Consider the following 57,671-nt stretch of genomic DNA (forward strand, 5'->3'; position numbering starts at 1 on the left):
GCCGAATCAATTCACGGCGGCGCCGCCGACTATACGGCAGTGACCGGACCGGGGGAGCAATGAAAGTATCGGACATCGAGGGCCTTCGCCCGCATCTCACGTCGGCGTTCATGGGCGTAACAGCCGCCTCCGTGGCTCTATCGGGTTCCCTGTCACGTGGGGACGCCCGAATCGCCGAGGCCCGGGTGCTCTCGGACCTGGACCTGATACCGGTCGTCGAACAGGCCGATGACGTCACACGGGCACGCAAACAACTGCAGCCGGTGCTCCAGGACTTGGCTGATCACTACGCGGTCACCTGTACCGCCGCGGTCACCCTGCGGGAGAACTTTCTTCGTGCCCGTCATTCAGGCTATGTCACCAGCATGCTCGCCCAGCCGTTCCTCTGCGACCCACTGGGAATCCAGCTGGACCTGGAAGCACTGCCGGCTCCCCCCGGCGATAACGTCACTGACGTGCTGCCGTGGCTCGCCCAACCGGTGACGTATTACCTGGCCAAGGCAGGCGCGAACACCTCGGAGGAGAACCTGGCGAAGGCCGCCACCGCCGCCCGTCGTCTGATAGCGGCCGGTGCCCCTGGCGCGGAGTCGAAACTGCTCGTCTCCTCCACCCCGGCCCACCGCGAAGCGGACAGCAGATTCGATGTGCGCCCTCTCGCCGAAGAGTGTCTGCATGCCGTGCTGACGGTCGCCGAGGAGCATGACCTCACCCTGCTTCCCTCGTCGTTGGAGTTCATCGCGGGGATCTCCCGGTCGGCGTGTCCCGACGAGACATTTCACGCAGTGCGCGACCGCACCTTCCTCGAAAACCAGGGCCTGCCGTTCGCGCTGTCCGCGATGTCGGCTCGACCGTCCGCCTGAGAAGGACCCCATGTCGCTCGTACTCCCCAACACCTTCGCTTGCACGTCTAGGACGGCTGTGCTCGAAGGGGCCACACCCATTGATTTCCGTCCCTTCGCCCAGCACGGTTTGCCGGAGGAGCTCACTCGGCAGCTGGTGACCCAGCGCTTCCTCGTGACAGCCTCATGTGCCCGTTCTTCGGTGTCCGAAGGGCGCTACATCGATTTCACAGAGACCCTTGTCAAGATCCCCGTCCACCTCGGAGCGCAGAACTACCTGTTTCCCGTGATCACCTACGTGGACCACGAGTACTCCCTCATACGCGGATTCCTGCTCGGCTTCCACAAGGTCTTCGCCGCGCATCCCGAAGGTGCCCGCAGCCACACTGTCAGCTTGCCGGGCCTCGACATTGATCTGCGAGAAGACGAGGTCCTGGGAGGCGGCGAGGCTGAGGTGCCAGCCGAACAGGCTTACCCGTTCCTGCTCTGGACGGACTACTCGGTGGGTGGTGCCCGCTCTCACGGATTCCGCACGCTGGTTGTTGAGCAGTACCAGCGAGAGAGTTCGAGGTTCCTACGGTGTGCCCGCCGAGACCAAACGGTCGCTAACAGGAAGGCCACAGTGGCTGGCCTTTACGAGATTGAGGACCGCTTTGTGGTCACCGGGACGGATCCACTCGACGTCTGACTCTCTCCCACCGTACTGGTGATGGTATACGGGTCCTGCTTCGCGTGTGCGAGCCAGTACGGGGGAGATCTACGGGGACATCGGGCCGCGCCCCACATCAACCCCACAGAGGTCGAGCGGGAACTGGCTGGCCAGCCATGGGCTTTCGACCATGGGCAGCTGTACTTGTGGTGCCACAATTGACACCGGGCCTCACTCCGGGACGCTGCGGAGCTCTGGACTACGGCGTGCCGTACGCCCCGGGGAGCTGGCCCGTTCCCCGGCGTGGTGCCGCCAGTGCTGCCTTTGTGCTGCCTTGCTGACCTGAAAGACCTTCTGACCTGCAACGCTGCCTCGCCGTGCCTCTTCGGCTTCAACAGGGTCCGTTTTCGCCGCGGGCGAGGGCCCTGAGAATCCGGTCGAAAAGCCGCCAGTGTCCCGCACGACGCGGAGGCACCCGCGTCTACGTCACGTCGCCGCTCGCTGACCTGGTTGCTTGGCTCCAGACCGGAGGCCGAGCGTGGATACCGCGGACAACTTCCCGGCTTCACCGAGTCCATGGCGGCACGGCACGTATCATGCCGCGAGAGTTCACTCGTAGGAGTGATGTACGAGGTGCCTGCGGAGTAGTAGCTTGCGGAAAGTGAGAGGGATTTTCCAGTGCAGCGCGCTATAGGCGCGTGTCGGCCTGCGGGGCTACGGTAGTTGCAGCTCCCCCCCCGCATCACTGGCGTGTACGTATGGTTCAAGTCTCGGACACACCTATCGCACACGCTGCCCGCTCTGCGGGCAGCCGCAGCTGGCACCCGCCTCGGGCTTCCGCCCGGGAGTGGGTGCTTGTTGTTTCACTGCCTCCTGTTCTCCTCCCTTCGGTTGCTCGTGGGCGTTGTGGGTCACGTTCAGCCGATGGTGATCCTTTCTGCTCGCGAGGTATCGGCGGCCAGGGTCCTGGTCGCGGGGTCGAAGGTCAGCGTGAGCGCCTTGACCCGGAGGTACCCGACCGCATCGGCTTGCGTGGGCGGGTGCCGCGAGCGGCTTCAAGAAGCTTTCCGTCCGGGGCGGCGGCGGTGAGCCGGATGAGCAGGGCGGGCAGGTGCGGCAGGACGTGGTCCTCGCGCACATACGCGTTGGACGGCCGGCCCGGGTCAGGCGGCGTCGCGCTGGTGTGGCCGTGGCGGCAGAGGTAGGCGGGCCGGTGGTTCGACCAGCAGGATTCCATCCGCCGGCCGCACACCCCACAGCGCAGCAGTCCGGCCAGCAGATAGGTCCGGCCTGGTGCCGTCTCCCTTGTTGCTCGGATGTGCTGCGCGGCGACGAAGTCGGCTTCGCTGACCAGCGCCGGCTGCGCGGGCTTGGTGGAGATGACCCAGTCCTCGGGGGCGTTCCAGCGCATCACGTCGCGATGCCCCAGCCCGGTGTTGTCCGGATCGAGCAACTCGTGATCGGTGCGCTGCCGATTCCACACCTGTCGACCGGTGTAGCGCGGGTTGCTCAGAATCGCGCGCACCGAGGTCAGAGCCCACTTGTCACCGGAGAGGTGTGGTTGCGTTCGGGGTCGGCTGCCGACGGGCAGGGAATGCCCGCGTCGTTCAGGGCGCGGGTGATGCGGGCGATGCTGTGCTGGGCCAGCCGTTGAGCGAAGATCCACCTGACGATCTCGCCGCACTCCGGATCGATGTCCAGACGCTGGATCCGGACCCCGCGGCGAGCAAAGGAACGATTGGGGTGCGGGCCGGCGTCCACCAGCCGGTAGCCGTACGGTGGACGTCCGCCCAGATAGCGGCCCTGGTCGCGGGCTTGCACGGTCATCGCGCTGCGTACCCGGATCCGGGCGCGGGCGACCTCCCGCTTGGACAGGATGCCCAGCAGGATCATCAGTTCCTCGTGGCCGACGAGGGCCGGGTCGATGGCTCCGCCCAGCTCCGGCACCCACAGCGCCACGCCGTAGTGCTCGAAGAGTGGCGCCATCGACGCGAACTGGTTGCCGTGGAAGGCACGCTCACAGGAGCCGATGGCGATCGCATCGAAATCCCGGTCGGGATCGGCCATCGCCGCGAGCAAAGCAGCCGCTTGCGGGTGGCGCGCCCACGGCAGCACCCTGCTGTGACCAATGTCGAAGAACTCGGCCACCACTCGCCCGTACCCTGACGTCACCGCCTGTGCCTGCAGCAGCTGCCAGGACCGCGAGGTAGCGGGATCCTGATGGTCCTCGGTGGAGACCCGGCCGTAGAACGTGAAACGCAGCTGCCCCGCAGACGCCTGCACCATCGTGGTAGATCGTGACCGTCCATGGTCGCGAGCCCAACCCGCAAGCGGACTGGGCACAACCGGGCTGCTGGGGGTGGGACCGGTGGCTGAAGCCTCCAACGCCATGCGAGCCACCTCTCTGTAGGCGCGCCATTTCGTCTACGTCTGGGCGACCGTCCGTAACAGACCGCCTCCAGACGCCGCTTCCGCCTGTGCGGCCGGTTGCCCCTTCGCGATTGAGGTCAGGAGCACCAACATCAGCTGGCGCGTCCTTGCCTCTATGGGTCGGGATACCCAGTAGGCGAGGGAGCGTCACCAGCGCACAGGCGCACGAACGTGGTGAGGACTGGTCGCGGCGAGCTGGAGTGGTTCGAGGCCAACCCGCTGTCCGGCGAGTGCTTTCGGGAACTTTGCCCGAGCGCAGAAGCCGGCGTACGTGTTCACGACGGGTCGATCTGCAAGGGGAGCGAGCCGCAGTCGCGGACCCGGCGGTGTGCGACGCCTCGAGGCTCGCGCTCGCGTCGTACTGAACGGACTGCGGCCCGTCCAGGGACGCGGCCGCTGTCAGGGAACGCCTGCTCGACCCAGGGTGTACTCAATGCCTCGCGACAGGACGGCGCAGAGAAGGAGTCGCTGGCGCATTCAGTGCCCCCTATGCTCGGCCAGCAACGGCACCCGCATTCTGTCGACGAGCGTTCGCCGTTTGGTCCGTCGATGACGCTATATATGGCATCTCATTAACTGCTCATTCCTATCTCTTGATGCAAGTCTGATGCCCTGTAGTCGGCGCGTTCCACCAAGGGGGATGTAAGTGGCAGGGGGGATTCCGTATGGCGATTGAGCTGCCGGATGAGGTGGTGACGTTCCTTCAGTTCATCGGGGTGAACTGGCCGAGCGTCAATGAGGACAAGGTCCGCGAGTTCGCGTCCCATGTGCGGGATTTCGCGCAGAAGCTGGATGAGACTCACAAGGACTCGACCTCGACGATCCACCAGTTGGCCGAGGTGTATCAGGGGGCGTCGTACGAGGCGTTGCTGGCCAAGTGGGGGCAGCTGTCCGACGGGCACATGACGGAGCTGGTCAATGCCTGCCACACGGTGGCCACAGCGCTGGATATCGCGGCGGAGACGATCGTGGCGATGAAGGTCGAGGCGATCGGTGAGCTGATCGTGCTGGCCATCACGTTCGTTGCCGATCAGGCTGCCGCGGTGGCGACGCTGGGGATCGCGGAGGCGGCCGAGGCGCTGGTGATCGCGGCGGGCAGGAAGCTGGTCAACTTCCTTGAGCAGCAGTTGGAGCAGTACATCATCGGCCAGGTCGTCGAGGCGGCGATCAATCCGTTGGTGGAGGTGGTCGGCAAGGCGGTGAGCGGCATGGTCTTCCAGGCTGCTGAGTCCGCACTCGGTGTCTCCAGCAGCGGGGGCGGGGGTGGTGCGGGGGCGAGTTTCTCCATCCATCCGGAGGAGCTGCACAAGCGCGCCGAGGTGTTGCGCGGGCATGCGCGGACGGTGGCGTCGCATGCCGCTGAGTTCGAGTCGAAGGCTGCGGGGGTGAGCTTCGAGTGAGCAACCGGATCGTCAAGGCGCTGGAGCACGGTGCGGAGAAACTGGGCAAGACCCTTGCCAAGGACGCGAGCAAGGCCGTCCAGGACCTGTACCACGATGCCGGGGGCCGGCTGAAGAAGGTCGCCACCAACCACGCCGAGAACGACGCCAAGCACGCCGCCGAACTCGACAAGCTCCTCAAGGGCCGTAAGGAAGACATGCCGCGTGCGCCCCATGGCACAAGCGGCGGCGGCCGGCCGTCGAGTGGTGGCCGGTCCGGTGGTGGATCCTCGGCGGGCGGTCCCAGCCGTCCCGGCCAGGCTTCGGAAGGAAACGGCAGCTGCCGGACCGGCGGCGACCCCGTGGACGTGGTGTCCGGCCAGATGATCACCACGAAGACCGACCTGGACCTGCCGGGCCTGCTGCCCTTGGTGCTGCGCCGCTCCTACGCCTCCGGCTACCAGGCCGGCAGGCTCTTCGGTCCCGGCTGGTCGTCGACGCTCGATGTACGGGTGGAGGTTGACGCCCGCGGTATTCGTTACGCCGGGGACGACGCCCAGATCCTGCACTACCCGCGTCCGGCGACGTCGGACGAGCCCGTGTTTCCCGAGCACGGTGCCCGATGGCCGCTGTTCTGGGACGAGGTGAGCGACGCCATCCGGATCGAGGACCCGGAGACCGGCTGGACACGGCACTTCGAGGCCGCCCCGGACGGAGACGTGGTGCGGCCGCTGAGCGCGCTGACCGACCGCAACGGGCACCGCATCAGCTGCCTCCATGATGACGAAGGTTTCCCGACCGGCATCGAGCACAGCGGCGGCTACCGCGTCGCCGTCGACATCGTGCACACCCCAGCAGGCATACGCGTCGAGGCCCTGCGGCTCCTTGACGGTACCCACGCCCTGCAGGGCACGACCCTCATGACGTACGCCTACGATGTCCACGGCCGGCTCACGGATGTCATCAACGCCTCAGGCCGACCGCTGGTCTACGCCTACGACTCCGCCGACCGGATCACGTCGTGGACCGACCGCAATGGCTACAGCTACACCTACGTATACGACCCGCAGACCGGGCGCGTATCAGCGGGCATCGGTCCCGACAACCGGCTCTCCGCGACATTCAGCTACGACACGATGCAGCGGATCACCACTGTCACCGACAGCCTGGGACAGCGCACCGCATACCACTACGACCAGCACGATCACGTGGTGCGCACGGTGAACCCAGCGGGGAACAGTGTCCACACCACCTACGACCCGTATGGCCGCCTCACCTCGCACACCGACGAGTTGGGCAACACCACCCACTACACCCGCGATGCGCACGGTGAGCCGTTGCGCATCGACTGGCCGGACGGCACGGCTGTGTCGATCGACTACAACGAGCTGCGGCTGCCCGTACGGGTGGAGAACCGCGACGGAACGGTGTGGAGGTACGCCTACGACGCCCGGGGCAACCTCACCGACTCCACCGATCCCGCCGGCGCGGTGACCAGGTTTGCCTACGACGAGCAGGGCCGCCGCGTGTCCCGGACCGACGCTCTGGGCGCCACCACGTGCTACCAGCCGAACGCCGCCGGTCTGCCGCTGCGGATCACCACTTCCGGCGGCGGCACCGTCAGCCTGGAACGGGATGCGTGGGGGCGGGTGGTCACCGCCACCGACGCGGTCGGCGGGACCGTGCGGCAGGGTTGGACGACGGGTGGCGACTTGGTGTGGCGGGTCGCCGCCGACGGGGCGCGTGAGGAGTGGGAGTACGACCCGGAGGGCAACCTCACCGCGCACCGCGATCCGGCGGGCGGAACGACCGCCTACTCCTATGGTGCGTTCGACATGCCCAGCCAGCGGATCGACCCCGACGGTTCCCGCTACCTCTTCGACCACGACAGCGAACTGCGTCTGGTCGCCGTGACCAACCCCGCCGGCCTCACCTGGTCGTACACCTACGACGAGACGGGCTGCCTGACCACTGAGACCGACTTCAACAACCGCACCCTGCGCTATGGCAGCGACGCCGCCGGACGCCTGACCGAGCGGGTCAACGGGGCCGGCCAGAGCGTGCGGTACCTCCGCGACGCGGTCGGCCGAGTGGTCAGCAGCACCACCGGTGACGGGGCGACCACCACCTACGCGTACGACCGCGCGGCTCGGCTGATCCGCGCCACCACACCGGACTGCGTGCTGGAGTACACCTACGACGTCCTGGGACGGCCGCTGACGGAAAGCATCGACGGTCGCGTCCTGACCAACACCTACGACGCGGCAGGCCGCCGGACCCGCCGGGTGACGCCGACCGGCGCCGCATCGGAGTGGACGTACGATGCGGCCGGGCTGCCGGCTACGCTGGCCACCCTGGGCGGCAACCTGACCTTCCGCTACGACGCCGCCGGGCGCGAGACCACCCGCTTCTTCGGCACCGCCGCCGCCCTCACCCAGAGCTGGGACAGCGCACACCAGCTCGCCGGCCAGGCCATCTGGGCTCTGGAGCCCGCCACCGCGGACAGCGGTGCATCCCCGGAACATCGCAAGGTCCAGGCCCGCTCCTACACCTACCGCGCGGACGGCCTGCCCACCGAGATCGTCGACCACCTGGACGGCACCCGAAGCTTCTCGCTCGACGCAGCCGGCCGGGTCACCGCCCTACGCGCAGCGACCTGGACGGAGTCCTACGCCTACGACAGCCTGGGAAACCTGACCCAGGCGGCATACCCCGCCGCGGACGACGCCGCGCAGGGCACACGCGAGCACACCGGCACCCTGGTGCGCGCCGCCGGACGTACGACCTACCAGCACGACGCCCAGGGACGCCTCGTACGGGCAACGCGACGCACCCTCTCCGGACAGGAACGGGACTGGCAGTACGCCTGGGACGCCGAGGACCGGCTCATCCGGGCAGTCACTCCGGACGGAGCGACCTGGTCCTACGGCTACGACGCCCTCGGCCGCCGGGTGAGCAAGACCCGCACGGACCGGGACGGCGACGTCACGGAGCGGGTGTTCTTCAGTTGGGACGGCGTCAACCTGGCGGAACAGCTCACCGTGGTTCCGAACCAGGCATCGTCCCGGACCTGGGACTGGGACCCCGGCACGCACCGGGCCGCCACCCAACTCGACAGGGTGTGGGAGACCAAGGACGAGCTTCCGCAATCGGAAGTCAACCGCCGCTTCCACGCCATCGTCACCGACCTGATCGGGACCCCGCGTGAGCTGGTCACCCTCAGCGGCGAGATCGCATGGCGCGCGTCCGCCACCCTCTGGGGCCACTCCACGACCCACGGAACGAGCCTGCACGGCCTGGACTGTCCCCTGCGGTTCCCGGGCCAGTTCTTCGACGCCGAGACTGGTCTGCACTACAACCTCGCCCGCTACTACGACCCCGACTCCGCCCGCTACCTCTCGCCCGACCCGCTTGGACTGGAACCAGCCCCCAACCACCACGCCTACGTCGACAACCCTCTGCGGTGGCTGGACCCACTGGGCCTGGCGAAGAAGATCACCCGCATCTACGACGACAAGGACTACAAGAAGCACGGTGCTTCGGCCGGCTCTTCGGGAGGGCGGGAGATCTCACGGGCACCATCGGACGGCCAAGCGGCGCTTGACCGATCCATCTCGCTCAATCCCGAGAACCCCAGTGCCCCGCGCCGACTCGGGGTCGACCACGTGAACAATGAGATCGTGGTTCTGGACCGCCAAAGGGAGATCGAGAACAAGGACGGCAGTGTCACCGAGCTCTACCACGGTCATGTGCAGTCGCAGTATCCCTCCCGCACCGTGACGGAAGGAGACCTCACTAAGCTGAAGAGGGCTGGGATGATCAACAACACCAAGAAGCAGCGGGTACTGCCGCCTTCCTGTGACTGACCATGTTGGGAGGGGCACCGACGTGCCGAATGAGCCGGACTGGGAGACCGGGGACGGGGTGATCGACATCCGTGATCCGGCCGAGATCGACGCCGCCTTCGACCGAGGCGAGAGACATGTGGGGACCGCCGTCATCGGATTGGTACTGCACGGCGATGACGTCGCCGTGATCGCGCCTCGGGTGGAACGCGCGATGCGTTCACCGGATCCCAAGGTGCGCGAGCTGGGGTTCGTAGCCGCAGGCGACATGGCTCGCCTATACACCACGCTCAGCCCGGGGATCTATGCCGTGCTGCGTGCGGAAGGGCTCGGTGGCGTGGCTGAAAACGCCATCCGGGACGCGCTGACGTTCATCCCCCTGGGGCAGTTGCCATGGTGGATGCGGCGTCTGGCGCTGTGGCTTTCGGTACGCGACACGGTGGAGGGACGCCTGCTGAGGCTCCAGGACTTCATTGAGCGGGCAGCAGACGCTGTAAAGGCGGTATTTGGGAAGATGCGCAAGAAGAAGAACCCGTGAACGGGCCCCAGCTCCCGCGAGCTGGGGCGTAACGCTGTAGGGGCGTCTTGCCGGTCGCTCTGCAGGCGTTCGAGGGCCTGCGGGCCTTCGCTCTGGCCTTGATTCCCCTACGGCAGCCGCAATTCACCCCGCATCACCGGCATGTGCGTATCGTTCAAGCCCCCCTCGGACACCAGAGCGAATAGCCCCTCACTAGGGGCTTTCGTCATTTCTGGGCAGTGGCGTGACCAACCGCGTGACCAACGGCCCAGAGATTTCCCAGGTCAGACCAGGGATGACAGGCCGAGTCGGCTGGCATTGGAGGCAGCCGGCTTCTTGGCTTCCTCGGCGCGACGCCTGCCGTACCGCGCCATGGTGTAGCCCGGCGAGTGGTGCCGGGCGTTGGTCGATACCTCTACCGGGTTCTCGTGGTTGTCGAGATCGTTCGTGATCTTCGATGGCGGTGGCGGTGGCGGTGGCGGCGCGGCCCGCATCACGCCACGAGCCTTCGCTCGTGCGAGCGGTTCGATGTGCTGGACGGCTGCATGTTCGGCAATCGTCTGTCGTAATCCCGCGCCGTTATCCTCGCCCGTCGCTTCGGTGGCCCGCCGCCCCAGTCGCCGCGAGGTCGGATCGCTGAGCACACCTGCCTCCAACGAAGACGCGACTGGCTCCGCCCGGACGCCGTGGGGGAAGTGGTGGAGGCCGGTGCGCGTGGGTGGTGGTTCCTTGGTCAAGGACTTCAGATGTCGTCTTCGTCGTCTGAGGAAAGAGTGGCTGAAAGGCCGTACCGATCCCCTGTAGGTCCACGCCATCGAGATTGCGCCTCGATTACGTCCTGAACGCGTACAACCCTGCGTCATGGTGATGCGGATCACGTTCCTTCGTGATCCGAAATGACGGTTTCATCATGTAGATGGCGATTGTCTGGTCTACCCAAGCGAGGTCGCTCTCTCGTACGTTCTCGCGCACAACTTCTTCAGAGAATTTTCATCTTTGTGGGCGGGGGAAGAAGGTCATGGCGTCTGTCTCGGTGGGGCGAAGACGTATCTACCGGTGGTTATCGGTCGGTGTGGCGGGTTGGTTGACGGCCGGGTTGTTGTCCGGGCCGGCGGCTCCCGCCGCATCCGCCCAGGCGCCCCGTGGGTCGACCACGTCCACGACAGCCGACGAGCTGCCTCCGGCGCCTACCGAGGACGCCGCGCTGGAGCAGGCAAGGCGCACCGGCCGGGAGGTCGAAGTGGCCTCGCTGCGCGGTGAGTCGGTGGATGTGGTGGCCACCGCCGAGGGGAAACTTCAGGCGCGCCAGTACCTGCGTCCGGTGCGCGCCCGGGTCGGTGGGCGCTGGCAGGACATCGATACGGATCTGGCCAAGCGGGACGACGGCACGGTGGCGCCGAAGGTCGCGTCCGTCGGGCTGGCTTTCTCGGGTGGTGGGGACGGTCCGCTGGTGCGGATGCGGCGTGCGGGGCGGGAACTGGCGTTGTCGTGGCCGGGGAAGCTGCCGGCTCCGATGGTGGACGGGGCGGTGGCGACTTATCCGGATGTGCTGCCGGATGTGGACTTGCGGATGGGCGCGCAGGCGGACGGCTTCACCCAGTTGCTGGTCGTCAAGTCGGCTCAAGCGGCAGCGAGTTCGGATCTGGCGCAGCTGAACTTGAAATTGTCGACTGCGCAGATGGATGTCAAGAAGACGTCGGCGGGCGGGCTGGAGGCTGTCGAGCACAACACTGATTCCGCGGTGTTCGAGGCGCCCACGCCGCTGATGTGGGACTCCAGCCCCGGGGCCGGCTCCTCTGCCGCGCGAGCGCCGCAGGCTCGAAAGTCCGTGAAACGTAGTGGCTCAAGGGCGTCCGCGGTCGGTGACGGTGGTACTCCGAGTGAGCCGTCGGCCGGTGAGTCGGGCAAGCTCGCGCCGGTGGGAGTGGAGGTATCGGCGGGACAGGGCCAGGTGGTCCTCAAGCCGGACGCCGATGTGCTCAAGGGCAAGGACACCGTCTACCCGGTCTTCATCGACCCGCAGTGGTCCACCCCGCGCGCGACGTCGTGGACGATGGCGTCGAAGTACTGGGCGTCGTCGCCGCAGTGGAAGTTCAACGGCGATCCGGACGCGGGGCTGGGGTACTGCAACTGGAACTACTGCAGGCCCAACGACACCAAGCGGCTCTTCTACCAGATCCCGACCTCCGCGTTCGCCGGGAAGTCGATCCTCAAGGCCGAGTTCGTCGTCCGCAACACCTGGTCCGCGTCGTGCAGCACGCGGAAGGTCGAACTGTGGCGCACCAGGCCCATCGACTCCGACACCACCTGGAACTCACAGAACGCCGCCGGGTTCTGGCAGAAGCATCTCGACACCGGCGACTTCGCCTACGGCTATGAGGGGTGTGCGGCCAAGGATGCCGAGTTCGGTGTGCAGGCCGCGGTGCAGGAGGCTGCGGACAGCGGGTGGCCGACGCTGACGTTCGGTCTGCGGGCGGAGGATGAGAGCGACGGCTACGGCTGGAAGCGGTTCTCCGACAAGGCGTTCCTGCGGGTGACGTACAACCGGCCGCCACCGCAGGTCAAGCCGTCGCAGCTGGTGATGGAGTACGGCGGCACCTGTCACCCGTGGGCCACACCTGCGCGCATTCGCACCCGCGGCAAGCTCTACGCCAACAACATCACCGATCCCGACGGCGACGACATCCGCGTGCAGTTCCAGGCCAGTTGGGACACCGGCGACGGCAAGGGGATGATCCCACGGTGGCAGCCCGCGCTGTCGACGGCGAAGAGGTCCGGGTCGGGCTTCTCCATCGCCCTGCCGGCGTCGATCCCGGCGAACCAGACCGTGAGCTGGGCGGTCCGCGTCTCCGACGGCGCGCAGTACTCGCCGTGGTCGTTCACCGGGGCGGCGGAAGCCTGCTACTTCGTGTACGACACGGCCGTGCCTGCCGCTCCCACCGTCTCCTCGGGCGCCTATCCGGCCTCGGATCCGGAGAATCCCGACGACCCGTGGTACGACGGGGTGGGCCAGTACGGCAGCTTCGCGGTGAAGTCGGCGTCCACGGACGTCACCCGCTACCGCTACGGCATCAACAACGACCCCACCGCCCGCAATGAGGTGACCACCAGCGGCGGCGCCGCGAAGTCCCTCAACGTCCTGCCGGACAAGCCCGGGGTCAACTTCGTCACCGCCCAGGCATTTGACGCCGCCGGCAACGCCAGCGAGGTTCGCACCTACCAGTTCCGGGTCAAGGCGGGTCAACCCGAGCGCGCCACCTGGCAGTTCGACGAGGCCGCCGGCGCCGGCGAAGGCAAGGGCACCACCCCGGCGCGAACCGCCACCCTGCACGGCGGTGCCACGCCAGGCACGGACGGCGTGGTGGGCTCGGCGCTGTCCTTCAACGGCACGGACGGCTACGCGGCCACCGGCATTCCGGTCGTGGACACCTCCCGCAGCTTCGCGGTCTCTGCCTGGGTCAAGCCCAGCGAGGTGCCCACCCACCCGGCGATCATCGCTACCCAGCCGGGCAACAACCGCCCGGGCTTCGAGCTGTACTACTCCGCCGATCTCCAACGCTGGGTGTTCAACCAGTACACGGCCGACAGCCCGGACGCCGACATCGCCCGTGCCATGGCCGACCAGCCCGGCGGCGTCACGGCCAACCAGTGGACGCACCTGGTGGGGATGTACGACGATGCCGCCAAGGTGCTGCGGCTCTACGTCAACGGAAAACTCGCCGGTCAAACCCCGTACGCCACTGCTTGGAACGCCCGTCGCGGCCTGCAGCTGGGCGCGGGCTCCTACGACGGCAAGCCGGACGCCTTTTTCCCCGGCGCCATAGACGAACTTCAGATATTCGACCGGCCGTTGAGCGCCGCGGAGGTCACTCAGCTGTACGGCAAGCAGCGCCTGCGCGGCCCGGGACGGCCCGCCCGTGCCGTCTTCCCCCTCGACGAGGGCGCCGGCGCCCAACAGATCACCGGTCAGGGCGACGTCCTGCCCGCCGCCCTCCACGGTGGCGCCACGACGGGCCAGGCAGGGGTGGCGGGCCGGGCACTGTCCCTGGACGGCAAGGACGGCTACGCCTCGGCCGACGCCCCGCACCTGCCCACCGACCGCTCCTACGCGGTCACCGCCTGGGCCCGCGTCACCGACACCACCCGCAACCAGACCGTCCTCGCCCAGGACGGCAGCTTCCTCAGCGCCTGCTACCTCTCCTACGAGGCCCCGACCGGCGTGTGGAGCGTACGCCTGGCCACCAAGGACACCGCCGACGGCGACCTGACCACCCAACGAGTGGCATCCAGACAGAAGGCGGCCATCGGCGCCTGGACCCACCTGGCCGCCGTCCACGACACCGTCGAGGGCACCGTCAGCCTGTACGTCAACGGCATCCTGCAAGGCACCGTGGCGGCCGGCCAAGTCTGGGACGCCACAGGCGCGGTGCAGATCGGCCGCGCCCTGTACCGCGGGTCCTATACGGACTACCTGGCCGGTCAGGTCGACGATGTGCGGCTCTTCGACCGGCCGGTGTCCGAGGGCGAGGTCCACCAGCTCTTCCGGCAGCGTCCGGTGCTCACCAGCCGCTGGCAGTTCGACCAGGCGGACGCCCCGGGCGCCAACTCCGTTGCCGGTGGCCCGGTCATGACGCTGGGCAGCGGCGCCAAGCAGGTGCCGGGCGGCGGCTTCATGGGCGCGGGCGGCCTCGTGCTCGCCGGGGCGCAGCAGGACTACGCCTCCAGCGCCGTGCCCATCGACACCAGCGCCAGTTTCACGGTGACGGCGTGGGTACGGGCGGCGGCGGTGCCGTCCCGACCGGCCGCACTGATCAGTGCGGAGGGCGCCAACGTCAGCAGCTTCGGCGCAGGTTTCGATCCCTACCCCAAGGGTTGGCCCGGCGAGGGGCTCTGGGATGTGGCGGCGTTCAAGTCGGACGCGGCCGGCAGCGGAATCGACCGTGCCTTGCACGCGCAGAACTTCAACAGCGTTACGGACTGGAACCACATCGCCGTCGTCTACGACGGGTTCGCCAAACAGGCACGCATCTACGTCAACGGGCAACTCGGCGAGGTTGCCTGCCTCGACACCAATGGTGACGGACAACCGGACGAAACCGGGTGCAGGGAAGCGGTGCCCTGGGCGGAGAACATCATCACCTTCCAGGCGCTGAAGTCATTGCAGCTCGGACGCGCCAAGGGCCCTGGGTCCTTCGGCGACTACTGGCCCGGTGCGATCGACGATGTCTGGACGTTCCAGGGCGCACTGAGCGAGAAGCAGGTCGCCCACATGGCCGGAGCCTGGAGTGACCTGCCGACCGAGGTACCTGACGTGCCGGACGCGGCCTGACTCACGGTGGTGTGCGGAGCCGGGCTCCGCACACCACCTCCGACCGGAATTGGCTTGCAACGCTGCCGCACAGGCATCCGTATGCCTTGCGATGACCAGGGGTGGGAACGGACATTGAACGGGAAGCTCTTCTTCTCCAGGCACAGACGGCTGCGGCGTCGATTCGCCCTGGGACTCTCGGCAGTGCTGGCCGGCTCCCTGCTGACCGGACTGTCCCCGGCACAGCCGGAAGTGGCGAGGGCGGCTGTCGGCCGCCCGGATCCAGGCAAGCCCGTTCCAGGTGCCGACGGTCTGCACGTCAAGCCCCGCAAACCCTCGGCAGGGCCGAGGACCCCACAAGAGCGGCCCAGAAGCACATGGCCCCAGGCCGGCCACGCGACCCTCCACCTGGCCAAGCCCGGTTCGCCACCGAAGAACCGGCCTGCCGACCAGGATGCAGCTGTTCCCGTCACGCTCGCGCCCACGCAGCAGCGTCCTGCCGCCGCGGCCACCGGCAGGGCAGCGGGCAACGGGGCGATGCCGGATGCGGTCGACGTACGCGTTCTTGACCAACAGCAAGCCCGCCAGGCCGGCGTCGACGGCATGCTGTTCACCCTCCAGCCCGCCGGGAAGTCAGCTGCGCTTCCCACTCGCTCCACTCCGGTGCAGGTGAAGCTCGACTACGCCGATTTCGCGGGTGCTTTCGGCGGCGGCTACGCCTCACGCCTGCGCCTGGTGGAACTGCCGGCCTGCGCGACAACGACCCCCGAGAAGGCTGCCTGCCGCAAGGCCACCCCGCTCCCGACACAGAACAACACCGAGAAGCAGACCCTCACTGCCGCATCGGTCCCGATGCGGGTAGGCGCGCCGACCGTGCTCGCCGCAGTCGGCGACGACAAGGGGGTCAAGGGCGACTACAAGGCCACCAGTCTCGCCCCCTCTGCTACGTGGAACACCAGCCTCAACACCGGTTCGTTCACCTGGTCCTACGACATGCCGGTCCCGGAAGTCCCCGGCGGTCTGAAGCCGAAGGTGGGCCTGTCTTACTCCTCCGGCGCCATCGACGGGCGTACCGGCGGCACCAACAACCAGGGTTCCTGGGCCGGCGACGGTTTCGAGCTGTGGCCCGGTTTCATCGAGCGGCGCTACAAGCCCTGCTCCGAGGATGGGGAGAAGCACGCCGACGGCAACAAGCCGGGCGATCTGTGCTGGGCCTACGACAACGCTTTCCTCTCCTTCAACGGTAAGGCCGGCGAGCTTGTCCCGGCGGGCAAGGACCAGTGGAAGCTCCAGGCCGACGACGGCACCCGGATCAGGCACCTGACCTCGGCCGACCGTGACAACGGGGACAACGACAACGAGTACTGGGAGCTGACCGACCCCGCCGGTACCCGTTTCCACTTCGGCTACCACAAGCTGCCTGGCTGGGCCGCGGGAAAGGAGACCACCGACTCCACCTGGACCGTCCCGGTCTTCGGAAACAACAGCGGTGAGCCCTGCAACAAGTCCGCGTTCAAGGACTCCTGGTGCCAGCAGGCATGGCGCTGGAACCTCGACTACGTCGTCGACGTGCACGGCAACGCGATCGCCTACTACTACGACAAGGAAACCAACACCTACGGCCGCGACCTGGACAAGGACAACGGCACCCCCTACACCCGCGGCGGCTACCTCAAGCGCATCGAATACGGCCGTAGCGCCAGCGACCTGTATGCGGGCAAGCCACTGGCCCAGGTCTCCTTCACCAGCGCCGAACGCTGCCTGCCCGAGTCCGGCGTGACCTGCGCCGCCGACACCATCGACGCCAAGAGCTTCTACTGGTACGACACGCCCTGGGACCTGAACTGCGCCTCCGGAACCACCTGTGACAAGGGCCGCTTCTCGCCCACCTTCTGGACCCGCAAGCGCCTGACCGGGGTGACGACCGAGGTCCTCAAGGACGGCGCCCTCACGCCCGTCGACTCGTGGGCGTTGTCCCACCGCTGGGGCAAGGCCGACGTCGACTACCAGCTGGAGCTGGAATCCATCCAGCACACCGGCCGCACCGCCGCCATCCCGATCACCCTGCCGAAGACCACCTTCGCCTACACCCAGCTGGCCAACCGCCTGGACAGGACCGGCGACGGCTACGCCCCCTACGTCAAGGACCGCCTGTCCGACATCGCCGACGAATACGGCGGTCAGATCAGCGTCAACTACTCCGCCCCCGCCTGCTCCTTCAGCAGCCTCCCCGCCCCCGAGTCCAACACCACCCGCTGCTTCCCGCAGTACATCGGCGGCAGCTCCAGCGACGACATGGAGCAGTCCTGGTTCAACAAGTACGTGGTCACCTCGGTCACCACCACCGACCGCACCGGCGGCGCCCCGGACCAGGTCACCCGCTACACCTATCTCGGCGATGCCGCCTGGCACTACGACGATGACGACGGCCTGACCAAGGAGAAGTTCAAGACCTGGTCCCAGTGGCGCGGCTACGGACAGGTCCGTGTCCAGACAGGCGGCCAGGGCACCGCCGCCGACGCCATGAAGACCCAAGCAGACACCTACTTCCTGCGCGGCATGGACGGTGACCGCAAGAGCACGAGCGGCGGCACGAAGTCCGTCAGCGTCGCCCTGCCCGACGGCGAGGGCGAGCCGCTGACCGACGACGCCTCCGCGGCCGGCTTCGCGTACAAGACCGTCACCTACTCCGCTCCCGGCGGGAAGGTCCTGGCCAAAACCCTCAGCCGCCCGTGGCATCACGAGACGGCCGAGAAGGTCCGTGACTGGGGCACCGTCACCGCCAACTTCACCGGCACCGCCAGCACCCGCGCCTTCACCTCCCTCGACGACGGCGCCGGCGCCAAGTGGCGCACCACCACCGCCGCCTCCACCTACGACACCGTCGCCGGACGCGTCACCGAGGTCAGCGACCGTGGTGACGACGCCACCACCGACGACGACCGCTGCACCCGCACCACCTACGCCACCAACACCGACAAGAACATCCTCACCCTCCCCGCCCGCGTCGAGACCGTCGCCACCGAATGCGGCAGCAGCCCCGACCGCGCCAAGGACGTCCTCTCCGACGTCCGCACCGCCTACGACAACGGCGCCTACGGAGCAGCCCCCACCAAGGGCGACACCACCGCGGTGGCCACCCTCAAGACCCACGACGGCACCACCGCCACCTACCTCGAATCCGGCACCACCTACGACAGCTACGGCCGCCCGCAAAAAGTCACCGACCTCACGGCCAACGTCACCGCCATCGGCGACAGCGCCCCCACCCGCGCCCCCCGTACTGACGGCCGCACCACAACCACCACCTACACCCCCACCACCGGCTTCCCCACCCAGACAGTCACCACCACACCCCCCGCCGACCCGCAGGACGCCACCACCGCCCAGACCACCACCACCGAACTCGACCCGCTACGCGGCCAACCCACCGCCACCATCGACACCAACGGCAAACGCACCGTCCTGGCGTATGACGCCCTGGGGCGCTCCACCAAGGTCTGGCTGCCCGACCGCAGGATGACCACCCTGCTTCCCAACTACCAGTTCGACTACTACGTCGAGGAGGGGAAGCCCGCCGCGGTCGCGAGCCGCACCCTCAACCCGCAAGGCGGCAGCCAGACCATTTCCTACACGCTCTACGACGGCTACCTGCGAGCCCGCCAGACCCAGGCTCCCGGCCCCGATGCCGGACGCCTGATCAGCGACACGTTCTACGACGAACGCGGCCTGGCCTCAAGGACGTTCGCGCCGTACTACAGCACCGGTGCACCGGCCCGGGAGATCTTCAAGCCCGCCGACGCGCTGGGTGTGGAGTCCCAGACCTGGAAGACCTACGACGGGCTGGGCCGCGAAACCGAATCCCGCCAGGTCGCCGGCAACGGTGAGGGCGGCAAGGCCCTCGCCGTCACCCGCACCACCTACGGCGGCGACCGCACCACCGTCATCCCGCCCGAAGGCGCCACCGCCGCCACCACCGTCACCGACGCCCGCGGCCAGACCACCCAACTCCTCCAACACCACACCCGCGACGCAGCCGCCCCCGTCGACGCCACCCGCTACACCTACACCCCGGCAGGCAAGCTCGCCCAGGTCACCGACCCGGCCGGCAACAGCTGGAGCTACACCTACGACCAGCGCGGCAACCAGATCGAGGCCAAGGACCCCGACAGGGGCGTCCTGAAGAGCACCTACGACGACCGCAACCAGCTGACCACCACCGAGGACACCAACGGCGCCGTCCTCGCCACCGTCCACGACGGCCTCGGCCGCAAGACCGAACTCCACGACAAGACCGCCGACGGCCCACTGCGCGCCAGGTGGGTCTACGACACCGTTGCGAAATCCAAGGGCCAACTCGCCGAAGCAACCCGCTACATCGACGGCAAGCCCTACACCACAAAGATCACCCAGTACGACCCCGTCTACCGGCCCCAGCGCACCTCCGTCGTCCTCCCCGACTCCGAAGGCAAGCTCGCCGGCACCTACGAGGCCACCACTGCCTACTACTCCAACGGCCTGCCCATGGCCCGCAGCATGTCGCAGGTAGGCAACCTCCTCGGCAAGGGCTGGAACTACTCCTACGCCGACGACACGATGCGTGTGACGTCGGTCTTCGGCGACGGCATCCGCTCCGACGCCACCTACAACCTCGTCGGGCAGCCCCTCACCTACCGGATCGGCACCAGCACCGGCAAACCCACCCAGGTCACCAACACCTACGAGTGGGGCACCCGGCGCCTTGCCAACTCCCGCGTCGACCGCCAGGACATCGCTGGCGTAGACAAGTCCGCCACCTACACCTACGACCCCGCCGGCAACATCACCGCCCTCTCCGACGCCTCCCGCTCCGGCACCGACACCCAGTGCTTCACCTACGACCACCTGCGTCGCCTCAACGAAGCCTGGACCCAGTCCGACAAGACCTGCGCCACCACCCCCGCCGGCAACCTCCTCTCAGGCCCCGCCCCCTACTGGCAGTCCTACCGCTACGACCTCGCCGGCAACCGCACCTCCCTCACCCAGCACGACCCCACCGGTGATGCCGCCAAGGACACCAAGAGCGCCTACACCTACCCCAAGCCAGGCACCCCCCAGCCCCACACCCTCACCGCCGTCGACACCATCGCCCCTACCGGCACCAGCACTTCCACCTACACCTACGACCCCACCGGCAACACCACCACCCGCACCCTGCACGGCGACAGACAAACCCTCACCTGGGACCCCGAAGGCCACCTGACCAACGTCACCGAACCCAACGGAGACAAGGGCACCAAAACCACCAGCTACGTCTACGACGCCGACGGCAACCGCCTGATCACCCGCACCGACACCAAAACCACCCTCACCCTCGGCGACCACACCGAAGTCACCCTCGACAAGGGCTCCGACACCCCCAAGGCCACCCGCTACATCCCCCTGGGCGGCGGCAACCAGGCCGTCCTGACCAACGACGGCACCTACACCCTCACCCTCGCCGACCACCAAGGCACCGGCCAACTCGCCCTCAGCACCACCAACCAGACCCTCACCCAACGCCGCACCCTCCCCTTCGGTGGCCCACGCGGCACCCAACCCGATACCTGGCCCGGCACCAAAGGCTTCGTCGGCGGCACCAACGACACCACGGACACCGGCCTCACCCACCTCGGCGCCCGCGAATACGACCCCGACACCGGCCGCTTCCTCACCGTCGACCCCGTCCTGGACCTGACCGACCCCCAGCAGATCAACGGCTACACGTACAGCAACAACAACCCCACCACCTTCAGCGACCCCAGCGGCAAGATGTTCGCCGGCGACAACGGCCTCGGCTACGGCGTCGTCCAGAACAGATACGGCGGCATGCGCCTCTCGGGGTCAAGGAACTACATCCCGGGGCCAGGATCCTGCATCCAGCCGTACTGCCACACGCCCTTCAACGGACCAGTTGTCCGGAACGAAACCCCGTCGTGCGTCTACGCCATGGGCACCAACCCCGGCTGCTCCGCAAGCGGGCGTTCCTCCAATACCCCCACGGAGGGAACCGCCCCCAAACTCCTTGCCGGCAGCTATCCGCAGAACATGAACGTCGATCGCGGCCCGCTGTCCCCCTGGCAAAAGGCCGCAATTTTCACCTTGAGTGCCGTGTCCGGCGGCGTGATCCTCGCGCCGATGGCGAGCCTTGCGGTACCGGAATGCCTAGCTGCACTGCCGGTCTGCGCAGAAGCCATTGCCGGCGTCATCACGGGTGGAGCAGACGGCGGTAGCTTCCCCACTGGCGGAGCTGAAGGCGCCATCGCGGGAAGGGCCAGACCTTGCCATAGCTTCCTCCCCGGCACTGAAGTCGCCCTCGCCGACGGTGGGCGTAGACGCATCGAGGACATCCGAACCGGCGACAAGGTCATAGCCACCGACCCCGAAACCGGCAAGACCACAGCCCGCCCCGTCGTCGCCACCATCGTCACCAAGGACGACAAAAACTTCACCGACCTCACCATCAGGACGCCCTCCGGTGAATCCAGCATCATCGCCACCGACACCCACCCCTTCTGGTCCGTCGGCAACAAGAAGTGGATCAATGCCGGCGACCTGCGACCGGGCACCCAACTCCGCACTCCCCAGGGCGCAACGGCCAAGGTCACGGCAGTCCGTCACTTCCACAAGCAGCAACAGACACGCGACCTGACCGTCGCAGGCACGCACACGTACTACGTACTGGCCGGCGCTACGCCGCTCCTGGTGCACAATTGCGGCACCGGCGAAGATGACTTGATCCACGTGTACCGGGCTGCGCAACGGGGAAACGGCGAAGATGAGCTTGCCAATGGGCTCCACCCGAGCCGCCACGCTGGAGGAAATGGCATAGCATATGTGGGCTCGGAGGATGTCGTCTCCAAAGGCTATGCCGATTATTCGGTCGGTACGCATGAAGACTTCTATACCAAGTTCACTTTCAATCGCTCAGACTTCGAGAAGAATTTCGGTACAGGTCTCGATTATGAGGGCGGCCCTGGAAAGGAATGGGAGATACCTCATGCCAAAATTGACCTATTCAATCGGCTGACGATAGGAAGGGAAAAACTGTGGGCACCATGGTAGAGGGGCAGGATATCCATGACCTTCCCGTGCCGGAGTGGGGTGAGATCGGCTCCGGCCTCGTCGGGAGCGTTGTTGAAGTGAGAATCCTGTGTGTTCATCCATTTGGGGTGGGTGTGGAGATGACTGCACATGGCGCCTACGGTCACGTCAATCCTCCGCGCGTTACGGATGGCCGTTTCACGATCGAAGAAACGGCAAAGCATATCGGCGAAGTCCGGAGGGCTCTCGTGTTGGCTGCGGACCCCGGTCGACAGCCCACGTTGACGCTTCGTCCGTCTCAAATCCCGGCCGCTTGATAAATGCCCTGGCCTCTTTCTCCCGACTGGAAGGGGTCAGGGCATTTTCGAAGCCGGACATGCCGCAGGATATTCGCGGGTCCTTGAATTTCGTTGTTCGGAAATTTGATTCGGTAGGCGATGCGGCAGGAGTGGGCGTAGACGCCGGCGGTGGCGCCGATGTGGGCGTGGCTCAACAATTCCTTGAACACGCCGAGTTCGGCGCCCTGTTCCAGGAGGAGAGCGGCCGCCGAGTGCCTGAGGCCGTGGAACCGGATACAGCGGAGTGTGGTCCGACGTAGGAGGGTGTTGAAGCGCCGGGTGAGGGTGGCTCCCTCGGTCGGGGAGCCGTTGGGCCGTGTGACGACGTAGCCGCTCGCCTTCCAGCCGGCCCCTGCGGAATCGCCCCTCACCGGAAGGGTCGAGCAAGCTATGGGCAGGGCCGGATCCTTGCCATCTGTCCCTCCCGATCCATCCGGACAGGGCATGTGCTGGTGTCGGCGACCAGTTCGGTCCGCAGATGGCCGGTGGTGGCCCAGCCGCCGACTCGGCAGGGGGATGTCGATGTCGGTGGCAAGGTAGAGCCGGCCCTCGACGGTGTCGCGGCTCTTCTCCTCTCACACACCGAAGGGTTCGCCCGGATTCTTGCCACCTCCTTCTTCAGCGACCCGGAACTGGAAGGACAGGTGCGTCTGGCTCCAACGCCCCGGCGAGGTCGGCGAGTTCCTGGGGGACACGGGCGGCTTCGTTGCGGCCGAGTCCGCCCAGCTCGACGACGGTGGCGCCGTCGTCGCCCCGCTCCGCACGGACCCATACCCGGCGCCGCTGGATGAGCAGTGAGCCTGCCACGCCGAACAGCGCGGCGAGCCCGCCGGTCAGGGCGAGACCGTTGCCCGGTTTGTGGCTGATCTGGAAGCCGGCCCAGGGCTTGACGCCGTCGAAGGTGATGCTGCCGTCGCCTCCGGGCAGCGTCATCGTTTCGCCGGGCCGCAACATCTGGGCAGCAGCGCGACCATGGGCCTTGTACGGGGTCAGGCCCTTCATTTTCAGCTGGTACACGTTCTGCGGCAGTCCGGAACCCAGCCCGAGGTCGCCATGGAAGGCCGTGAGCACCATGCGGGGATTGTCCGGCGCCGGGAACTGGGAGAGCATCGTGCCGGAGCCCGCGCCGCCGTAGGTGGGGATGAAGAAGCCCTGGAATCCGAGCTGGTTGGGTCTGCCGTCCCTGGTCTTGGCGCCTGGCACCTTGACCACGCCGGTCGAGGTGAAGTTCTTCGCGTCCTGCGGCAGGAAGGGCGCCGAGCCCCGATAGACGACCTTGCCGCGGCCGTCCTTGACGGTGACCGTAGGCGCATAGCCGTGCGAGATCAGGTAGACCTTGGCATCGGCCATGTCGAGGGGTTCGTTCACCTCGATCGATGCCCTGTGCTCCGCGCCGCCCGTTCCGAGGAAGTACGAGATGTCGGCGCGGAAGACCCGCGGGGTGCCCTTCTGGGGGCCGGAACGCTCGTAGGCCGCGACGAACTTGTGCAGGGTGAAACCGAAGGGCTTCATGCTGTCGGTGTCGAAGAACGCGCCGGAGTCGAAGTCGTCGTACTGGGCACGGTTGTTGCTGAAGCCGTCGCCTTCGAGGATCAGCTTGCCGCCTTCGGACTTCCCCAGACTGCCGACGGCGATTGCCACCAGTATCACGACCAGGGCAAGGTGGAAGACCAGGTTGCCTGCCTCGCGCAGATAGCCCTTCTCGGCGGCGACCGCGCTACCGGCCCGGCGGGCACGGAAGCAGCGCCTCTTGAGCATGCGTTCGGCGGCGGCGAGAACGTCGTCGGGGTGGGCGTCGGTGCGCCAGGTGGTGTAGGCGGGGAGCCGGGTCATCCGACGCGGCGCGGCCGGCGTGCGCCGGCGGAACTGTTCGACGAACTGCCAGGCACGCGGCACGATGCAGCCGATGAGGGAGACGAACAGCAGCAGGTAGACCGCCGAGAACCACACCGAGCTGTAGACGTGGAACATCCCCAACGTGTCGTAGATCCTGCCGAGGGTCGCGTGGGCGGTCTTGAATTCGTCGACCTTGACCGGGTCGGTGCCGACCTGTGGGATCAGCGAGCCGGGAATAGCGCCAAGTGAGAGCAGGAACAGCAGCATCAGCGCCACCCGCATGGAGGTCAGCTGGCGCCAGAACCAACGCGCCCATCCGACGGGACCGAGCGAGGGGAGGGGGACGTCTTCCCTGCGCGAGGCAGAGGGACGGTGCCTGGCCGCACCGGGATCGGCGCCGGCGCCTGCGGGGCGGGAGGATGCGCCACCGCCCGGGGCACTGGAGGAATTGGTCGTGGTGGACATCAGTCAGATCCCAACAATGATGCTTTGCGTCCAACTCGACAGCTTGGACATGAGGTGTCCCGGACACCGGTGAGGACTGAGGTTTTGCACACACGTGTCGTCACATGCCGTGTGTCATAGGAGAGTTGAGGTGTACGGGAGCCTTGTTCCGGTGGCGCCGAACAATTCGCGCGAGCGCCGCGAAACCCTTGCCGCAGCAGCAGTCCGCAGACTGCGTGCTTCCGTACTTCCGTTCCTGCATGTGTGTTCCCGCGTGTGCAGTCCCGCATGTGCGCTCCCGCTCGTCCTTGCCTGGATCGGGACGTGTTCTGGAACATTGATCGCCCTGCTGTCCAACGGTCGACCAACCTGCCCTGGCGGACGGTCAGTTGAGGGCGGCAGGGGCAGTGCTAGCGGAGGTGGAACCCGTCATGCTCAAAGCAAGGATGGCGAGGACGGCCGAGAGGGTCATGCCGGCGAACATGGGGAGGGCGGTGTGTTCGCCGCCGAGGCCCACCAGTGGGGCGGCGATGGCGCTGAGGACGCTCTGGATGGTGCCCAGGAGGGCGGAGCCGGTTCCGGCGGCGTGCGGAACCTGTTCCAGGGCGAGTGCGGCCGCGTTCATGGCGACCAGGCTGATGCCGACCAGGGTGAGGTAGAGCAGCCCCAGCACTGCCGGCAGACCCAGTCGGTCGGTCAGGGCGAGCACGCACAGGGTGGCGGAGCCGACGGGCATCACCGCAAGACCGGTCCGCATCAGTGCCTGGGGGGTGAAGCGGCCGACGAGGCGGGTGATGACCAGGCCGGATACGACGCTGACGGCGCCGACGGAGGCGAACGCGGCGGAGGTCTGGCCCACGCTCAGGCCGAGCAGGTTCTGGAAGAGGAAGGACGCTCCGCCCAGGTAGCAGAAGAGCACGGCCAGGGCCATCCCGAAGCAGAGGGTGTGTCCCAGGTAGGAGCGGTTGGCCAGGACCTCGCGGGCCGCCCGGAACGTTGCCTGGGCGCCTCCCGTCTGGCGACGTTCGGCGGGCAGGCTTTCCGGCACCGCGACCAGCGCGCCGGCGAGGGCGACCAGAGTGGTGGCGGCCAGGCTCCAGAACACCGCCCGCCAGCCGGCGGCGTCGATCACGATGCCGCCCAGTACTGGCGCGATGGCCGGTGCCACGCCCAGCAACGACATCAGCACGCCCAGTAGCTTGGCCGCCTTCTCGCCGGTGGCGACGTCGGAGATCACGGCCCGGCCGATGACGACACCCGCGGCACCGGTGAAGCCCTGGACGAAGCGCAGGGCGACCAGCCAGCCCAGCGAGGGGGCGAGGGCGCACAGTGCGGTGGCCACGACGCAGGCGGCGGTGCCGATCAGGATCGGCTTGCGTCGCCCGAACCGGTCCGAGAGCGGGCCGAGGATCAGCTGGCCCACTCCCATGCCGATCAGGAACGAGGTGAGGGTGAGCTGAACACCGGAGGCGTCCGTGCCCAGGGCCCCAGTCATGTCGGGGAAGGCAGGCAGATACATGTCCGTGGCCAGAGGCGTCACGAAAGCGAGCAGCACCAGGGCTGCCGTCATCACCGGCATGAGGGGAACTCCACAACAAGAACGCGCGCAGCAGGCGTCGCACACAACAGCCTGGGCTGCGCTGTCCTTACACGATCGAGCACCGTGCGACGCCTGGTTCCCGACCCTAGGAAGACGTCGCCGCCTCGCACCTCGGTCCACGGTCCCGAAACCGACCCTCCGCTGTGCCTACGGCCGGTGTCCCAGGGCGCTAGGCCGTTGGTCCTCAGCCCCGAGCGCGCTCCACGGACGCGGATTCGCGCCGTCATGGACGGTGGTCGAGCAATGGTTGAACTCTGGTTGAGTATGCAACCACCGGGCCGCGAGAGCGAGGGAGCAGGCCCCACCACATGCCGCCCGGCTCGGCGGCATCCGTACAGCTGCGGCGGTCCGCACCGCCGGCGGAAGCGGGGCGGCGCCTGTTCCGCAGGTACGGCGTCATCGTCGCGGACGGCTTGAGCGGCCGAGCCCCGTTGACTGCCTTCGGCATGTCTGTGGCCCTAGGTCCTGTCGTCAAACTCCCGCTGCCGTCCGGCGCCCGACCCGCCCTCCGGGCGAACGGCGGGAGTTTGACGACAGGACCTAGGGCTTTCTCCCGATCCGCATCACAACCCGAGACCGATTCAGCCCACACTGCCTGGCATCTACGGTGACTGTCATGACCGATGACGGACAGCGACCGACCGGGGTGCCCCGGGACTCCGCCGTGGCCCTGGTGCGGGGCTACGCGGCACGCGACACCGTCGCCGTGGGGCAAGCCCTCACCGCATTGAACGAAACCGGCCAGGCGGACGCCTACAGGGTGCTGGGCGCACTGTTCCAGTCCACGATAAACGTCGTCGAGGCCACCGACCGGAGACTGGAAATCTGCCGCCTGGTACGGCTCGCGGACGATCTCGCCTCGGCCGCGCCGTCCCACTACGAGTTCACTCTCACCGAGGCGGTTCGCAGTTGGGCCCGCGGCGACCTGGCAGAGGTATGGCGACTCAACGCCGCCGACCCGGTCGGCGCGACGCACATCACCGCCGTCTTCGTCGCGGTCCTCGGACTGACGCTGTGGGACCAGGAGACGTTCCTCAACGTCCTGGCGACCTACGAGCAGATCGCACACACGCACCTGCCCGCGCCCCTGACCGGATCCGCGGCCCCCCGACCCCCGTCGGCTGCGTCGTCGATGCCCTTCACCGGCGGAGCCGACGGGTACTACGAGTACGTGTGAACCGAAGGACGCGAACCCGCCGCCTCGGATGCCCCGGCGGGCCGGAGGACCGCAGCCAGGCAGGGGCCGGGTACCGGAGGAACGAAGCACCGACGCCCAGTCGAACCGCCGTTGTCGAGGACCTGATGGCACGCTTCGCGCACATCACCAGGGAGGCGGCCCTCACGAGCTGCGCCGCACCGTGGTGTCCGTCCGCATGAATCGCAGTCGCCGTACCACGTGCGAGCCGGGGAAGACGGTGCGCTGGGGCTCTGTTTGGATGGGGCACGGATTGCGGACGTCGGGCCTTTCGGCGATTGGTGGCGACGGGGTGCGACGGTCTTGAGCGGGTGTCTTGCGGACTGTGTGCGGACTGCCGGGCCTTGGTGCAGTCCGCGTGACGGCCGCGCGCCGGCGCCGCTCGTTCCCGGTCTCCTTAATACAGGGCCTCGCCCATAGGGGAGGCGTCGCCGATGACGTAGGAGCGGATCGACGCCAGGTACTCATCACGAGCCACCAGGCCGTCTCCGTCGGCGTCCAATGCGTTGAACGCGGCAGCAGCGTTTCCGGGCGCATTGTTCAGCGCGGTGCGCAGCATGGTGAATTCGGCCTTGTCCAGGACGCCGTCCCCGTCGGCGTCGGCGAGGTCGAACAGTGCGCCCAGGGCGAACCGGCAGACGTTGTCGAACTTGTCGGCGCCGACCCATGCGTCGTATTCCTCGAACGTCAGCTTCCCGTCGCCGTTCGCGTCCATCGCCCCCCATGCCTTGTGGGCTTGCCCGCGGGCGGCGACGACGAGCGGGTCGTCCTCCGAGCGTCCCGTGGCCTGGACGGTCCGGTCGACCCGGGAGAGGTAGTCGTGGGCTGAGATGACCCCATCCCCGTCCGCGTCCATCATGGCGAAGATGCGCCTTCTCGCGACGGTGGCGGCTGCAACGGTGGTACGGCCCACTGGTGAATCTCCTCTTGCTCGTTTCCCGCTCGACGAGGACTCGTCCGGCGCTTGCTACCCGCCGTGTTCCAGGTTCCATGCGGCCGCAGCCGACCGTATGGAGTCCGGCGGGAGTGCGGGCGCGCATGGCCGCGCATGGAGCGCTGTGTGCGCAGGTCGTGCGCTTCGACACGCCGGGGCATGGGATGCGCTCCTGGGTAGGTCAAGTGCCGTTGGTGGTGCAAGGACGTAGCTGGAGGGAACATGTTCGGTAGGCGTGGTGTCGCGGTGGCCCTGGGGTCCGTGATGCTGGCTGGATCGTCGTTGGTGTGGGCACCGGCCGGTCAGGCCACGACGGGCGAGGGGAGCGTCGGCTGCATCGGGCATAGTGAGAGCCGTTACGACCCGCCGCTCACGCTCCTGCCCCGGCCGACCCATGTTCACGCGGACATCACGTACACCTGCGGTGCCCACGGCCGGACCGTCCCCGCCACCGGCTCCTTCAACTCGTTCGCACCAGCTGCCTCCTGCGTCGCCGTGTCGGGCGGAAGCGGGAGGGAAGCCGTCCAGTATGCCGACGGCAGCAGGTCACTGATCGTCTACGACAGCGCCACGACCGTCCGTCTCGCAGGCGTCCTGGTCGTGATCCAGCGAGGCCGGGTCGTCGTGGGACGTGGCCAAGGGCATCCCGTACGGCGGACCGTCACCGGCCTGCCCCGCGAACTACCCACGGATTGCCTCACGTCCGGCCTCCGCGGAGGCAGCAACGAGGTGCAACTGGAGATTGAGCCGTAAATCCCGGGCCATGGGCTGGCGTCCCAAACCTGATACCAAGACGGGTGGTAACGGGCGGTGGTGGCTGACCCCGCGTCCGCAGGCCCTGGCTGAGCGTGTTCCAGTCGTTGTCCGGCGCCACCGCCAGGGGAGTGGACACTCGCCACTCCAGGATCGACTGCGCCGCGCGCATGGCCGGGGCGCCCCGCCGCCGGTCGATCCCGTCCGGTCGGCCGGGGTGGGCCAGGACGACGTCGCACAGCTGGGTGAACACTTCACGGAGCTTGCGGAGGGCCGCGTTGCCCTGGTCGGGCTGGACTGCGGCGAGGAGTGCGTCCCTGCCCGTGAAGCGGCACGTATGGTTCGATCCACCTGCTCCTCACCGGACACCGGCCCCACGGTTGGCGCTGTAGCGACCGGCGCCCCTCCGTACCGGCGCCGCTCGGCAAAGTCTGGTGCGGGCTGTGGCACTGCCGCCCGGGGCCGCCGCGCCGCACTCGCGAGTGGAAGGAATGGCCATGCTGCCTGTCACGTACTACCCGGTCCCCACCCAGGACCTGTTCCGCCGCAATGCCGAACGGATCAAGAACAAGCCCTACGCCGAGTACTTCAACGGCGACCTGTGGCTCCACGACGACGTCCTGCCGTCCCTGAAGGCGCCCATGGACCCCGACGCCATGCTGTCCTCGGACCCCGCCGACCTCAACACCCTGCTGGACCCCGGCCACCACACCGTGGAGACCGGATACGGCCTCACCCGCGCCGGTCACCCCTACGTCGCGAGCCTGACCCGCTTTCCCGGATGCACCCCGGAGATGTTCACCTGGTGGTTCTGGTGGCACTCCGTGGAGCCCGAGCGGTACTCCCTCTGGTACCCCTACAACCACGTGGAGGCCGTCCCGCGCAACAAGGACGTACTCACCCGGCCGGGCCTGAGCGACGCCGAACGCTACATCGGCAACACACACGACATCGTCGAATACATCGGCCCCACCCGCCTCGCGCTGTCCGTCGAGTTCGTGGACCCCGCCGAACTCGGCCTGGACACAGGCCGTTTCACCACGGCTGGTTACCGAGCCCACGCCTGCGCCCGCATCCGTGGCGGCTACATGATCCACCTGGCGCGAAAGACCGACGAGGGCTTCGAGCTGCGTAGCCGCTACCTCCTCGACCGGACACCCGCGCCGGCCCCTGACAGCGCGGAGGCACGTGACCGGGCGCGGGCCTTCGCCTACGAACTCCTGCTCCACGACCAGATCGAGTTCACGCACCTGTCGACCTTCCTCGCCGACATCTTCGCCGAGTTCGGCCGGCGGTCCGCATCGCCTCATGCCTGGTAGGCCGCAGTGCGTCCTGGCCGACGGCGACCCGCTCGCCGACATGCGCGCCACCCGCACCCTCACCCGCGGTGGGTGCGGCGGCATCGAGCACCCGGCCGCCGATGCCTGACACGAGGTCGTCCCAAGAGCCTTGGACGAACTCACCGACCGGATGCGGAAGAGCTTCTTCAAGCGGCTTGACGCGGCATGGCAACCCCGGGGCGGGGTCGGCGCGTTCGGCGGTGGGGACCAGCGCCGCGCGGGCCTGCTCCTCCGACCAGGGCCCCGGCCACGCCGTACCTCGGAGGGAGAGGGCGATTTATCTGGAGTTGACAACTCCAGATAGTGCTAGTGTGGGCTCATGGACGGAACGGTTTCACCCGCACCCCGTGGCGCACGGCGCCTGAGACGCGATGCCGAGGCCAACCGGCAGCGCACGCTCCTGGCCGCTCGGGAGGTGTTCGCCGAGCGGGGGCTGGGGGTGAACCTTGATGACATCGCTCACCATGCCGGTGTCGGAGTGGCGACGTCCTACCGGCTTTTCGGCAACAAGCAGGCGCTGATCAACGAGCTGTTCGAAGAGCGCGTCGATGCCTTGGCGTCGGCCGCCGAACACGCTCTGGCGGATGACGACCCGTGGGAGGGGTTCGTCGGCCTGCTGACCATGATCTTGGAGCTGATGGCCACCGATCGCGGACTGCGAGAAGTGGTGTTCTCCGAGGTCGGGGGGCGTCCGCTGGTGGCGCAGGCGCGCCGTAGGTTCATCCCCGCGGCCGACGCGGTCATGCGTCGTGCCCAGGAAGCCGGCCTGCTGCGCCCGGACTTGGCCATGACCGACCTGCAACTCGTCTTCTACATGGTGAACTGCGCAATCCAGCACACCCAGCCGGTCTCGAACGCGGTGTGGAGGCGCTGCCTGACGATCGTCCTGGACGGCCTGCGCGTCCGCCCCGGACTGACAGACATGCCGGTGGCGGCTCTCACGACCGCCGAGGAAGAGCAGGTCGCCGGCCTCAACCCCTTCAGTTCCTGAGCGCTTCCGTACCTCCCGAGGCGCTGCTCGCCGGGCCCGATGCCTCGCTCCTTGCAGGGGCCGGATCTGCGCGCGGCCGTGATCGCGCCGGTGTGAGCCACCGTGTGCGGTCAACGGCCCCTGCGGTCATGCCTTTCCGCTGCGCACTCGTGCGCTCAGCCTGACGGCTGGACATCGCGCGAACGCAAGGTCTCCGCACGTCGTGGCTCTTCCGCGGTGTTCCACCGGCAACCGCCGGCCGTGCCGAGTACGGCCGGCTCCCCACCTTCGAAGCAATGACGCAAGGACGGTGTTCGATGAATCCGACAGCTCTTGAGGTCGACTACCTGATCGTCGGTGCCGGGGCCATGGGGATGGCCTTCGCCGACACCCTCATCGCCGAGACCGACGCGACGGTGGCCATCGTCGACCGCCATGACCAGCCCGGCGGTCACTGGACGGTCGCCTACCCCTTCGTGCGCCTGCACCAGCCGTCGTCCTTCTACGGCGTCAACTCCCGCGAGCTGGGCAGCGGCACGGTGGACCAGGACGGCTGGAACGCGGGACTGCACGAGCTGGCCTCGGCCAGCGAGATCCTGGCCTACTTCGACCAGGTGATGCGCAGGACACTCCTGCCGACCGGCCGGGTCTCCTACTTCCCCAAGTCGCTCTACGACGGCCCGGATCCCCAGCGGCCCGACGTCCAGCGCTTCCGCTCCCTCGTCAGCGGGGCCGGCTTCGAGGTGACCGTCAAACGGCGGACCGTGGACGCCACCTACATGAACGTCACCGTGCCGGCCATGGCTCCGCCCAAGTACGAGGTCGCCCCCGGCATCCGCCTGATCACCCCCAACCAGCTGCCCGCCCTGGAGGAACTGCCGTCCCACTACACCGTCGTCGGGGCGGGAAAGACAGGCATCGACGCCTGCCTGTGGCTGCTCAGCCGCGGCACCGATCCCGCCGACATCACCTGGATCATGCCCCGCGACTCCTGGCTGATCGACCGCGCCCACACCCAGCCCGGGGATTCCTCCGCCCTCGAAACGGAGGCGGCCCGCCGCGAGGCCGTGGCCGGCGCCAGCACGGTGCAAGAGCTGTTCACACGGCTGGAGGACCGCGGCCTGCTGCTTCGGCTGTCGCCCGACGTCGAGCCGACGGCCTACCGCTGCGCGACGGTCGCCCGCGCCGAACTCGAACAGCTGCGCCGCATCGGCGACATCGTCCGCCACGGCAGGGTCAGGCGCATCGACGAGAGCGAGATCGAACTCGACGAGGCCATCGTTCCCGCGCAGGCCGGGACCCTCTACATCGACTGCACCGCCGACGGTCTGGAACGACGGCCGACGGTGCCTGTCTTCGACCAGGCGCGCATCACGTTGCAGGCGGTGGTTCCCTGCCAGCAGGTGTTCAGCGCCGCACTCACCGCCCACGTCGAGGCGAGTTACGCCGACGACGACACCAAGAACGCCCTGTGCGCACCCTCGCAGCACCCCGACTCCGCCCTGGACTGGATACAGTTCTTCGGCGACATCCAGGAGCGGATCGTGCGATGGACCGCCGACCCCGCACTCGTCGCATGGCTCACCACCTGCCGCCTCCTGGGCCGACGGCTCCCCGAGCTCTCCCCCGAGCAGCGCACCGCACTCCTGCCCACGTTCCAGGCCCAGAAGCTGAAGCTGGAGCGGCTTCTCCAGCAGGCGAACGTGGTCTCGGCAGTGAACTGACCGACGACATGGCGACATCACCCACATCCACCTGGCCGTGTGGGCTCGGTGCCGTCTGGCCGGGCCGCATGGTCCGTTTGCCAACTGGAGCGAGAAGTGGTCGGGGGCCGCTTCGGCCGATGTTCCGCGCCGGGCGCTGATGGCCACCGATCCCGTCACCATCCGCGCCGGCCTGCCGAGCCTGATGGGCGCGATTCTGTTGCTCGAACACCACAAGGGCACCGGGCTGGGGGAGGTCGACCGCGCGCTGACCCAACTGACCGGCAGCGGGTGCCTGGAGGGCCTGCGCGGCGTGGTACTCGGCCAGTTCCTCGGCTTCGATGGGGCCGCGGCCGACCCTGCGTTGGGCGGACGGGGCATTGCTGACGTCCTGCGTGACCGACTCGCCCGCCTGGGTGTTCCGGTCCTCGGCGGGCTTTCCGTCGGACGCGGCGCACACGCTCCAACTGTCCCACTCGGAACCGAGGCCACGATCGACACGACCACGGGAACGCTGACCGTCCAGTCGGCTGTCGTGCGACGTCACGGGCCCTCGGAGTTGGCGTTCATGTCGGGTTCCGGTCCACGATCACCGCGGTGGACAGCTGGTCGAAACGGTCGGCTCGGGCTGCCCGTAGCGCGGCAGCCGGTTGCCCGACGCGCCGCGTCGGCGGCTGACGGGACGCCCGTGCGCGCCCGTCAGCCGCCGTCGCTATGGAAGGGGAGACACGGTCACCCTGTTCCGGCCCCGAAGGCCCGGCGCGCCGCGCGGCGCCAGCGGTTGGCGGGGAGCGACGGGCGCAGGGCGGCGAACGCGCCGCAGTACTTGGTGAAGACGGCGGGCTGCACACCGTGGGCGTGCAGTACGCGGTCCGCGTCGGTGAGGTGCCCGGTTGATTTCGTCTCGACCAGCACGAGGTCGGTGTCGCAGTGCACGGCCTGTTGTGTCCTCAGATCGACGCAGACCAGTCCCGCGTCGCAGGTGACGCGCTCGCCGTCGCCCACGAAGGTCGCTCGGAGGTAGTCCGTGCTGAGCGAGGGATGCAGTGTGGTGGGAGCGGCGATCGCGTAGGCCCGGTCCAGGGTTGCCGCGAGGAAGGCTTGTTGGGCGGGGGCGAGTGGGGTGTCGGTCCCGGTGAGGGGCCGGCGGTGCTTGACGGTGTCGCCGCGGCTCCCCTTGAGCTTGATCTCGTACTGCCGCTCGCCGGTGTCCTGGTAGACGCGTTCACGGATCTTGAAGCGGAGGCGGCGGCCCTGGCGGTGATCGTGGAACGACCGGAGGTCGGGGGTGTCGTAGTAGACCGAGTGGTAGCGGAAGGCGCGTCGGCCCTCGATGGCCAGGGCCCGTAGCGGCCCGCCGCGGCGCTGCGGCGCGGTGAGCCGGCCGACCACATGGGCGAACGTGTCTGCCGGTACCAGGTAGCTGCGGTCGAAGCGCGCGAGCAGGGCGGACCGCTCGTTGACCTCGGCCAGCGAAATGGGTTCGGCGTCGTGGGCCGCCTCGTTGATGGCCTGTACGGCCGCCGGGGCGAGCACCGCCGTTCCGGCCGTCATGCCGCGTCCAGGACGGGCGAGTTCGGACGCCCGCGCTCGGCCACGGCGGGCTGCTCACCTACGGTTCTCGACGCGGCTTCTCGGTAACGGACGTCGACGACCATCAGATCCCGCACGAAGTCCACCTCCATGACCGTCCAGTGCAGTGGTTCGCCGAGGCGCCGCTCAAGGTCGGCCCGGAGCGGGGCGGGGTCGCTGTGGACGGTGTCGAGAGTGACGACCGCGCGACGGGTGCGGGCGAGCAGCCGCGGGTGGTCGGCCGCGTAGACGACCAGCAGGAGTACGGCGCTCAGCACAGCGGCAAGGCCGAACGACAGGTGCGGGAGGGCGCAGATGAGGCCGAGGACGAGCGTGGTGAAGTAGTAGGCGACTTCCTCGTGTTGGACGGAGTCGGAGCGGAGCCTGATGATCGACAGGACGCCGAAGAGGCCGAAGCCGACCGCCATGCCTCCCTTGCCGCCCACTGCGGCGAGCGCCGCGACGACGGTGAACAGGGCGACGTTCAGGGCCAGATACGCGGGCACGAGGTCGCGGCGTCGGTGCCTGGGGTAGTAGATCGCGAACGCCAGCAGGCAGATGGCGGCGAGGTCGAGCCCCAGGTGGGCGACGAGGTGACGTAACGAGTCCATGGTTCCACTCTCTGTGAAGAACGGAAGGGGTCTGAACTGTAGGGAAACTCAAGCTGAACGGTCCCCCCTTCTTGATGGATATTGCGCATCCCTGATCGTTACTGTTGGTAAGTGTCTGGTAACGCATCACGGCTGGCGCGTTCGGCGTTCTTGCCGCGCGAGTCGGGGCGATCTTGCGGACCGGCGTGACCGTCCGCCCCCGTCCCGGTCGCGGCTCGCTGATTTTTGCGTGATACTCCAGCGAAGACGCGGGCGCTCCAGGCGTCGAGTACCGGCAGGAGCAACTCCTGTCGCACGTAGACGGTCAGGGAGTGGTCGAGGGCGTGTGCCTCGCTCCGAAGGGAACGCGGGCTGCCGCCGATTGCGCGAGACGTCGTGTTGATCAGGGGCACCCCGGCCGACGTCGAAGGCGGGCGGGCGAACGGGGTGCGGGTCATCGCGGTCGCCTCGGGCCGGAGCGCCGCCCCGGAACTACGCGATGCAGGGGCCGATGCAGTCGTACCGGACCTGCGTGACACGAAACGTCTCCCGAAGCTCATCCGTGGGAGCGAGCGTCCGGTCTGACCGGGTCCGCGGGCACCAGTCATCGCGCCGCAGAAGACCGCGACGGAGACGTGGTATCTCGGGATGCGCAGAGCGGTCACGCGGCACCCATCGGCTACGCGAACTGCCAGCTTATGAGGGCCAAATGAGTCTGCGTCGATCCGCGGCATCGAAGGTGGCGGACGCACTGTTCGCGCGAGAAACGGGCCCACGCCTGGCGTCCCCGATTGGGCCAGACGGGCGAAACCGTAAATCCTGACCGCCCGACACATCGTTGGTGGGTCATGACCATTCGTAGGGCGCTTGGGCTTACCGCCGCCGCACTCGGGGCCGGACTGGCGACTGCCGCACCCGCATCCGCCGGTGGCATCGGCGTCATCCTCTCGCCGTCATTCGACAACGACTGCGCCAACCAACACGCCGCAGCACGAGCCAACGCTGACACCAGCCACGGGAGCGGGGCTGCAAGCGGACAATTGGCGGCAGTTCCGGCCTACACCCCGCTCAACCACTGTGGCGGTGCTGAACTCCCGCTGTCCCGGAACTGCACGGACTCAGGGGCACCCAGCGAACCAGGGTCCTTGGTCGGCGCCACCAATCTTGCGCAAAACCTGCTCTGCGAGGGACTTCGGAACAACCTCACCAATCCGAACGTGAATGCCCTCGGCTAGTACCACAGCCGGCAGCAGGGCTGCCTGGCGAAGGCGGCCTGGGACGCGGACGTGTTGCGAGACCGGGTGGGGGGACTGTGCGGTCGCGGCTCGCCCAGAGCATGCTTCAGCGGGCCCTGGCAGCCGATGTGCCCTTCACCTACTTCCTCGCCGACGAGGCGTACCGACAGTGCCGCACGCTGCAACAGCACCAGAACGCGTTCACCGTCCGTGGTGCGCAACTGGTGGCTGTCTCGCCGCAGATTCCCGACGAGTCACTCTCCCTTGTCGAAAAGGAGCAGCTCGCCTTCGAGGTCCTGAGCGATGTCGGCTCTGAGGTGGCCAAGCAGTTCGGCATCGCCTTCGACCTCTCAGACGAACTGGGCGGCGTCTACGACGGGTTCGGGTTCGACCTGCACCGCGTCAACGGCGGCCATGCCCGCACCCTGCCATTGCCCGCCACCTACGTCATCGACAGGACCGGCGTCATCCGGTGGGCGTTCGTGTCGACCGACTACACCCTGCGGGCCGAACCGTCCGAGATCGTGGCCGCGCTCCACTCGTTGACGTGACCGTCACTGGCCCCGAGAACCTCGGAGTTCACGCCATGACCGCATCCTCCCGCGGGAACGCCATGGGTCACACCACCGGGCACCGCTGTCGAATCCACGACCGCGCCCACCTGGCCCGCGCATCCACCGCAGCCCGGCGGCCACCCCGGCTTGACGTGGGCACGCCGCGAAAAGCGATCATGGAAGCATGAGGAACGAAGAGGTGAACGGTCCGGTGGCGTGTCCCGGATGCCGGACGTGGGAGAACGTGCCAGTGGCCGAGGCACGTACGGACAGAGGAGAACGGCGCGAGGACCTGACGACCAAGCCCGTGTCGGTACCGAAGGACGCCGGCAACGGCTGCATGCACGTCGTGGAGGGCCTCGTGCTTGCCTTGGTGGCCGGCCTCGCCGGAAAGTATTTTGCCGACGAACGGGACTTGCCATGGCTCACGGCCGTTGGCGTCGTCGTCGCGGCGCTCATCCTGGTGGCTACGATCGCCATCGTCCGCGGCGAGACGCGGGACGCGCGACGGGCTCAAGATGGGGCAGTCCGCGCGGCCGCACTCGCCGCCGAGGCGCGCTTCTGCTATCCCTGTCAGGGCGTTTTCTACCCGTCCGGGCACCCATCGCCAGAGGTCGTGACGCCGGAGCGGTTCCGCCAGTACTACGCCAGTTGTAGATCGTGACTGAGCCGGTGCGGCCTCATGCTCTCCTCGGCTTGCGTGGTCACAGGACAGCCGAGGCCCAGTCGACGACGGGCATGTTCTCGTCGTAGTGAGGGGCGAGCCGGCAGGTCAGGAGTCGAGGAGTCGGCTGGTGAAGCCGTCGCGGATGAGGGATTCGTACGCGCCTTGCACGTCCTCCGGGACGTCCTGCTCGATGGCGAAGCTGAGCTTCGGATGCTCGATCACCGAGCTCGGCGTCCCCGCCGCAGGCCGATCGCGGCGTCGACCGGCCGCACCTGGTGGCCCATCTGGTGGTGGTCCCAGATCAGCTTCGCCTGCTGGCGCTGGTCGTCGGTGATGGCCCGCTGGCTGTCCGTCACTCGTGTCCCTCCCCGGTCGCCGTCGCCGGGGACGCGGTGTCCCCTGGATCGTGGTCCGGATGCCCTCGATGCCGCGGAGTTGGTGGCTCATGTCGTATAGCGCGGCCATCTTCGCGGCTTGGTCGAGGACGTGCAGTCCATCATCCCGGGCCTGCCGCTCAAGAACTGCTGGGTGATCGAGGAATGGGCCGCGGGGAGGGAGACCGGCCCGCACGGCATGCAGCTCAGCTGAGGTGCGCCTGCGACGGACCAAGAGTTATCGCCGAGAGCTGGCCGAAACCTTTCGGTGTCGAGCAGAATGCGGGACATGACGGAGGGTGCACCCGAGGAAGACATCATCGAAGCCGCATGGCAGAAGCTGCTCACTGCCCAGCGCGTGGACGGACGGCTGCTACGCGCCGCCTACTCCGAACCCCGACTACGGCAGCTGTTCCCCTGGGTCGGCATGGGCGAGCTGCACTTCAGCCGGTGTACGGAACTGCGTTGGACCTGGGACGTTCCGTTCATCGCCCCGACGATGGGCGGCGGCTTCCTCGTCAACGGGCCCTCGCGGTCCCAGAGCGTCGGCCCCGCCCCGACCGCGGAGGTCGCCATCGCGATGGTGGTCGAGCGACTCCCGCCGGGCTGCGGCCGCGCCTTCGTCGGCACGCCAGAGGAACTGGCCGAAAAGGAACGGTCCGAGTAGTCGCAACGGAATACGCGGCCCAAGCGCCGGTCACCGTAAGCACGCCGGCCACCGACGGCAGTACAAAGACCGCGACATCACCCATCTCGGCCCTGGCTGACCGAGGCGCTTGGAGAACCGTTGCCGCGGTGCGGGTCGTTAGCCTGTCGGTATGTCGGAGCGTGTCATGCCCGGTCGCACGGACGGTCTGATCCCCCTGGGTGTCGCGGACGCTCTGTGGGTCGAGTTGACGGCCGACAGTGCTGTGCCGACGGCTCCTGGGGCATTCACCTGCTCTCCTGCCCGTGCCCGGGTGGGGTACGTCCTGCTGGGCGGCCATGTGGTGGGGACGGTGAGGGCGAGTGGCGGTCGGTGGAGTGTTCCGGAGGTCGAGGTGCGCCGGGCGGCCGCGGAACTGAACGCGGTGGGGATGGATCGGCAGGACCTCGTCCGCATCGGTCCGTTTCGCGGGGCGCCGAGGCAGGAGCGCAACGAGGAGACGCCGCTGCGTTGGCGCCAGCGCATCATGGGAGAACTGCGGGAGCTCGGCGGCCCCGAGCAGGCAGCACGACCAGAAGTCGGCCGGCCGTACCCCCTGGCGGGGATCGACTGGCGACAGATGCTCGTGGAGCAGACCCGCGACGGGTCGCAGCGGACGTGGTGGCTGCCGCGCGCTGCGGTCAGGCTGCTCGACATGGCCGAACACGCCGCAACGCAATGGGTGCAAGCCGCGCGGACCCGCCAAGCAAGCGCAGGCGCAGCCGTCACCGAGCAGCCCTCCCGCCCCCGGCAGGCCCGAGCCGTCGACGGTCCGCAGGCGACGAGCCCCCAGGTCCCCACCGCTCCACCGCGCCCGTACGACAAAGAGCTGGAAGGCCAGCTGTACTCGGTGCTCAGCAGGAAGCCCGGCATCTCCCGCAAGGTGGCCGGATGGGCGTGCGCCGTCTGCCATACCACGCCCGCCGCCGTCCTGGACCACTGCCACGAGCACGGCTACGTCCGCGCCCCCGTCTGCCAGTCCTGCAACACACAGGAACGTCCCGACCACCTGTACAGCAACGACATCCGCGTGGCGAACCGCTACACACGCCTCTTCCACACCGACACCGACGACTGGCTCCGCCACTGGCACCGCTGCCCCGGCTGCCGCGCACGCACCACCCTGCCGCTGCCCCACCTCGCCGCATGGACCGCCCACATAGCCTGCCGATCACTGCGCCCCACCCACCGTGCTCCCCGCGGGCGCACGCCTTGCGGTGTCCTGCGCGTGTCCTGGACGGGCAGTTGGCAGGCGCCCCGTTCCTGCCTGCTCACCGTCGCCGTCGACTTCTGTCCCTCCGGCGAGCACCGGGTCCTGGCGCGAGTCCCCTACCGCGATGCCGTCGAGCGGTTTGGTGCCTGGTTGGCCGAGACGGCCCCTGCCGTGGCCGCCGCGGCCGGTCCCGACCGCCTGGACGGCCTCCCTGCCCGGTTCCGGCCAGTCATCGCGGACACCAGCGGCGAGGACCAGGCACTGTTCTGAGCGGGCACCAGGACTTCCAGTCGTCCTCGGCTGAGGTGGCGGACCGGTCCCGCCTGCCGGCCGAGCGGATCACGGAAGCGCGGCGCCCGCCGCGTGCGGGCTGTCGGAGGCCCCGTGCCGGAAGCGACGCAGCGGTTCCGCTTTCTGTCTTCCGCTTTCCGCGTTCGTGAGTCTTCCGGCGCGGCGACGCCGAGGGGCCGGTGGTCATGGTCCGCGGCGGGGCTGACCGGACCGTGCCTGTGTCCTTGCGTCGGTTGTCTTAGCTCGTCGCTGCCCGTGACCTGCCCTTTTGCGGGCGGCGGATGGCCACTGCGACGGGCCTCGACGGCTGGGACGGGAAGCGATGGCTCGATTGGCGGGATACCAGCGGAGCCGCTACGTCTTCTGTCGTACCTTCCTCCGTTTGCATGCGTGCGTCCCACGGGAGTGGTTGGCTGAAGTACCGCATTCTCGATGAGAGTCGCATTCTCGATGAGAGGGGTAAACGGGGCATGGTTTCAGGTCCGTTGGCACCCGGAGTCTTCGTCAAGGAGCGTTCGAGCGGAGTCCGGACGATCACCGGGGTGGGGACGTCCACCCCCGCATTTCTCGGCTACACCGTGCGCGGCCCACAGACGTCCACGCCGCCGGTACGGGTCAGCAGTTGGTCGGAGTTCGTGGACACGTTCCACTTCCGCTCCCCGATGGGGGTGGAGGCGGTGGGGCGGGAGCTGGAGAGGCTGCCCGGGGCCATCGCTGAGGGCACCGCGGAGCTTGAGCGTCTGGGAACGGATTTCGCCGAGAAGGCCACCACGGGCGAGCTCCCTGTCCTCACCGAGCAGGAGATCACTGTCCTCGCCTTGGTGCAGGCTGCCGACTGGGCCGGGGAAGCCGTCGGGGAGGAGGAGAGGAAGGCGGCCGAAGCCGCGGCGAAGAAGGTGCTGGAAGCCCTTCCTGGGCCGTACGGGCTCTGGGGCGAGGCCGGGAACGAAGTAGCCGGTCTCAAGCGGCGTGAGGCAGAGCTGACCGTCCTCGCCGGATACTTCGAGCAGTCCGGAAAGTTCCAACTGCCCGAGGCGGTCTACGGGTTCTTCGCCAACGGGGGAACATCCTGCTATGTCCTCCGGCTCGACCCCGACCCCCAGCGCCTCGCACGTGAGGTCGATGGCAACCCCGACGAACGCACGGGTCTGGCCGGACTCAAGACGGTGCCGGACGTGACCATGGTCGCTGTCCCGGACGTATGGAGTGAGGGCACCACTCCGGCGACCGGCGCCGTCATCATGCGCAAGGTGGTCGCCCACTGCGCGACCATGCGCAACCGGCTCGCCCTCCTCGAACCGCCACCCGACACGGCAACGGCCGATGTACCGGCGTTCCTGGACAAGTTGGACAGCCCGGATGAAGACGCCGCGGCGTTCACGGCGCTGTACTACCCCTGGGTCACGGTGCCCGGCGTGGACGGCATCCCGCGCACCGTCGTCCCGTCCGGCCACCTGGCCGGTGTGTGGGCCCGTACGGACGCCGAGCGCGGCGTGTTCAAGGCCCCCGCCAACCAGAACCTGCGCGGTGTGCTGTCCCTCCCCACGCTGCTCACCGACCAACGGCACGGCGAGCTGAACGAACAGGGCGTCAACTGCCTGCGTGCCCTCCCCGGCCGGGGGTTGTTGGTGTGGGGTGCCCGGACGCGTTCCCGTAGTCGTGACTGGCGCTATCTGAACGTGCGGCGGCTGGTGTCGTTCCTGTCCGACTCCATCCGTCAGTCCTCTACCTGGGCTGTGTTCGAGCCCAACGACGACCGTCTGTGGGGCACCCTTCGGCATGCGGTCAGCAGTTTCCTGACCGATCAGTGGCGTCAGGGTGCGTTGCTCGGTCGTACGCCCGACGAGGCGTTCTACGTGATCTGTGACCGTACGAACAACACCTCGGCGACGATCGACGCCGGTCAGGTGATCTGCGACATCGGTATCGCGCCCGTGCGCCCCGCCGAGTTCGTCCACTTCACCATCACCCAGATCGCCGGCCAACCCGGCAACAACAACTGACGCCCGGAATTCAGGAGGCACGCACGTGTTGACCGGTGACACCTTCAGCAGCAGCACCTTCGCCATCGAACTCGGCAAGTTCCAGGTCGAGACCGTCCAGGACGTCTCCGGCCTGACGTTGGAACAGGACGTCGTCGAGACCCGGCAGGTGTCCTCGACCGGCGAGCTGATCGTGCGCAAACAGCCGGGCGCGCGCAAAACCGGCGAGATCACCATCACCCGAGGCATGGACAAGAGCACCGCGTTCACCGACTGGATCAAGACCACCCTGGTCAACGCCGACCTCGACAGCGCCCGGCAGAACATCACCATCGCCCTGAAGGACGCACAGAAGCAGACCGTCCGCCGCATCCACCTGACCAACGCGTGGGCGTCCCGCTGGGAAGGACCCCAACTCGGCGCGGCCAACTCCGCGAACGCGACGGAACAGGTGACGATCACCTACGAGGACATCACCGTCGAATAGCCCGGAGCGAGCCCACCAGCCGAGAGGGGAACGACAGCAATGACCACGAAGCCTCCGGGTGTCTACGTCACGGAGAAGTCCAGCGGCGTGCGCATGATCGTCGGAGTGGGCACTTCCACCCCGGCCTTCCTCGGATACACCACCACACCGACGACCGAGAGCGCCGGTGAGACGGCAACCGCTCCGTTCACACCGGAAGAACGGAAGAACCCGCAGCCGATCCGCGGGTGGCAGGAGTTCGCCGACCGGTACAGCATCCCGGCGCTGGGGAAGGAGCTGGCGGCCCTCCTGAAGAAGGAACCGCAGGTGGCCGGGGACCTCAAGAGGATCCAGGTGCTCCAGCGCTGCTTCACGCTCGCCGAGGCGGTCTACGGGTTCTTCGCCAACGGCGGCACGTCCTGTTACGTCGTCGGCTTCCTGAACCCGGAGGCGGCTGTGGGGGAGAGCGACCTCGGCGGAGACGCGGAGGCGCGCAGCGGGCTCGACGGTCTGAAGACGGTGCCGGACGTGACCATGGTCGCGGTGCCCAGCCTCTGGGACATGACTGTCGCGGCCACCGACGCCAAGGCCCCGCCGCAGCCGGATCTGCCGATCGGAAAGTCGCTCATCGGCAAGGTCGTTGCCCACTGCACCGACCAGCGCAACCGTCTCGCGGTGGTCGACGCGCCGCCCGGTCAACTCGTCGATCCGCTCAAGACGTTCGTCGGTACGCTCGACTCGCCGGACTCGGACGCCGCGGGGTTTACGGCGCTGTACTACCCGTGGGTCAAGGTCCCCGGCGTGGACGGTGTGCCGCGCACGGTGCCGCCGTCCGGTCATCTGGCGGGTGTGTGGGCCCGTACGGACGCCGAGCGCGGCGTGTTCAAGGCCCCCGCCAACCAGAGCCTGCGCGGTGTGCTCGACCTCCCCACCCTGCTGACCGACGACCAGAACGGGGAACTCAACGAGAAGGGGGTCAACTGCCTCCGCGTCTTCCCCGGCCGGGGGTTGTTGGTGTGGGGTGCCCGGACGCGTTCCCGTAGTCGTGACTGGCGCTATCTGAACGTGCGGCGGCTGGTGTCGTTCCTGTCCGACTCCATCCGTCAGTCCTCTACCTGGGCTGTGTTCGAGCCCAACGACGACCGTCTGTGGGGCACCCTTCGGCATGCGGTCAGCAGTTTCCTGACCGATCAGTGGCGTCAGGGTGCGTTGCTCGGTCGTACGCCCGACGAGGCGTTCTACGTGATCTGTGACCGTACGAACAACACCTCGGCGACGATCGACGCCGGTCAGGTGATCTGCGACATCGGTATCGCGCCCGTGCGCCCCGCCGAGTTCGTCCACTTCACCATCACCCAGATCGCCGGCCAACCCGGCCAGGGCGGCTGAGGCCCCGTGCAGAAGACCGTGGTCAGGCAGGGTGACACCCTCACCCTCCTACCGGCCCTGACGCCCCCGGCGACGCTCGTTCCGCCACCCCCGACACCCATCCCACAAGGCACAGTGGGTTTCCGGATCGAAGGGCTTCCCGCCTGTGTACCGGACGACATCGAGTCGCTGGTCATCTCTCCCGTCGCCTATACGACGTTGGCCTTTCCGCAGGCCGGATCAGGCCGTGTCGAGCTGAAGGTTCCCGCTCAGGACCGCGCCAAGTACGCCAGGACGGGTCAGGGTGAGACGGAAGTCGTCGTCAACGGAGGTCCGTTGGACGTGGTCTTCACCGTGGAGACCCCGGCGAGCAACTCCGCGGGCGCCACGGACGCCCCAGGGGCCAGGTATCAGGGCAAGGCGACCCTCAACTGCCCCCGCGTACGGCCGGTGACGGCCGGGTAGGCCCGTCTGAGCCCTTGACCCGGCAGCGGGGCAAGGGCTCAGGAACGCCCGGTCTGCGGCAGCTGCGGTCCGGACGGCCAGGCCCCGGCCGGGAAGCGGGACTCGTCCACATACCGGCCGAGTTTGGCGTACTCCTCGCGGACGGCCGCCAGCAGGTCCGCCATGGCGAGCGGTCGGTCCTCGTCGGCGGCCCGGTAGGCGGCGGTGATGACGCAGCAGCGGATCGCGCCGCCGGACAGGTCGACGGCCGCGGCGAGGGCCGCCAGGCCGGCCCGGTCGACGTCGTCTGCCCGGGGCACGGCGGGTCCCAGACAGCGGTCCCACAGGGCCTGGCGCCGGGCTTCGTCAGGCGCGGGGAAGTGGACGACGAGGTCGAGACGGCGCAGGAAGGCCGAGTCGATGTTGGCATGCATGTTGGTGGTGAGCAGGGCCAGGCCGTCAAAGGACTCCAGACGCTGGAGGAGGTAGGACGTGCCGGTGTTGGCGTAGCGGTCGTGGGCGTCCTGGGTGGCCGTGCGCTTGCCGAAGACGGCATCCGCCTCGTCGAAGAGGAGGACGGCGTCGACGGCGTCGGCCGCGGTGAAGATCCGTTCGAGGTGTTTCTCGGTCTCGCCGATGAACTTGTCGACCACCGTGGCGAGATCGACGACGTACAGGTCGAGGCCGAGATCGGCGGCCACGACCTCCGCGGCCAGGGTCTTTCCGGTTCCGGAGCCGCCACTGAACAGGGCGGTGACGCCGCGTCCGCGACCCCCGCCCGGCCGCATCTGCCACTCTCCCAGGACCCGGTCGCGATGGCGTACGCGCCGGGCCAGATCCCGCAGTTGCTCGTGCGTCCGCTCGGGCAGCACCAGGTCGCCCCAGCCGACAGCGGGGCGTACGGGCCGGGCGAGCCGATCGAGCGCGCCGCCGTTCCAGGAGCGGGCCGCGTCCCGGACCGCGGCGGCGTCGACGGGGGTGCCGTGCGCGTCGGCCTGCCGGCCCGCCGCCGCGGCCACGGCGTGGATCCGGCGGGGGCCGAACCGGTACCGGGCGCCGGCGGCGACCGCCTCGTCGGTGACGTTGCCGGCCTGGGTGCTTAGCTCGTGGCGCCACAGTGCCGTGCGTTCCGGCCCCGTCAGGGGCGGGCAGTCGGCGAGAAGAGGGGGAACGGACGTCCAGCGGGCGTCCCACGGCTGCCGTCCGGTGAGGACCAGGGGGACCGGTGCGCCGTCGAGCGGGGCGAGCAGGTCACGTACGTACCGGGTGTCGGGGGAGTCGATGGGGCCGACGACCAGCCCGTGGCCGCGCAGCCGTGCTTCGAGGAGTGCCGTGCGGACGGACCTCGCCGGGTCCGTCTGGTGGGCCGGGCCCGCGAGGTCCAGACGGAGCGCGGGCCGTCCGCACGCGCGCAGCGCCGCCTCCGCGACGGGCCCCGCTGTACCGTCCGGGCTGTCGCGCAGGTGGACCGGGCGGCGGTGGGTGAGCAGCCGGGTCAGGTACCGCACGGCTTCGGCCAGGGGGCCTTCGCCCCTTGCTCGGCCGGGTTCCGGCAGGGCCGGCAGATGATGCAGACCGGGCGGCAGGGTGTCGTCGCCCAGCAGGTGTGCGGTGACCCGGTCGGGGACGCGCAGGGCCCGGGTCAGATAGGGGCGGGAGGTGTCGGGGATCTCCACGAGGCCACCGGCGCGCAGGGGCGCGTCGGCCGCGAAGACCCGGTGGGCGGTCGCCGAGGCGCTCGGGACGCCACAAAGGGCGAGCGCCAGGCCGGTGGTGGCGTGGCGGCAGGTGATGTCGTCGTTGAGGTAGCCGTAGCAGCGCTCGAACCGGGCGTCGACATCGGGGGCGAGCGCGAGCACCACGATGTCGAAGGCGAGCGCGTCCAGCCCGAACTCCTCGGCGAGGCGGCGCAGGGGCGCTGCGGCCCCGGCCGCCGCTGCCGCGTCCTCCCGGGTGCGCAGAGCGGCGGCAAGGGCGTCGCCCCCGGTGGCGGGGGGCAGGGGGCCGCCCGGTGTGTCCAGGAGGCGGGTGGCCGTGTCGTCGGAGATGTAAAGCCCTTGGAACGGGTCGAAGGGCGGCTCCAGGAGGTCTGCCGGTGTGGACTCCTCGCCGGTGCGCAGAGCGATCGCGCGCCGCACCCGGGCCTCGACGACGGCCAGTCGGGCCAGGAGCCAGTCCGCGGCCGTGGGGGCGGGTGCTCCGGGGCGCGCGGTGGCGGTCACCGCGCGCCCTCGTCCGTCCCCGGCCCGGACTTGAGCGTCTCGCGGACGACCGGGGGCGCGGTGACCCAGTGGGTGTAGTACGTCGGGACGGAGGTCGGCAGGGAGATGGTCACGGTCACGTTCAGGGCGGGGACGAGGGTGTGGCCCACCGCGCTCCACAGTTCCGTCAGGGCTCGGTCCTCGGCCGGCGGATGGCCGACGTCGAGGAGACCGGACAACTCCGTCTCCTGAAGTTCCGGGGGCAGGGGGACGGGGAACGCCCGGCTCCTGGCGAAGCCGACGAGCAGTTCTCCGAGGATGCGGTGGGCGCCGAGGGCGTCCGGCGCCCAGGCGGTGACCAGGTACGACAGCCGGGCGTAGCGCGGCGGGTCCGACTCGGCTCTTTTCAAACGGGGTGCGTCGCCGACCGACGCCACGTCGTGCTGGTAGACGGTGCCGGTCTGCCGCCGGTCGAGGTCCTCTCGGATGTCGTACAGATAGATGCCGACCGCCTCGGAACCGGCGGTCTCACCGTGCGCTCCGTCGCGGCCGGGCGGCTGGAAGGTGACGGGGAAGCCCGGTGGCGGCCATGTCAGGTCCTGCCGTACTCGCAACTCCAGTGCCTGGTCGACCAGTTCGATCATTCCTGTGCCTCTTTCCGCGACGCCGGATGGGGGGAGGGGGGCGTGAGAGTCGATGCGGTCGGGGTCAGGGCGTTGCGGTCCCGCCGACCGCCTGCCGTACGTCGAGCCCCAGCGGTGTCCCGTCCAGAGGGGCGAGCTGCGTGGTGTCGACCACCGCGACGGCCTCTCCCGCCTCGTCGGCCAGGTACACCGGATGCGCTGTGGGGTGCGGATGCGGTGCGCTGCCGGCGAGCTTCGCGCCGGCCGGCACGGTGAACCGGGGTGTTCCGGTCCGGGTGTCGAGCATCAGCAGTGCTCCGCTGTTCTCGGTGGTCACGAAGAGCCAGGCGCCGTCAGCCGATACCGACACCGACTCGGGCTCGGTGATCCGTGGATGCCGCCAGGTCGCCACGACTTCGGGCGCGCCCGGCGCATCGTTGCCGTTGCCGGGGGGACGGTCGATGACCGAGATGCTGTCGTCCCCGTGGTTGGCGACATAGGCCCGCAGCCCGCCCGGGGCGCATGTCACGCCCATGGGGTCCCGGCCCACGTCCAACGAGGTCGTGTCGTGGTCGGGGTCGGAGAGGCAGACGCACCGCAGGGCGGCGGCGGTGCGGTCGGTGACATAGGCGTAGGCGCCGTCGTCGGTGACGGCCACGTCCCACGGCTGTGACGCGCCCGGTCGACCGACCGGGACGGACGTCACCTTGGACCCGAGGACGGTGACCGTCCGGCTGGTGTAGTTGGCGACGAACAGTGTCCCGTCGTCGGAGATCGCCGCCGCGTACGGCAGGTCGTCCTTGTCGAGGGGGCGGGACTCGGCGCTCTCGACATCGAGTCGCGAATCCTTCAGGGTGATCACCGCCAGGCACGCTTCGCGGGTGTCGGGGCTTTCCTTCCTTCCCTGGTTGACCACGTACAGGGTCCGGTTGTCCCGGCCGCAGACCAGCGCATTGGGCCGGTCGATGTGCCATTGGGGGGCCGTGGCGACGTCGCGCATCTCGTCGCCCTCGGTGAGTTGGAGGCCGTACACCGTCCCCGTCGCCCCGTTTCGCGACTGCGAGGATCTGGCGTCGACCGCGTAGAGGTAGCGGCCGTCGGGGGAGAGGGCGAGTCCGGCGTTGAGGGGGTCCTGGGTCGTCTTGATCTTGATCGTTCCCTGATGCTCCGCCGGGTTGGTGGAGACGTTGAACACCTCGACCGTTGCCGCTCTTCCGGCGTCGTTGGACACGTAGAGGGTCCCTCCGTCCGGTGAGAGGGCCAGGCCGGTGGGCTGCTTCATGGGGGTCTGGGACTTGGCCACCGTCATCTCATGACGCCATGGAGCGGTCACCGCGTCGCGTGTGAGGACCGAGACGGTCCCGTTCTGGTAGTTGGCGACGTAGAGCCGGAGTTCGTCGGGCGACAGGGCCATCTCGTGCGGTCCCGACAGGAGGCCGGTCGCCGCGTCGATGACGTCCTGGCGCTCCCACTCTCCCGGCGCCTTCCTCCGGAGGATCGCGATCTGCCCGCCCCGCCCCCCTTCGGGGGTGCGGGCGAAGTCCGCCACGTAGAGCGTCCGGCCGTCCTTGGAGACGGTGGCACCGGTGGGTTCCTGGCACCCCACGACCTCGGCCTCGATCGGGTACTCACCGCCCTTCGGGTCGATGAGCGAGACCGTCGCCGTACCGGAGTCGGCGGTCACCGCGTACCGGCTGTCGGGGGTGACGGCCACCCCGTGAGGGCGTGCGTCGGACGACCAGTGGACCGGGGTCACCTTGACGTCACCGTCCGGGCCGAGTTGCTCTCCCGGGGCCGGCGTGAGGACGAGGAGATGGGACGAGTCCGGACTGGTCGCGCAGGCAAACCCCAGGTCGGGTGCGAGGGCGACGTCCCAAGGCTTGTGCCCGGCCCCGAGGTTGATCGGGTCGAGCGGGGCGAGGCCGCCGAGGTCCAGCACCGCGACCCGGTCCGATGCGGAGTCGGCCACGTAGGCCCAGGTGCCCTCCGGAGACACGGCGAGATTGACCGGCTTCGACCCCCCACCGGCGGGGACATCGCCCGTCTTGCAAGGCGCGGCCCGTACGACGGTCAGCCGTCCGGTGGCCTGGTCGGTGACATAGGAGTGGTGGCCGCCCGGGCCGAACACCACCCCCGCGGGCACTCCTTCCACCGGAACGGCCACGCGGTCGAGGGTGTCCGGGCGGATGGCGGTGAGGACGCCCGAGGTCTGGCCGACGACGTGGATCACGCCGCCGTCCGGGGCGAAGGCCACGGCGACCGGGTGCGGTCCGGCCGGGACGGTGCGGGGGGTGCCGACCCGGCCGCTGTCCGTGTCCACGGTGGCGACGGAGACGGACGCGGAGCCGTAGTTCGCCACGCAGAGGCGGTCGCCGGCGGGGCTGAGCGCGAGGGCGCGGGGCTCGGCCCCGACGGGCACGGGGTCGCCCGACTGCGCGCCGTCCGCGTCCAGGTCCAGCACCGTCACCTGACCATGGGCCGTGCCCTCCCCCCGGCTCGCGACGTACGCGAACCGTCCTCCCGGCGCCACCGCGGCCGCCCTGGTGAGCCCGGGTACGGGTACGGAGACTGGCGGCGCGGCGATGAACGGCGCGCCCGCCCGGTTCATATCGACCACCGACACCGTGGCGTCCGTCTCGTCGATCACACAGACTCGTCGCGCCCCGCCGCCGGGGGCCGCCACCAGCGCACAGGGGCCGCTATCGACCGGCAGGGGCGGCCCCTGCTGTTGTCCTTCCTTGTCGAACACCACGACCGCGCCGTCCGCCCACGCGGCCACGCAGACCTGGTCGTCCACGAGCCCTGCCACGACGGCGCACGGGCCGTTCCCCACGAACCCGGTACGCAGCACCGGGTGTTCCGGAGCCGTGAGGTCCACCACGGACAGCGTTCCGCCGTCGTGGTTCACGACGTAGGCCCGTGTGCCGTCCGTGCTGACGGCGACGGCACGTGGGTTGCCGCCGGCAGCGGTGGAACGGACCTCGGGGTGCTCCGGTGCCGTGAGACCCACGACGGCCAGCGCGTCCGCGCCCCAGTCCGGGGCCACCAGCAGGGGCTCGTTCCGGTCGCTCATGAGGGGACCTCCGCCACGGTGACTCGGTGTTCGACGGAATACACGGTTTCGCCGGGCCCGCAGGGGATCCGTTCGACGGGGTCCGACGCCGAGCCGTCGAGCGGATCGACCGGGACGAGCTCGGCCGTGGCGACCCGGCCCACCCCCGGCACCCGTTCCAGGACCCGGAACGCCTCGCCCGCGTACACCGGGCGCCCCAGCGGCCATCCGGTGCCGTCCGGCCCGCCGGTGACGGGGCTGAAGTACCGGTACAGGGCGCGTTCCGCGGCGGCGCGGAGCTCGTCGCGTTCGTCGGCGGTGCGGTAGTCGGCGGGAACGATCCGGGCATCGACCCGGACGCCTCGGTAGACGGGCTGCTTCAGCCACACCGGAACGCCCTCCGGCTGGCAGGCACGCAGGGAGCGGCGCAGGGTGTCGCAGGCGTCCCGGGTGGGGGTGAGCATGTGGAAGGGGAACCAGCCCCGTTCGTCGGTGGTCACGAAGGGGATGACCATCAGCGTCACACCGGACTGGGTGCTGCCGCCGCTGGTGTCGGTGTAGCCGTTCTTGCCGTCGTGCGAGGTGGAGACGTTGCGGACGCTGACGATGCGGTCGTCCGGGTCCTTCAGCCGGCCGATCTCGCCCGGGCGTCTGCCGTTGCCCGCCGCTCCGAGCGTGGTTTTGTACGAGCCGTCCACGGTGATGGGTGTGCCAGGGGGCAGCGGAACGGCGCCGTACCGCCGGCTGCCCGAGGGGCCGCCCGTGACCTCCGGGCCGAAGTGGACCTCGCCGGTACTGGCGTTGACGACCACGTCCTTGCTGTCCTCATGGGAATCGTGAAAGGAGGTGACGGTGCGCCAGTTCTCATCGCCGACACGGACCTTGGGAAGCTCCTCGTTCTCCGGTACGTACACCGGGGAATACAACAGGGGGTAGACCTGACCGGGCTTGTCCGTGGACGAGACCGGCTCTCGTGCCTGGTTGTGCCCCTCGTACTGTTCGGCGGGAACGGGGTCCGTCGTCCCGGAGTCGGCGTAGACGGTGTAGGTCGTGGTGGGTGTGCCTTTGGGGTCGAGGATCTGCACGGCGATCCAGCAGGCGGCCCGCTCGCTCGGGAAGCCGCCGCCCCGCCTGCCGACGGCGTCCTGCGCCGTGCCGGCGAGGTCGCCGCGGGCGACGGCCGCCCGCCAGCGCGCGGACTCGGTCAGGTGGACGGGATGGGCCAGGACCGTCGACCCGCCGGAAACCGTGATCTCTTGCGCGGGGGCGGCGGCGTAGGAAAGGGGAACGGCGGTGTCCCACCACGGAGTTGACCTCGTCGGTGCGAACACGGACACCGCGATGCGGTCCTCCGGCTGGCGGTCGCCTCCCGTCGTTTCACGGTCGCCTCCCGCCGTCACCCAGAGCGTGAGGCGGTCCGGATCGTGCGGATTCCGGATCTCCACCAGGGCCAGGACCAGTCCGCCGCCCTCCTTGAAGGGGCCGGAGAACGTCCCGTTGGCCTGGTAGTCACCCGCCGCGAACATCTCGATGGCGGCGGTGGTGCCGGGAACGAGCCTGAGGGGTGCCGTGCCTGCCGCGTCGGGCGGTCTGCGAGTGGCCTCCCCTGTCGTAGTGAAGACCAACTCGCCATCATTGGTGGTGACTTGAACCCCTGAGGGGACCGTCAGCGCGCCTGGCGCAAGAGTGAAGAGGACGTCCGTCTTGGCCGGCTGCCACGGCAGGTAGTTGCGGGCCGGGTCGAGTGCGTCGTCGGGTGCGTCCCGGACGTGGTGGATGCGGGCCATGCCCGCCGCGGCGGCCAGCGCGAGCTGCTCGTAGTCGGCGGGGACGACCGCCCGCTGCGGCACCGGGGAGCCCAGGGGCAGGCGCGTGGCGCAGGCGGCCGCGCTCTCGCCTTCCGTGCCGCCGATCGCCGGTGCGGGGTTGGTCACGGCGGAGACGTACGGCAGCGGTGTGCGCAGCACGGTGACGGTGCGGGCGGGTACGTTGCCCCGGGCGCCGCCGCCGGTGAGGTAGCGCCGGATCCGTACGACCGCTCCTGCCGGAAGTGGCGCACCGTGCTGTCGCGGTCCTCGGGCGCCGGCCACCACGGGTGCGAAGACGGCCTCCCCGGTGCGCGGGTCGAGGGTGAAGTGCCGGTCGTCGGGCCCCGATCCGGCGAGCGAGGCGACGTACGTCCACTGTGCCGTCCGATCGTCGAGGACGGCTTCGACGACGAGGGGGTCGGTGCTGCGGGTCAGCGGGGGATGGGCGAAGCGGAGGCGTTCGCCGGGGGTGCCCGTCGCGGTGCCCAGCGTCTCGTGCTGTACGAGCCGGGCCTGGATGACGGGGACGGAGACGGCGAGCAGCGGGTCGAGTCCGACCCGGGTCAGCGGGCTCCGGCCCCCGTCGGTGCGGTAGCGGATCAGCCCTACGTCCCTCAGGCGCTGCACGGAGTCGCCGCCGTTTTCGCCGGCCGCCCGGTGCAGCAGGAGTTGGGCGGGGGCGTGGGCGGGGGGCAGGTCGAGCGTGACCTTGCCCGAACGGTCCTGGGCGGGCACGGTGTCCGTGACGACCCGGCAGCCGGTCCAGTGCGTTCCCTGCCATGCCTCCCAGTGCCCCCGGGTGAGGCTTGTGCCTGCCTTGGGCGCGAGGCCGACGCCCGTGCTCACGTCCAACGTCACGCGCGTACTCGGTACCGGCACCGACAGGACGACCAGGGCATACGACGGGAGCGGGGAGCCGCCGCTGCGGGTGCGCACCCGGCCGGCGTCCGCGAGGGCGTCCTCGGGCGGCGGGAAGTCGCCGAGGTAGGGGAGGTTGAGGTGGAAGGCCGGGCCGGCGAAGTCGGGGCCGCCCGGTTCGACGGTCCGGCCCGTCTCCGGGCCGAAGGCGGTCAGGGTTCCCTCCAAAGCGCCGTCGGCCCTCCTCGATTCCGCGAAGTGCCCGGCGGCGACGAGGACACAGGGGTTGAGCACCGCCTCCGTCAGCGTGCTGAAGACGACCGGCTCCGCTGCTCCCACCGGTCGTGTGGCCACTTCCTGGCCCGCGGGGACGACCACCGGCTCGGGCGACGGCGCGGCGAGCCCGAGGACGACCTCGGTCTGTGCGGGCGCGGGCCGGTAGGGCCGCACGCCCAGGAGCCGCAGCATCTGTAGCCGGCGCTGGTCGGGGGCCAGGTTGAGCCGGTCGCGCAGGGCGATCACCATGTCGGTGCAGGTCTCGATCAGGCCGCGGCCGGGGTCCGTCCGGTCCTGGCCGTGCCAGGTCGGCTCCGCCCGGCGTACGGCGGCGACGGCCGTGGCGACGACCTCGTCGCGGGTGCGCCCGTCGTACTCGGGCGTCGGCAGACTCATCCCTGCTGTGACCTCTCATCAGGACCCTTGCGCGCGAGGGTGACCGTGACCTTGAAGGGGAGGTGGGCGGGGCAGTGCGCCCGTACCAGGCGCGTGAGGCTGCTCTCCAGCGCCCGCCGGTCCTCGGCGGCCGGGGCGGTCAGGGTGACGTTGAGCAGGCGTCCGGCCCCGGGCGCCTGGTCGTCGTGGGTGAAGACGCGGCCGGGGTCGTCGACGACGAGCGCGAAGCCGGGCGGCACCCAGCCGTGGATCTCCCGGGCCTCCAGCAGCAGTCCGTACGGTGTCCCGCGGTGCGCGGCCAGGCGGGGCGCGAGGTCGACGGCCTTGCGCCGCAGGAGCTCCGGCCAGTCCGGCTCCACCCGGGCGCCGGTGATCCGGATCAGCCAGTCCAGGAAGGCCGGTGGCGCGCGCCATGGGTCGAGCACCGCGTCGAGACCGTCGATCCGTTCCTCGGCGGGGGCCATGACCTCGCCGATCGCGGCGGCGAACGCGAGGGTGACCTCGTCGTGCCCGTAGACGGCCGGGAGGGGGAGCGGACGTGCGGGGTACGGGGACATGCGCGGTCCTTTCTTCCTCAGCCTTCGGTGATGTCGACGAGGATGTCCACGTCGCCCACGAGGACCAGTCCGCCTTCCGAGACCTCGACGGACGGCACGGCCCCGTCGCCGTCGCCGACGAACAGGCTCACGTCGGTCGTGTCCCTGACCTGCGGCACCGTCTCCAGCACGGTGAAGACGTCGCCCGTGTGGACGCGACGGCCCCACGGCCAGCCCCGCCCGTCGGGCCCGCCGTACGTGGGGTGGAAGAAGCGGCGCAGGGCCCGTTCGGCCGCCCGCCCGGTCTTCTCCTGGTCCGCCGGCGCGCTGCTCCAGGGGCGTACGGTCGCCGCGATCCCGAAGCGGTGGTAGTGGGGTCCCCTGACCCGCAGTCGTTCGCCCAGCAGTCGGGCGGCGTCGGCGACGCCCACCACCGAGTCCCGGACGTCCGGAGGGATGTCGAACGCGTCGCCGGGCGGCTCCTCCTCCGGGTCCCCCTCGAAGCGGGGCACCACAAGGACGTGGAGCGGGTCGTCCTCGCGACGCCAGAGGGCGGGCTCGGTCCTCGTCCCCTTGACGAAGTAGAAGACGCCGTCGATGACGGCCACCGCGTCCGGGGACACCTGGCACTGCGGGGAGAGGCCGGGGAACGCCTCCGAGATCAGGGACCGCACCCCTCGGCTGCCCGGCTGCGGTACGAAGGCCCGGTCGGTGCAGGCGTAGGCGCGGTGGTAGAAGGTCTCGCCCTTGAAGAAGAACAGTTCGTGGGCGTCGGCCGCGGCGGGGTCGGCGAGGACGGCCACCGCGTCGAGGTTCGAGGAGAACTCCTCCGGCAGGTCGGGGAACGCGCCGCTGATGTCCTGTGGTGACGGGTCCGCACCGTCCCAGAGGCACTGGGTCCCGTAGAACCACAGTCTGGGCTTGTCCTCGCCGGTGCGGATGACGGCGTCGAGGCGCTTGGCGTCCGCGACGGGCTGTGGCACCGCGTCACCTTCGTCGGGCCCGCCCGGTCCTTCCGGTCTTTCCGGTCGCTCCAGGGGCACTGGGAGAGGGGCGATGGTTCCGCCGTCGTCGAAGTAGTGCACGATCCGCAGCGGGTCCCGGGCGGCGACGGCGCAGGCGAGGACTTCGGCCGGGCGTCGCGGCACCATGAGGGCGGTGGGCACGCGTGAGTCGGTGGGCCGGGTGAGCGCCGTGACCCGGACCCGGGCGAGCCCCGCCACGTGCTCCTCGATGATCTGCTCGTGGTCGGCGGCCGTGACCGCGCGGCGCAGCGGTGCCAGGCCCAGCCCCGCGCGTTCCAACGCCTGCCGCCAGTCCTCCGCGTCCTCGGCGGGGGCGAGCACGCCGTCAACGGTCGCGGACAGTCCGGACTGCGCCACCGCCGTCAGCGGTGTTCCGATGGGCACGCTGCCCTTCCGCCCTCGGTACACGCGGTACTCCGCGCTGATCTCCGTGCCCTCCGACGGCACGTTCCCGTGCTGCTCGGGGCCTCCCTCGGCGGGGACCAGGGGCCCGAGAACGACCTCGCACGAGGCGTCGTCCCACCAGTGGACCCGGTCGTCCGGCCCGACCTCCGCGAAGGTTCGGACCGCCCGCCAGACATCGCCCCCGACCCGGAGCGTCAGCGGTGGGCCGAACGCGGGCTCCGCGACCGGAGTGCCGGGCCCCCAAGGGCGGTGGCGCGTCGCGAAGCGACCGCCCGGGAGGCCGTCGGACCTGCCCAAAACCTCGGAAATCGAGACGAGTTGTTCGACGGCCTCCACCACTCCTGCGGACTGGTTCTCGGCGAGGACGAGCGGTGCGGTGGTCGCCAGGACGACCGGCTGCTCGCCCTCGGTCCTGACCTCGGTACCCGCCGGGATCGCGCGACGCGTGGCTGTAGTGCTGGTGCGTGCGAACAGGACGGTGATCCTGGCGGGTGACGCGGGAAGCGGTGTGATGCCCATGAGCCGCAGCAGGGCAGATCGCTGACCTACCGTCATGCGATTGACGCGGTAGAGCAGTTGGTCGGTCCGCTCGGCGCAGGACTCGATCAGGGTGACGCCCGGGTCGGAGACGTTGTGATCGGTCCACTCGGGGACACGCCGCGGCAGGGCACGCTTGGCGGCGTCCACGAGCGGTTGGAAGCGCAGGTCGTCCAGGTCCGGGACGGGAACGTCGGACAAGCCGGACGCGTCGGACAACGCGGTTGGCTCTGGCGGCAGTTCGGCCATCGGGAGGTCACTCACTGGGGGCGTCTCCGGGCAGGGTGTAGAAGGGGAAGACGAGGTTGCGGGGTTCGTTGGTGGCGCGCAGCCGGTAGCGGATGTCGATGTAGAGCACGCCGATGTCCTCGCTGTCGGTGCTGAACAGCAGGTCATCGACCTCGATCCGCGGTTCCCACCGGTCGAGTGCCCGGCGCACCTCCGCATCGGCGCGGGCCACGGTCGTGGCGTCGAGCGAGTCGAAGACCAGGCCGTGGATGCCGCAGCCGAACTCCGGCCGCATCGGCCGCTCGCCCGGCGCGGTGGACAGGATGATGCGCACGGCCTGTGCCACGTCCTCGGCACCGGTCGCCAGACCCACGCGGCCGGTGCCGGTGATGACGGCGGGGAACGCCCACCCCGCGCCGATGATGTCCACGGTCTTCTCCCCTCCGTGCCGGGTCAGTTGATGTCGACGGTGTTGCCGGTGATCGTGGTCCGCTGCCCTTCGAGCTTGAGATCGCCGCCGCTCTTCACCGTGACGGTGGCGCCCTCCAGCGTCAGCTGCCCGCCGCCGCTGCCGGCCGCCGTGACGGTCACCGTGCCGGCCCGGAGAATCAGGGTGCCCGTCTCGCCCGCGTCGATGGTCAGGGTGCCGTCGCCGCGGCCGTCGAGCGAGACCCGGACGGACTTCGCTCCCTCCCCGGCCGTGACGGCGACGGTGGTGTTCTTCCGGTCGAGGTGGGTGACGAGCTTGCCGTCGCCGCTCAGGAGTCGGACGCCCTGGGGGCCGTCGGCGGCGCTGAGCAGTTCGACGCGATCACCTGAACGGGACGCCAGGGACCGCCTGTTGGCCCGTCCCGTACCGGCGTCGACGAGTGGCAGGCCGTGATCGGTGGGGGCGTCGACGCCGTTGTAGAGCCCGCCGAGGACGTACGGCCGGTCCAGCCGCCCGTGCTCGAACCCGACGAGGACCTCGTCCCCCGCCTCCGGGGCGAACACGCCGCCGCCGTCGACCCCGCCCCACTGGACGGTACGGACCCAGTCCGTCACGTAGTCCTGCGACAGCCACGGAAGACGCAGCCGTACGGCGCCCCGCTGACCCTTCCCCGGTTCCTTGATGTCCGTGACGACCGCCACCGCGACGCCCGG

General features: G+C 69.1%; 39 protein-coding genes and 4 pseudogenes (2 of these 43 cut by a window edge). 24 read left to right on the top strand and 19 right to left on the bottom strand.

Translation table 11 applies throughout. From position 1 onward, the window contains the following. The 3 genes in view from K2224_RS37785 to K2224_RS37795 are tightly spaced (at most 10 nt apart) and all read left to right on the top strand, a layout consistent with a single transcriptional unit that may run on beyond the window. On the top strand, positions 1-63 hold the end of the coding sequence (locus K2224_RS37785) for an NAD(P)-binding domain-containing protein (RefSeq protein ID WP_221911599.1). It extends 774 nt beyond the left edge of the window; the window shows 63 of its 837 coding nt (coding positions 775-837); its start codon lies beyond the left edge, outside the window; it ends in the stop codon at positions 61-63. Then, the gene (locus tag K2224_RS37790) at positions 60-860 is read left to right on the top strand and encodes a hypothetical protein (RefSeq protein ID WP_221911600.1); all 801 of its coding nucleotides are present in this window, start codon (positions 60-62) and stop codon (positions 858-860) included. The genes K2224_RS37785 and K2224_RS37790 overlap by 4 nt, the downstream gene beginning before the upstream one ends. A gap of 10 nt (positions 861-870) precedes the next feature. Then, the gene (locus K2224_RS37795) at positions 871-1,527 is read left to right on the top strand and encodes an acetoacetate decarboxylase family protein (RefSeq protein ID WP_221911601.1); all 657 of its coding nucleotides are present in this window, start codon (positions 871-873) and stop codon (positions 1,525-1,527) included. A 946-nt stretch (positions 1,528-2,473) separates the two neighbouring features. On the opposite strand, the gene K2224_RS41185 is transcribed toward K2224_RS37795, so the two are convergent. Beyond that, positions 2,474-3,013 (bottom strand): recombinase family protein, encoded by a 540-nt coding sequence (locus tag K2224_RS41185; RefSeq protein WP_260693755.1) that lies wholly within the window; start codon positions 3,011-3,013, stop codon positions 2,474-2,476. Between the two features lie 5 nt (positions 3,014-3,018). Next, on the bottom strand, positions 3,019-3,774 hold the full coding sequence (locus K2224_RS41190; protein ID WP_260693756.1) for a recombinase family protein: 756 nt from the start codon (positions 3,772-3,774) through the stop codon (positions 3,019-3,021). A gap of 809 nt (positions 3,775-4,583) precedes the next feature. Here K2224_RS41190 and K2224_RS37805 point away from each other — a divergent pair. The 3 genes from K2224_RS37805 to K2224_RS37815 are packed head-to-tail and all read left to right on the top strand — an operon-like array spanning position 4,584 to position 9,680. Beyond that, entirely contained in the window at positions 4,584-5,318 is a 735-nt protein-coding gene (locus K2224_RS37805) for a WXG100 family type VII secretion target (protein WP_221911602.1), read from the top strand. Continuing rightward, a complete protein-coding gene (locus K2224_RS37810) occupies positions 5,315-9,163 on the top strand; it encodes a DUF6531 domain-containing protein (RefSeq protein ID WP_221911603.1) in 3,849 nt (1,282 codons plus the stop codon). The genes K2224_RS37805 and K2224_RS37810 overlap by 4 nt, the downstream gene beginning before the upstream one ends. 22 nt (positions 9,164-9,185) lie before the next feature. Beyond that, a complete protein-coding gene (locus K2224_RS37815; RefSeq protein WP_221911604.1) occupies positions 9,186-9,680 on the top strand; it encodes a hypothetical protein in 495 nt (164 codons plus the stop codon). Positions 9,681-9,943: 263 nt separating this feature from the next. Here K2224_RS37815 and K2224_RS37820 read toward each other — a convergent pair whose 3' ends face one another. Then, on the bottom strand, positions 9,944-10,303 hold the full coding sequence (locus K2224_RS37820; RefSeq protein WP_221911605.1) for a hypothetical protein: 360 nt from the start codon (positions 10,301-10,303) through the stop codon (positions 9,944-9,946). 374 nt (positions 10,304-10,677) lie between these two features. Here K2224_RS37820 and K2224_RS37825 point away from each other — a divergent pair, with 374 nt between their 5' ends. Then, complete coding sequence (locus tag K2224_RS37825) at positions 10,678-14,988, top strand: LamG domain-containing protein (RefSeq protein WP_221911606.1); 4,311 nt, start codon at positions 10,678-10,680, stop codon at positions 14,986-14,988. Between the two features lie 516 nt (positions 14,989-15,504). Then, positions 15,505-22,050, top strand: a complete 6,546-nt coding sequence (locus K2224_RS37830; protein WP_260693763.1) for a polymorphic toxin-type HINT domain-containing protein — start codon at positions 15,505-15,507, stop codon at positions 22,048-22,050. A 277-nt stretch (positions 22,051-22,327) separates the two neighbouring features. On the opposite strand, the gene K2224_RS41515 is transcribed toward K2224_RS37830, so the two are convergent. From K2224_RS41515 to K2224_RS37845, 3 genes are all read right to left on the bottom strand, one after another. Next, the gene (locus tag K2224_RS41515; RefSeq protein WP_313904828.1) at positions 22,328-22,738 is read right to left on the bottom strand and encodes a tyrosine-type recombinase/integrase; all 411 of its coding nucleotides are present in this window, start codon (positions 22,736-22,738) and stop codon (positions 22,328-22,330) included. A 247-nt stretch (positions 22,739-22,985) separates the two neighbouring features. Beyond that, positions 22,986-24,668, bottom strand: coding sequence for a cytochrome c biogenesis protein ResB (locus K2224_RS37840; protein WP_221911609.1), 1,683 nt, complete (start codon positions 24,666-24,668; stop codon positions 22,986-22,988). Between the two features lie 364 nt (positions 24,669-25,032). Beyond that, positions 25,033-26,226 carry a multidrug effflux MFS transporter gene (locus K2224_RS37845; RefSeq protein ID WP_221911610.1) on the bottom strand — a complete coding sequence of 398 codons (1,194 nt, stop codon included), beginning with the start codon at positions 26,224-26,226 and terminating at the stop codon, positions 25,033-25,035. A 637-nt stretch (positions 26,227-26,863) separates the two neighbouring features. On the opposite strand from K2224_RS37845, the gene K2224_RS37850 reads away from it, so the two are divergent. Together K2224_RS37850 and K2224_RS41200 are read left to right on the top strand one after the other, a co-directional pair. After that, positions 26,864-27,424: a hypothetical protein gene (locus tag K2224_RS37850; protein ID WP_221911611.1), complete on the top strand. Its 561-nt coding sequence runs from the start codon at positions 26,864-26,866 to the stop codon at positions 27,422-27,424. 154 nt (positions 27,425-27,578) lie between these two features. After that, positions 27,579-27,730 (top strand): annotated as a pseudogene (locus K2224_RS41200) (radical SAM protein); the annotation flags it as partial. Between the two features lie 109 nt (positions 27,731-27,839). Here K2224_RS41200 and K2224_RS37855 read toward each other — a convergent pair. After that, positions 27,840-28,355, bottom strand: coding sequence for an EF-hand domain-containing protein (locus K2224_RS37855; RefSeq protein ID WP_260693766.1), 516 nt, complete (start codon positions 28,353-28,355; stop codon positions 27,840-27,842). A 243-nt stretch (positions 28,356-28,598) separates the two neighbouring features. Here K2224_RS37855 and K2224_RS37860 point away from each other — a divergent pair, with 243 nt between their 5' ends. The 5 genes and pseudogenes from K2224_RS37860 to K2224_RS41820 all read left to right on the top strand — a co-directional run. After that, positions 28,599-29,129 (top strand): hypothetical protein, encoded by a 531-nt coding sequence (locus K2224_RS37860; RefSeq protein ID WP_221911612.1) that lies wholly within the window; start codon positions 28,599-28,601, stop codon positions 29,127-29,129. A 497-nt stretch (positions 29,130-29,626) separates the two neighbouring features. Next, positions 29,627-30,448 carry a DAPG hydrolase family protein gene (locus K2224_RS37865; RefSeq protein WP_221911613.1) on the top strand — a complete coding sequence of 274 codons (822 nt, stop codon included), beginning with the start codon at positions 29,627-29,629 and terminating at the stop codon, positions 30,446-30,448. Between the two features lie 340 nt (positions 30,449-30,788). Beyond that, the gene (locus K2224_RS37870) at positions 30,789-31,460 is read left to right on the top strand and encodes a TetR/AcrR family transcriptional regulator (RefSeq protein ID WP_221911614.1); all 672 of its coding nucleotides are present in this window, start codon (positions 30,789-30,791) and stop codon (positions 31,458-31,460) included. Positions 31,461-31,756: 296 nt separating this feature from the next. Beyond that, complete coding sequence (locus K2224_RS37875) at positions 31,757-33,163, top strand: NAD(P)-binding protein (RefSeq protein ID WP_221911616.1); 1,407 nt, start codon at positions 31,757-31,759, stop codon at positions 33,161-33,163. A gap of 184 nt (positions 33,164-33,347) precedes the next feature. Further along, positions 33,348-33,626, top strand: a pseudogene (locus tag K2224_RS41820) (hypothetical protein); the annotation flags it as partial. Between the two features lie 248 nt (positions 33,627-33,874). Here K2224_RS41820 and K2224_RS37885 read toward each other — a convergent pair. Further along, complete coding sequence (locus K2224_RS37885; protein WP_221911617.1) at positions 33,875-34,696, bottom strand: polyphosphate polymerase domain-containing protein; 822 nt, start codon at positions 34,694-34,696, stop codon at positions 33,875-33,877. Continuing rightward, positions 34,693-35,325, bottom strand: a complete 633-nt coding sequence (locus K2224_RS37890; protein ID WP_221911618.1) for a DUF4956 domain-containing protein — start codon at positions 35,323-35,325, stop codon at positions 34,693-34,695. Before K2224_RS37890 ends, K2224_RS37885 begins: the two co-directional genes overlap by 4 nt. A gap of 375 nt (positions 35,326-35,700) precedes the next feature. On the opposite strand from K2224_RS37890, the gene K2224_RS37895 reads away from it, so the two are divergent. The 3 genes and pseudogenes from K2224_RS37895 (at position 35,701) to K2224_RS37905 (ending at position 37,757) form a co-directional block, all read left to right on the top strand. Beyond that, a complete protein-coding gene (locus K2224_RS37895; protein ID WP_313904829.1) occupies positions 35,701-35,889 on the top strand; it encodes an HAD hydrolase-like protein in 189 nt (62 codons plus the stop codon). Between the two features lie 823 nt (positions 35,890-36,712). Next, positions 36,713-37,090 (top strand): annotated as a pseudogene (locus tag K2224_RS37900) (redoxin domain-containing protein); the annotation flags it as partial. 187 nt (positions 37,091-37,277) lie between these two features. Then, positions 37,278-37,757, top strand: coding sequence for a hypothetical protein (locus K2224_RS37905; protein WP_221911622.1), 480 nt, complete (start codon positions 37,278-37,280; stop codon positions 37,755-37,757). A 108-nt stretch (positions 37,758-37,865) separates the two neighbouring features. On the opposite strand, the pseudogene K2224_RS41825 reads toward K2224_RS37905, so the two are convergent. After that, positions 37,866-37,997: pseudogene (locus K2224_RS41825) on the bottom strand (YdcF family protein); the annotation flags it as partial. Beyond that, positions 37,979-38,116: a hypothetical protein gene (locus K2224_RS37915; RefSeq protein WP_221911624.1), complete on the bottom strand. Its 138-nt coding sequence runs from the start codon at positions 38,114-38,116 to the stop codon at positions 37,979-37,981. The pseudogene K2224_RS41825 and the gene K2224_RS37915, both read right to left, overlap by 19 nt. 307 nt (positions 38,117-38,423) lie before the next feature. On the opposite strand from K2224_RS37915, the gene K2224_RS37920 reads away from it, so the two are divergent. The 6 genes from K2224_RS37920 (at position 38,424) to K2224_RS37945 (ending at position 44,604) form a co-directional block, all read left to right on the top strand. Beyond that, positions 38,424-38,801 (top strand): DUF6193 family natural product biosynthesis protein, encoded by a 378-nt coding sequence (locus K2224_RS37920; protein ID WP_260693773.1) that lies wholly within the window; start codon positions 38,424-38,426, stop codon positions 38,799-38,801. 166 nt (positions 38,802-38,967) lie between these two features. Further along, positions 38,968-40,302 carry an endonuclease VII domain-containing protein gene (locus tag K2224_RS37925; RefSeq protein ID WP_260693775.1) on the top strand — a complete coding sequence of 445 codons (1,335 nt, stop codon included), beginning with the start codon at positions 38,968-38,970 and terminating at the stop codon, positions 40,300-40,302. A 563-nt stretch (positions 40,303-40,865) separates the two neighbouring features. Further along, positions 40,866-42,326, top strand: a complete 1,461-nt coding sequence (locus tag K2224_RS37930) for a phage tail sheath C-terminal domain-containing protein (RefSeq protein WP_221911628.1) — start codon at positions 40,866-40,868, stop codon at positions 42,324-42,326. Between the two features lie 25 nt (positions 42,327-42,351). Beyond that, entirely contained in the window at positions 42,352-42,792 is a 441-nt protein-coding gene (locus K2224_RS37935; protein ID WP_221911629.1) for a phage tail protein, read from the top strand. Between the two features lie 39 nt (positions 42,793-42,831). Further along, complete coding sequence (locus K2224_RS37940; protein WP_221911630.1) at positions 42,832-44,160, top strand: phage tail sheath C-terminal domain-containing protein; 1,329 nt, start codon at positions 42,832-42,834, stop codon at positions 44,158-44,160. Positions 44,161-44,166: 6 nt separating this feature from the next. Further along, on the top strand, positions 44,167-44,604 hold the full coding sequence (locus K2224_RS37945; RefSeq protein ID WP_221911631.1) for a hypothetical protein: 438 nt from the start codon (positions 44,167-44,169) through the stop codon (positions 44,602-44,604). 38 nt (positions 44,605-44,642) lie between these two features. Here K2224_RS37945 and K2224_RS37950 read toward each other — a convergent pair whose 3' ends face one another. The 8 genes from K2224_RS37950 to K2224_RS37985 form a co-directional block, all read right to left on the bottom strand. Continuing rightward, positions 44,643-46,805, bottom strand: a complete 2,163-nt coding sequence (locus K2224_RS37950) for an ATP-binding protein (protein WP_221911632.1) — start codon at positions 46,803-46,805, stop codon at positions 44,643-44,645. Then, on the bottom strand, positions 46,802-47,428 hold the full coding sequence (locus K2224_RS37955) for a DUF4255 domain-containing protein (protein ID WP_221911633.1): 627 nt from the start codon (positions 47,426-47,428) through the stop codon (positions 46,802-46,804). The genes K2224_RS37950 and K2224_RS37955 overlap by 4 nt, the downstream gene beginning before the upstream one ends. Before the next feature lie 64 nt (positions 47,429-47,492). Next, positions 47,493-50,480 (bottom strand): beta-propeller fold lactonase family protein, encoded by a 2,988-nt coding sequence (locus tag K2224_RS37960; protein WP_221911635.1) that lies wholly within the window; start codon positions 50,478-50,480, stop codon positions 47,493-47,495. Beyond that, on the bottom strand, positions 50,477-53,797 hold the full coding sequence (locus K2224_RS41520) for a baseplate J/gp47 family protein (protein WP_221911636.1): 3,321 nt from the start codon (positions 53,795-53,797) through the stop codon (positions 50,477-50,479). Before K2224_RS41520 ends, K2224_RS37960 begins: the two co-directional genes overlap by 4 nt. Further along, positions 53,794-54,354: a phage tail protein gene (locus tag K2224_RS37970; protein WP_221911638.1), complete on the bottom strand. Its 561-nt coding sequence runs from the start codon at positions 54,352-54,354 to the stop codon at positions 53,794-53,796. Before K2224_RS37970 ends, K2224_RS41520 begins: the two co-directional genes overlap by 4 nt. 17 nt (positions 54,355-54,371) lie before the next feature. After that, positions 54,372-56,501, bottom strand: a complete 2,130-nt coding sequence (locus K2224_RS37975; protein ID WP_221911640.1) for a hypothetical protein — start codon at positions 56,499-56,501, stop codon at positions 54,372-54,374. Between the two features lie 55 nt (positions 56,502-56,556). Further along, positions 56,557-56,958, bottom strand: a complete 402-nt coding sequence (locus tag K2224_RS37980) for a GPW/gp25 family protein (RefSeq protein ID WP_221911642.1) — start codon at positions 56,956-56,958, stop codon at positions 56,557-56,559. Between the two features lie 23 nt (positions 56,959-56,981). Further along, positions 56,982-57,671, bottom strand: partial view of a VgrG-related protein gene (locus K2224_RS37985; RefSeq protein WP_221911643.1) — the final stretch only. The gene runs 1,107 nt beyond the window's last position; the window shows 690 of its 1,797 coding nt (coding positions 1,108-1,797); its start codon lies off the right edge, out of view; its stop codon occupies positions 56,982-56,984.

Source organism: Streptomyces sp. BHT-5-2, assembly GCF_019774615.1.
GTDB lineage: Bacteria > Actinomycetota > Actinomycetes > Streptomycetales > Streptomycetaceae > Streptomyces.

Excerpts from the sequence above, each read along its gene's own strand:
- K2224_RS37920 (WP_260693773.1), top strand. The coding sequence starts at position 38,424 with ATGACGGAGGGTGCACCCGAGGAAGACATCATCGAAGCCGCATGGCAG.
- K2224_RS37885 (WP_221911617.1), bottom strand. The coding sequence starts at position 34,696 with ATGACGGCCGGAACGGCGGTGCTCGCCCCGGCGGCCGTACAGGCCATC.
- K2224_RS37825 (WP_221911606.1), top strand. The coding sequence starts at position 10,678 with ATGGCGTCTGTCTCGGTGGGGCGAAGACGTATCTACCGGTGGTTATCG.
- K2224_RS41190 (WP_260693756.1), bottom strand. The coding sequence starts at position 3,774 with ATGGTGCAGGCGTCTGCGGGGCAGCTGCGTTTCACGTTCTACGGCCGG.
- K2224_RS37795 (WP_221911601.1), top strand. The coding sequence starts at position 871 with ATGTCGCTCGTACTCCCCAACACCTTCGCTTGCACGTCTAGGACGGCT.
- K2224_RS37845 (WP_221911610.1), bottom strand. The coding sequence starts at position 26,226 with ATGCCGGTGATGACGGCAGCCCTGGTGCTGCTCGCTTTCGTGACGCCT.
- K2224_RS37790 (WP_221911600.1), top strand. The coding sequence starts at position 60 with ATGAAAGTATCGGACATCGAGGGCCTTCGCCCGCATCTCACGTCGGCG.
- K2224_RS37890 (WP_221911618.1), bottom strand. The coding sequence starts at position 35,325 with ATGGACTCGTTACGTCACCTCGTCGCCCACCTGGGGCTCGACCTCGCC.
- K2224_RS37860 (WP_221911612.1), top strand. The coding sequence starts at position 28,599 with ATGTTCGGTAGGCGTGGTGTCGCGGTGGCCCTGGGGTCCGTGATGCTG.
- K2224_RS37805 (WP_221911602.1), top strand. The coding sequence starts at position 4,584 with ATGGCGATTGAGCTGCCGGATGAGGTGGTGACGTTCCTTCAGTTCATC.
- K2224_RS37875 (WP_221911616.1), top strand. The coding sequence starts at position 31,757 with ATGAATCCGACAGCTCTTGAGGTCGACTACCTGATCGTCGGTGCCGGG.
- K2224_RS37925 (WP_260693775.1), top strand. The coding sequence starts at position 38,968 with ATGCCCGGTCGCACGGACGGTCTGATCCCCCTGGGTGTCGCGGACGCT.
- K2224_RS37905 (WP_221911622.1), top strand. The coding sequence starts at position 37,278 with ATGAGGAACGAAGAGGTGAACGGTCCGGTGGCGTGTCCCGGATGCCGG.
- K2224_RS41520 (WP_221911636.1), bottom strand. The coding sequence starts at position 53,797 with ATGAGTCTGCCGACGCCCGAGTACGACGGGCGCACCCGCGACGAGGTC.
- K2224_RS37955 (WP_221911633.1), bottom strand. The coding sequence starts at position 47,428 with ATGATCGAACTGGTCGACCAGGCACTGGAGTTGCGAGTACGGCAGGAC.
- K2224_RS37850 (WP_221911611.1), top strand. The coding sequence starts at position 26,864 with ATGACCGATGACGGACAGCGACCGACCGGGGTGCCCCGGGACTCCGCC.
- K2224_RS37960 (WP_221911635.1), bottom strand. The coding sequence starts at position 50,480 with ATGAGCGACCGGAACGAGCCCCTGCTGGTGGCCCCGGACTGGGGCGCG.
- K2224_RS37830 (WP_260693763.1), top strand. The coding sequence starts at position 15,505 with ATGCCGGATGCGGTCGACGTACGCGTTCTTGACCAACAGCAAGCCCGC.
- K2224_RS37970 (WP_221911638.1), bottom strand. The coding sequence starts at position 54,354 with ATGTCCCCGTACCCCGCACGTCCGCTCCCCCTCCCGGCCGTCTACGGG.
- K2224_RS37940 (WP_221911630.1), top strand. The coding sequence starts at position 42,832 with ATGACCACGAAGCCTCCGGGTGTCTACGTCACGGAGAAGTCCAGCGGC.
- K2224_RS37865 (WP_221911613.1), top strand. The coding sequence starts at position 29,627 with ATGCTGCCTGTCACGTACTACCCGGTCCCCACCCAGGACCTGTTCCGC.
- K2224_RS37840 (WP_221911609.1), bottom strand. The coding sequence starts at position 24,668 with ATGTCCACCACGACCAATTCCTCCAGTGCCCCGGGCGGTGGCGCATCC.
- K2224_RS37870 (WP_221911614.1), top strand. The coding sequence starts at position 30,789 with ATGGACGGAACGGTTTCACCCGCACCCCGTGGCGCACGGCGCCTGAGA.